Source organism: Paenarthrobacter sp. Y-19 (assembly GCF_029223985.1).
In the GTDB taxonomy this organism is placed as follows: domain Bacteria; phylum Actinomycetota; class Actinomycetes; order Actinomycetales; family Micrococcaceae; genus Arthrobacter; species Arthrobacter nicotinovorans.
Map to the genome: position 1 here is coordinate 112,310 of NZ_CP119414.1, position 55,721 is coordinate 168,030.

57 protein-coding genes (2 of these 57 running past the window's edge) are annotated in these 55,721 nt (G+C 63.5%); 39 read left to right on the forward strand and 18 right to left on the reverse strand.

Annotated elements, in window-relative coordinates; genetic code table 11:
- Together fbaA and PYR64_RS00580 are read left to right on the forward strand one after the other, a co-directional pair.
- Positions 1-937, forward strand: partial view of a class II fructose-bisphosphate aldolase gene (fbaA, locus tag PYR64_RS00575; RefSeq protein WP_018780061.1) — the 3' portion only. Its footprint begins 83 nt before the window's first position; 937 of the gene's 1,020 nt are visible here — the last part of the coding sequence; its start codon lies beyond the left edge, outside the window; its stop codon occupies positions 935-937.
- The gene (locus PYR64_RS00580) at positions 937-1,359 is read left to right on the forward strand and encodes a DUF3151 domain-containing protein (RefSeq protein WP_039239501.1); all 423 of its coding nucleotides are present in this window, start codon (positions 937-939) and stop codon (positions 1,357-1,359) included. The genes fbaA and PYR64_RS00580 overlap by 1 nt, the downstream gene beginning before the upstream one ends.
- A 65-nt stretch (positions 1,360-1,424) precedes the next feature.
- Here the strand turns inward: PYR64_RS00580 and PYR64_RS00585 are convergent, their stop codons facing one another.
- The 3 genes from PYR64_RS00585 to PYR64_RS00595 are packed head-to-tail and all read right to left on the reverse strand — an operon-like array spanning position 1,425 to position 4,410.
- Entirely contained in the window at positions 1,425-2,246 is an 822-nt protein-coding gene (locus PYR64_RS00585; protein WP_039239502.1) for an ABC transporter ATP-binding protein, read from the reverse strand.
- A complete protein-coding gene (gene fepG, locus PYR64_RS00590) occupies positions 2,243-3,307 on the reverse strand; it encodes an iron-enterobactin ABC transporter permease (RefSeq protein WP_275777713.1) in 1,065 nt (354 codons plus the stop codon). Before fepG ends, PYR64_RS00585 begins: the two co-directional genes overlap by 4 nt.
- Positions 3,304-4,410 (reverse strand): iron chelate uptake ABC transporter family permease subunit, encoded by a 1,107-nt coding sequence (locus tag PYR64_RS00595; RefSeq protein ID WP_018780065.1) that lies wholly within the window; start codon positions 4,408-4,410, stop codon positions 3,304-3,306. The genes fepG and PYR64_RS00595 overlap by 4 nt, the downstream gene beginning before the upstream one ends.
- A 147-nt stretch (positions 4,411-4,557) precedes the next feature.
- Here PYR64_RS00595 and PYR64_RS00600 point away from each other — a divergent pair, with 147 nt between their 5' ends.
- A complete protein-coding gene (locus PYR64_RS00600; RefSeq protein WP_275780042.1) occupies positions 4,558-5,550 on the forward strand; it encodes an iron-siderophore ABC transporter substrate-binding protein in 993 nt (330 codons plus the stop codon).
- A gap of 218 nt (positions 5,551-5,768) precedes the next feature.
- Here PYR64_RS00600 and PYR64_RS00605 read toward each other — a convergent pair whose 3' ends face one another.
- Complete coding sequence (locus PYR64_RS00605) at positions 5,769-6,401, reverse strand: hypothetical protein (protein ID WP_018780067.1); 633 nt, start codon at positions 6,399-6,401, stop codon at positions 5,769-5,771.
- Positions 6,402-6,790: 389 nt separating this feature from the next.
- On the opposite strand from PYR64_RS00605, the gene PYR64_RS00610 reads away from it, so the two are divergent.
- The 5 genes from PYR64_RS00610 to PYR64_RS00630 all read left to right on the forward strand — a co-directional run bounded on the left by PYR64_RS00610 (position 6,791) and on the right by PYR64_RS00630 (position 12,118).
- On the forward strand, positions 6,791-7,507 hold the full coding sequence (locus PYR64_RS00610) for a SipW-dependent-type signal peptide-containing protein (protein WP_275777717.1): 717 nt from the start codon (positions 6,791-6,793) through the stop codon (positions 7,505-7,507).
- 96 nt (positions 7,508-7,603) lie between these two features.
- On the forward strand, positions 7,604-8,122 hold the full coding sequence (locus PYR64_RS00615; RefSeq protein WP_018780069.1) for a signal peptidase I: 519 nt from the start codon (positions 7,604-7,606) through the stop codon (positions 8,120-8,122).
- 7 nt (positions 8,123-8,129) lie between these two features.
- On the forward strand, positions 8,130-8,861 hold the full coding sequence (locus tag PYR64_RS00620; protein WP_275777721.1) for a hypothetical protein: 732 nt from the start codon (positions 8,130-8,132) through the stop codon (positions 8,859-8,861).
- Complete coding sequence (locus PYR64_RS00625) at positions 8,858-10,624, forward strand: choice-of-anchor G family protein (protein ID WP_275777722.1); 1,767 nt, start codon at positions 8,858-8,860, stop codon at positions 10,622-10,624. Before PYR64_RS00620 ends, PYR64_RS00625 begins: the two co-directional genes overlap by 4 nt.
- 204 nt (positions 10,625-10,828) lie before the next feature.
- The gene (locus tag PYR64_RS00630) at positions 10,829-12,118 is read left to right on the forward strand and encodes an adenylosuccinate synthase (RefSeq protein WP_018780072.1); all 1,290 of its coding nucleotides are present in this window, start codon (positions 10,829-10,831) and stop codon (positions 12,116-12,118) included.
- Positions 12,119-12,201: 83 nt separating this feature from the next.
- Here the strand turns inward: PYR64_RS00630 and PYR64_RS00635 are convergent, their stop codons facing one another.
- Together PYR64_RS00635 and PYR64_RS00640 are read right to left on the reverse strand one after the other, a co-directional pair.
- Positions 12,202-13,416 (reverse strand): GAF domain-containing sensor histidine kinase, encoded by a 1,215-nt coding sequence (locus PYR64_RS00635; RefSeq protein WP_275777723.1) that lies wholly within the window; start codon positions 13,414-13,416, stop codon positions 12,202-12,204.
- A 67-nt stretch (positions 13,417-13,483) separates the two neighbouring features.
- The gene (locus PYR64_RS00640; protein ID WP_275777725.1) at positions 13,484-14,611 is read right to left on the reverse strand and encodes an ABC transporter permease; all 1,128 of its coding nucleotides are present in this window, start codon (positions 14,609-14,611) and stop codon (positions 13,484-13,486) included.
- A gap of 112 nt (positions 14,612-14,723) precedes the next feature.
- Here PYR64_RS00640 and PYR64_RS00645 point away from each other — a divergent pair, with 112 nt between their 5' ends.
- The 7 genes from PYR64_RS00645 (at position 14,724) to PYR64_RS00675 (ending at position 21,464) form a co-directional block, all read left to right on the forward strand.
- The gene (locus PYR64_RS00645; RefSeq protein WP_039239543.1) at positions 14,724-15,314 is read left to right on the forward strand and encodes a TetR/AcrR family transcriptional regulator; all 591 of its coding nucleotides are present in this window, start codon (positions 14,724-14,726) and stop codon (positions 15,312-15,314) included.
- 101 nt (positions 15,315-15,415) lie between these two features.
- Positions 15,416-16,876, forward strand: coding sequence for an MFS transporter (locus tag PYR64_RS00650; RefSeq protein WP_275777726.1), 1,461 nt, complete (start codon positions 15,416-15,418; stop codon positions 16,874-16,876).
- Between the two features lie 10 nt (positions 16,877-16,886).
- Positions 16,887-17,759: an SMP-30/gluconolactonase/LRE family protein gene (locus tag PYR64_RS00655; protein ID WP_275777727.1), complete on the forward strand. Its 873-nt coding sequence runs from the start codon at positions 16,887-16,889 to the stop codon at positions 17,757-17,759.
- A gap of 97 nt (positions 17,760-17,856) precedes the next feature.
- A complete protein-coding gene (locus PYR64_RS00660) occupies positions 17,857-18,090 on the forward strand; it encodes a DUF6480 family protein (RefSeq protein WP_026267494.1) in 234 nt (77 codons plus the stop codon).
- 48 nt (positions 18,091-18,138) lie between these two features.
- A complete protein-coding gene (locus PYR64_RS00665; RefSeq protein WP_275780044.1) occupies positions 18,139-19,062 on the forward strand; it encodes an NADP-dependent oxidoreductase in 924 nt (307 codons plus the stop codon).
- A 315-nt stretch (positions 19,063-19,377) separates the two neighbouring features.
- Positions 19,378-21,012 carry an ABC-F family ATP-binding cassette domain-containing protein gene (locus PYR64_RS00670; RefSeq protein WP_275777730.1) on the forward strand — a complete coding sequence of 545 codons (1,635 nt, stop codon included), beginning with the start codon at positions 19,378-19,380 and terminating at the stop codon, positions 21,010-21,012.
- 71 nt (positions 21,013-21,083) lie between these two features.
- A complete protein-coding gene (locus PYR64_RS00675) occupies positions 21,084-21,464 on the forward strand; it encodes a hypothetical protein (RefSeq protein ID WP_275777732.1) in 381 nt (126 codons plus the stop codon).
- Between the two features lie 124 nt (positions 21,465-21,588).
- Here PYR64_RS00675 and PYR64_RS00680 read toward each other — a convergent pair whose 3' ends face one another.
- A complete protein-coding gene (locus tag PYR64_RS00680) occupies positions 21,589-22,422 on the reverse strand; it encodes an alpha/beta hydrolase (RefSeq protein WP_018780080.1) in 834 nt (277 codons plus the stop codon).
- A gap of 96 nt (positions 22,423-22,518) precedes the next feature.
- On the opposite strand from PYR64_RS00680, the gene PYR64_RS00685 reads away from it, so the two are divergent.
- Positions 22,519-23,085 carry a TetR/AcrR family transcriptional regulator gene (locus PYR64_RS00685; protein WP_039239524.1) on the forward strand — a complete coding sequence of 189 codons (567 nt, stop codon included), beginning with the start codon at positions 22,519-22,521 and terminating at the stop codon, positions 23,083-23,085.
- 45 nt (positions 23,086-23,130) lie between these two features.
- On the opposite strand, the gene PYR64_RS00690 is transcribed toward PYR64_RS00685, so the two are convergent.
- On the reverse strand, positions 23,131-24,480 hold the full coding sequence (locus PYR64_RS00690; protein ID WP_275777735.1) for an MFS transporter: 1,350 nt from the start codon (positions 24,478-24,480) through the stop codon (positions 23,131-23,133).
- 229 nt (positions 24,481-24,709) lie between these two features.
- Between PYR64_RS00690 and PYR64_RS00695 the strand changes: the two genes are divergently transcribed.
- From PYR64_RS00695 to PYR64_RS00720, 6 genes are all read left to right on the forward strand, one after another.
- The gene (locus PYR64_RS00695) at positions 24,710-26,011 is read left to right on the forward strand and encodes a cation:proton antiporter (protein ID WP_275777737.1); all 1,302 of its coding nucleotides are present in this window, start codon (positions 24,710-24,712) and stop codon (positions 26,009-26,011) included.
- Positions 26,012-26,429: 418 nt separating this feature from the next.
- Entirely contained in the window at positions 26,430-27,713 is a 1,284-nt protein-coding gene (locus tag PYR64_RS00700; protein ID WP_275777739.1) for an ice-binding family protein, read from the forward strand.
- Between the two features lie 88 nt (positions 27,714-27,801).
- A complete protein-coding gene (locus tag PYR64_RS00705) occupies positions 27,802-28,458 on the forward strand; it encodes a class F sortase (RefSeq protein ID WP_275777741.1) in 657 nt (218 codons plus the stop codon).
- Positions 28,459-28,531: 73 nt separating this feature from the next.
- Complete coding sequence (locus PYR64_RS00710; RefSeq protein WP_079582669.1) at positions 28,532-29,665, forward strand: phosphatase domain-containing protein; 1,134 nt, start codon at positions 28,532-28,534, stop codon at positions 29,663-29,665.
- A gap of 126 nt (positions 29,666-29,791) precedes the next feature.
- The gene (locus tag PYR64_RS00715) at positions 29,792-30,760 is read left to right on the forward strand and encodes an alpha/beta hydrolase (RefSeq protein WP_275777742.1); all 969 of its coding nucleotides are present in this window, start codon (positions 29,792-29,794) and stop codon (positions 30,758-30,760) included.
- A 94-nt stretch (positions 30,761-30,854) separates the two neighbouring features.
- Positions 30,855-31,853 carry a helix-turn-helix domain-containing protein gene (locus tag PYR64_RS00720; RefSeq protein WP_275777743.1) on the forward strand — a complete coding sequence of 333 codons (999 nt, stop codon included), beginning with the start codon at positions 30,855-30,857 and terminating at the stop codon, positions 31,851-31,853.
- A gap of 3 nt (positions 31,854-31,856) precedes the next feature.
- Here the strand turns inward: PYR64_RS00720 and PYR64_RS00725 are convergent, their stop codons facing one another.
- Positions 31,857-32,951, reverse strand: coding sequence for a LacI family DNA-binding transcriptional regulator (locus tag PYR64_RS00725; RefSeq protein ID WP_079582663.1), 1,095 nt, complete (start codon positions 32,949-32,951; stop codon positions 31,857-31,859).
- 188 nt (positions 32,952-33,139) lie between these two features.
- Here PYR64_RS00725 and PYR64_RS00730 point away from each other — a divergent pair, with 188 nt between their 5' ends.
- The 5 genes from PYR64_RS00730 to PYR64_RS00750 are packed head-to-tail and all read left to right on the forward strand — an operon-like array spanning position 33,140 to position 37,803.
- The gene (locus PYR64_RS00730; RefSeq protein ID WP_035734415.1) at positions 33,140-33,997 is read left to right on the forward strand and encodes an ABC transporter substrate-binding protein; all 858 of its coding nucleotides are present in this window, start codon (positions 33,140-33,142) and stop codon (positions 33,995-33,997) included.
- 38 nt (positions 33,998-34,035) lie between these two features.
- Positions 34,036-34,824, forward strand: coding sequence for an amino acid ABC transporter permease (locus PYR64_RS00735; protein WP_275777744.1), 789 nt, complete (start codon positions 34,036-34,038; stop codon positions 34,822-34,824).
- Positions 34,821-35,609: an amino acid ABC transporter ATP-binding protein gene (locus PYR64_RS00740; protein WP_018780092.1), complete on the forward strand. Its 789-nt coding sequence runs from the start codon at positions 34,821-34,823 to the stop codon at positions 35,607-35,609. Before PYR64_RS00735 ends, PYR64_RS00740 begins: the two co-directional genes overlap by 4 nt.
- Positions 35,609-36,652 (forward strand): Gfo/Idh/MocA family oxidoreductase, encoded by a 1,044-nt coding sequence (locus tag PYR64_RS00745; protein ID WP_275777747.1) that lies wholly within the window; start codon positions 35,609-35,611, stop codon positions 36,650-36,652. The genes PYR64_RS00740 and PYR64_RS00745 overlap by 1 nt, the downstream gene beginning before the upstream one ends.
- A 38-nt stretch (positions 36,653-36,690) precedes the next feature.
- Positions 36,691-37,803 (forward strand): FAD-binding oxidoreductase, encoded by a 1,113-nt coding sequence (locus PYR64_RS00750; RefSeq protein WP_275777749.1) that lies wholly within the window; start codon positions 36,691-36,693, stop codon positions 37,801-37,803.
- Between the two features lie 146 nt (positions 37,804-37,949).
- Here PYR64_RS00750 and PYR64_RS00755 read toward each other — a convergent pair whose 3' ends face one another.
- Positions 37,950-38,558 (reverse strand): TasA family protein, encoded by a 609-nt coding sequence (locus PYR64_RS00755; protein ID WP_064723919.1) that lies wholly within the window; start codon positions 38,556-38,558, stop codon positions 37,950-37,952.
- Positions 38,559-38,849: 291 nt separating this feature from the next.
- Here PYR64_RS00755 and PYR64_RS00760 point away from each other — a divergent pair, with 291 nt between their 5' ends.
- Positions 38,850-39,308, forward strand: coding sequence for a DUF1801 domain-containing protein (locus PYR64_RS00760; protein ID WP_018780023.1), 459 nt, complete (start codon positions 38,850-38,852; stop codon positions 39,306-39,308).
- A 27-nt stretch (positions 39,309-39,335) separates the two neighbouring features.
- Here PYR64_RS00760 and PYR64_RS00765 read toward each other — a convergent pair whose 3' ends face one another.
- Positions 39,336-40,472, reverse strand: a complete 1,137-nt coding sequence (locus tag PYR64_RS00765; RefSeq protein WP_275777752.1) for an AI-2E family transporter — start codon at positions 40,470-40,472, stop codon at positions 39,336-39,338.
- Positions 40,473-40,893: 421 nt separating this feature from the next.
- On the opposite strand from PYR64_RS00765, the gene PYR64_RS00770 reads away from it, so the two are divergent.
- The 10 genes from PYR64_RS00770 to PYR64_RS00815 all read left to right on the forward strand — a co-directional run bounded on the left by PYR64_RS00770 (position 40,894) and on the right by PYR64_RS00815 (position 49,929).
- Entirely contained in the window at positions 40,894-41,940 is a 1,047-nt protein-coding gene (locus PYR64_RS00770) for a hypothetical protein (RefSeq protein ID WP_055977134.1), read from the forward strand.
- The gene (locus PYR64_RS00775) at positions 41,937-42,539 is read left to right on the forward strand and encodes a TetR/AcrR family transcriptional regulator (RefSeq protein ID WP_055977132.1); all 603 of its coding nucleotides are present in this window, start codon (positions 41,937-41,939) and stop codon (positions 42,537-42,539) included. The genes PYR64_RS00770 and PYR64_RS00775 overlap by 4 nt, the downstream gene beginning before the upstream one ends.
- Positions 42,540-42,855: 316 nt before the next feature.
- Entirely contained in the window at positions 42,856-43,410 is a 555-nt protein-coding gene (locus PYR64_RS00780) for a sigma-70 family RNA polymerase sigma factor (RefSeq protein WP_039239583.1), read from the forward strand.
- Positions 43,407-44,207, forward strand: a complete 801-nt coding sequence (locus PYR64_RS00785; protein ID WP_275777755.1) for a hypothetical protein — start codon at positions 43,407-43,409, stop codon at positions 44,205-44,207. The genes PYR64_RS00780 and PYR64_RS00785 overlap by 4 nt, the downstream gene beginning before the upstream one ends.
- A 33-nt stretch (positions 44,208-44,240) precedes the next feature.
- A complete protein-coding gene (locus PYR64_RS00790) occupies positions 44,241-44,666 on the forward strand; it encodes a CoA-binding protein (protein ID WP_275777757.1) in 426 nt (141 codons plus the stop codon).
- Between the two features lie 84 nt (positions 44,667-44,750).
- Positions 44,751-45,587 (forward strand): polysaccharide deacetylase family protein, encoded by an 837-nt coding sequence (locus PYR64_RS00795; protein ID WP_275777759.1) that lies wholly within the window; start codon positions 44,751-44,753, stop codon positions 45,585-45,587.
- A 38-nt stretch (positions 45,588-45,625) separates the two neighbouring features.
- Positions 45,626-46,036, forward strand: coding sequence for an MmcQ/YjbR family DNA-binding protein (locus tag PYR64_RS00800; protein WP_275777761.1), 411 nt, complete (start codon positions 45,626-45,628; stop codon positions 46,034-46,036).
- A gap of 568 nt (positions 46,037-46,604) precedes the next feature.
- Positions 46,605-48,014, forward strand: a complete 1,410-nt coding sequence (gene ngcE / locus PYR64_RS00805) for an N-acetylglucosamine/diacetylchitobiose ABC transporter substrate-binding protein (RefSeq protein WP_018780013.1) — start codon at positions 46,605-46,607, stop codon at positions 48,012-48,014.
- A 5-nt stretch (positions 48,015-48,019) separates the two neighbouring features.
- Positions 48,020-49,036, forward strand: coding sequence for a sugar ABC transporter permease (locus PYR64_RS00810; RefSeq protein WP_026267481.1), 1,017 nt, complete (start codon positions 48,020-48,022; stop codon positions 49,034-49,036).
- Positions 49,036-49,929: a carbohydrate ABC transporter permease gene (locus PYR64_RS00815; RefSeq protein WP_018780011.1), complete on the forward strand. Its 894-nt coding sequence runs from the start codon at positions 49,036-49,038 to the stop codon at positions 49,927-49,929. Before PYR64_RS00810 ends, PYR64_RS00815 begins: the two co-directional genes overlap by 1 nt.
- Positions 49,930-50,027: 98 nt before the next feature.
- On the opposite strand, the gene PYR64_RS00820 is transcribed toward PYR64_RS00815, so the two are convergent.
- Together PYR64_RS00820 and PYR64_RS00825 are read right to left on the reverse strand one after the other, a co-directional pair.
- The gene (locus PYR64_RS00820) at positions 50,028-50,750 is read right to left on the reverse strand and encodes an alpha/beta fold hydrolase (RefSeq protein ID WP_275777764.1); all 723 of its coding nucleotides are present in this window, start codon (positions 50,748-50,750) and stop codon (positions 50,028-50,030) included.
- 87 nt (positions 50,751-50,837) lie between these two features.
- Positions 50,838-51,836, reverse strand: coding sequence for an AraC family transcriptional regulator (locus tag PYR64_RS00825; RefSeq protein ID WP_275777766.1), 999 nt, complete (start codon positions 51,834-51,836; stop codon positions 50,838-50,840).
- 93 nt (positions 51,837-51,929) lie between these two features.
- Here PYR64_RS00825 and PYR64_RS00830 point away from each other — a divergent pair, with 93 nt between their 5' ends.
- Positions 51,930-52,250: a putative quinol monooxygenase gene (locus PYR64_RS00830; protein ID WP_018780008.1), complete on the forward strand. Its 321-nt coding sequence runs from the start codon at positions 51,930-51,932 to the stop codon at positions 52,248-52,250.
- A gap of 57 nt (positions 52,251-52,307) precedes the next feature.
- Here PYR64_RS00830 and PYR64_RS00835 read toward each other — a convergent pair whose 3' ends face one another.
- The 5 genes in view from PYR64_RS00835 to PYR64_RS00855 are tightly spaced (at most 10 nt apart) and all read right to left on the reverse strand, a layout consistent with a single transcriptional unit that may run on beyond the window.
- Positions 52,308-52,832, reverse strand: a complete 525-nt coding sequence (locus PYR64_RS00835) for a flavin reductase family protein (RefSeq protein ID WP_275777769.1) — start codon at positions 52,830-52,832, stop codon at positions 52,308-52,310.
- A gap of 1 nt (position 52,833) precedes the next feature.
- On the reverse strand, positions 52,834-53,205 hold the full coding sequence (locus PYR64_RS00840) for a cupin domain-containing protein (protein WP_018780006.1): 372 nt from the start codon (positions 53,203-53,205) through the stop codon (positions 52,834-52,836).
- A gap of 2 nt (positions 53,206-53,207) precedes the next feature.
- Positions 53,208-54,680, reverse strand: a complete 1,473-nt coding sequence (locus tag PYR64_RS00845; protein ID WP_275777771.1) for a 4-hydroxyphenylacetate 3-hydroxylase N-terminal domain-containing protein — start codon at positions 54,678-54,680, stop codon at positions 53,208-53,210.
- Positions 54,680-55,372, reverse strand: coding sequence for a DUF2848 family protein (locus PYR64_RS00850; protein ID WP_018780004.1), 693 nt, complete (start codon positions 55,370-55,372; stop codon positions 54,680-54,682). Before PYR64_RS00850 ends, PYR64_RS00845 begins: the two co-directional genes overlap by 1 nt.
- Positions 55,373-55,382: 10 nt before the next feature.
- Positions 55,383-55,721, reverse strand: the 3' portion of a protein-coding gene (locus PYR64_RS00855; RefSeq protein ID WP_275777774.1) for a carbon-nitrogen family hydrolase. Its footprint extends 456 nt past the window's final position; 339 of the gene's 795 nt are visible here — the last part of the coding sequence; its start codon lies off the right edge, out of view; the stop codon is at positions 55,383-55,385.

The window sequence follows — 55,721 nt, forward strand, 5'->3', positions numbered from 1 at the left end:
GACGTCGTCGCAGACTCTGAACGCTGCGATCCGCGGTTTCGCCGAGGCCGAATCGGACGGCATCATCCAGGTTTCCACCGGTGGCGCAGCCTACTGGTCCGGCGCTTCGGTCAAGGACATGGTTGCCGGTTCCCTCGGCTTCGCCGCGTTCGCCCGCGAAGTTGCCAAGAACTACAACGTCAACATCGCCCTGCACACGGACCACTGCCCGCAGGACAAGCTGGCGGACTTCGTTCTGCCGCTGCTGGCCGCTTCCGAGGAAGCCGTCAAGGCCGGCAAGGACCCGATCTTCAACTCGCACATGTGGGACGGCTCGCACGAGACCCTCTCCGAGAACCTGCGCATCGGCCGTGAACTGCTGGAGCGCGCAGCTGCTGCCAAGATCATCCTCGAGGTTGAAATCGGCACCGTTGGTGGCGAAGAAGACGGCGTTGAGAACGAGATCAACGAGAAGCTCTACACCACCACCGAGGATGCCCTCGCCACCATCGAGGCCCTGGGTGCCGGCGAAAACGGCCGCTACCTGACCGCACTGACCTTCGGCAACGTGCACGGTGTGTACAAGCCGGGCAACGTGAAGCTCCGCCCCGAACTGCTCAAGCAGATCCAGGCTGAGGTTGGCGCCAAGATCGGCAAGGAAAACCCGTTCGACCTCGTGTTCCACGGCGGCTCCGGCTCCACGGAACAGGAAATCGCTGACGCCGTTTCCTACGGTGTCATCAAGATGAACATCGACACCGACACCCAGTACGCCTTCACCCGCCCGGTTGCCGGCCACATGTTCTCCAACTACGACGGCGTCCTGAAGGTCGACGGCGAAATGGGCAACAAGAAGACCTACGACCCCCGCGTCTGGGGCGCTTCCGCTGAAGCCGGCATGGCCGCGCGCATCGTCGAAGCCGCCCAGCAGCTCGGATCGGTGGGCAAGACCTTCTGATGTCCGACGAATTCCGGAAGAACCTGATGGGGCCGGAGCCCACGCTCCTGCCCGCCGAGAACGAGATCTACCAGCACTTGGCCCTCGGCAAGGAAGCACTGGACCTCGTGGCGCAGAACCCCACATCGTCACTGCTGTGGGCCATCCTCGCCGAGGAGGCCTGGGCGGAGGGCCGGACCATCGAGTCCTACGCCTACGCCCGGGTCGGTTACCACCGCGGCCTCGATTCGCTGCGCCGCAACGGTTGGCGCGGCGTCGGACCCATCCCGTGGGAGCACGAGCCCAACCAGGGCTTCCTGCGCGCGCTTTACGCACTGGGCCGGGCCGCTTCGGCGATCGGTGAAGCTGAAGAACCTGAGCGGATCGAGAAGTTCCTGAACGACTCGGACCCGAAGGCCAAGGCAGCGCTCGAAGCCCGCTAAAGCCAAGCAAACGAACGACGGCGACCCTCACCAAAAGGCGAGGGTCGCCGTCGTCGTTAAGGGCGTCAGTCCGTGACGGCTGAGTGCCGCGGGCGTCCCAGCGGGACCACCAGCGGCGTGTGCGTCACGGGGTCATCGATGATTTTGCAGGCCATCCCGAACACTTCCTCCACCAAGGACCCGGTGATGACGTCGGCGGGGGCGCCTTCGGCCACCACCACGCCGTCCTTCATGGCGATGATGTGGTCCGCGTAGCGGCTGGCGTGGTTGAGGTCGTGGAGCACGGCAACCAGTGTGTGGCCCTTGTCCAGGTTGAGCTCGCGGAAGAGTTCCAGCAGCTCGATCTGGTGAGCAATATCGAGGAAGGTGGTGGGTTCGTCCAGGAGCATCAGCGGCGTCTGCTGGGCGAGCACCATGGCCACCCACACGCGCTGCCGCTGACCGCCGGAGAGCTCGTCCACCAGGCGCCCGGACAGGGCCGAGACTCCGGTGGCTTCCATGGCCTCCGCTACCGCGGACTCGTCCTCCACACTCCACTGCCGCAGGAGTTTCTGGTGCGGGTACCTGCCACGGGCCACGAGATCAGCGACCGTGATGCCGTCGGGGGCGATGGAGGACTGGGGGAGCAACCCGAGCCGGCGCGCCAGTTCCTTTGCGGGCAGCGACGTCACGGATTTTCCGTCCAACAGCACCTGTCCGCTGCGGGGCTTGATGAGCCGGGCGAGCGCCCGCAGCAGCGTGGACTTGCCGCAGGCGTTGGGCCCGACGATCACCGTGAACTTCCCCTCGGGGATGCGCACATTGAGGTTCTCGGAGATGACGCGCTGCTCATAGCCAATGGTCAGGGCTTCTGCGTGGAGCTGCGGTGCAGCAGTGGTGAGGCTCATGATTTCCTTGCTTCCCTGGCCAGCAGCCAAACGAGGTAGATACCGCCGATGCACACCGTCACAACCCCAACTGGCAGTTGGATCGGAGCGAAGAGACGCTGCGCCGCGAGGTCGCTGGACACCAGCAGGAAGGCACCCATCACCGCGGAAGGCACCAATGTGATGCCGGCACTCCGGGTGAGCCGCCGGGCAAGCTGGGGAGCGGCGAGGGCCACGAAGGCGATGGGACCGGCCACTGCAGTGACGGCAGCCGTCAGCGCAACGCCCAGGATGAGCAGCAGCAAACGGGTGGGTTCGGCCCGGACGCCCAAGGCGCGGGCGGCGTCGTCGCCCATTTCCAGGAGCTGCATGCGACGCGCCACGGCCAGCGTGGCCAAACCAACCACAACAACCACGACGGCGGCCGGCGCCGCTTGCTCCCACGTGATGCCGTTGAGGGACCCGGCTCCCCAGACGGCGGCCGCCAGTGCGGCCTCGAGTTCGGCTTGCAGGATGAGCCAGTGGTTCAGCGCAGCAAGCATGGCGCTGATGCCGATGCCCACGATGATGAGCCGGAAGCCCTGGGAACCACGGCGGTAGGCCAGCAAATAGACGGCCAGGGCTGTGAGGACTCCGCCCACCAAGGCGCCGGCCGCAACTCCCGCATAACTGCCACCCACCGTGAGCATCACAATGAGCGCCCCGGTGTAGGCACCCGTATTGAAGCCGATGATGTCAGGGCTGCCCAGCGGGTTGCGCGTCATGGACTGGAAGATGCCGCCGCTCATGCCAAGCGCCGCACCGAACACCAGCGCCGCCACGACCCGGGGAAGGCGCCATTCCATGACGATTGTTTGGGCGAGCCCCGGGGCATCGCCGGTGAAGGCTTGCAGTACTTGTTGTACGGAGACCTCGTAGTCACCCGTGGCCAGCGAAACCACGGCTACGGCAAGCGCGGCCAGAAGCAGCGGAACGCAGACGAGCATGCTGCGGATATCCAGCCGGAGGCTCAGCGAACGGTTGCGGACCACAGCAACAGGCCGGCCGAAGTCGACCCTCTTCCCTGGGTCCAGGCGGCTCATAGCCCGCTCACTTTCCGGCGCCGTGCCAAAGCAATGAGTACAGGCGCGCCGATGAACGCTGTCACCACACCTACCTGCAGCTCACCGGGTGCGGCAACCCTGCCAACAACGTCCGATACCAGCAGCAGGATGGGGGAGAGCAGGACTGTCGTGGCCATGATCCACCGCTGGTCCGGGCCCACGATCCACCGGGCCACATGGGGAACCATGAGTCCCACAAAGCCGATGGCGCCAGCTCCTGCTGTGGCTGCGCCGCTGAGGAGGGTGATGGCCACGACGCCCAGGATGCGGGTGCGGTTGACGTTGGCGCCAAGGGAAGTGGCGAGGTCGTCTCCCAGTGCCAGGGCGTTGAGGCCACGGACGCAGAACAACGCCACGAGCAATCCCACGCCCATGAACGGTGCCACCGTGGCAACGGACTCCATGCTGCGGGTGTCCAGTGAGCCGATGCTCCACGAGCGCAGGTGGTCAAAGGCCTTGGGGTTCAGGAGCGTGAGTCCGGAGCCAATGCCGGTGAGGACGGCGCCCAGGGCAACACCGGCCAGTGTCAGCCGGATGGGATTCACCACGTTCCGTCCTGAGGTTCCGATCAGGTAGACCGCTGCGGTGGTGAGGATGGCCCCGCCAAACGCGAACCAGATGTAGCCGCTCAGGGTAGCTACCCCGAAGACACCAATGGCCACCACGATCGCAAACGAGGCACCCGCGTTGACCCCGAGGATGCCGGGATCGGCCAGTGGATTCCGGGTAATGGCCTGGATCAGCGCGCCGGCCATGCCCAAGGCGACTCCCACAGCGATCCCCATCAAAGTGCGCGGCAACCGGCTTTCAAGGATGATCGCGTGATCGGCGGTGTCCTGCGGGTTGGTGAAGGCCTGGAGAATGGTGGACGCCGGGATGAGCTTCGCACCGACACCCAGGCTTAGCACCACGGCACCGAGAAGGATTGCGGCCGCCGCGAACAAAAAGGTGACGCGCCAGCCGGATCTCTTGACGACGCCGCCGCGTGGGGCCGCGTTGTCACCTGACTGGGCCGCGGTTGCTGGCTCGCCGGCGTGCGGCTTGGGAGCGGGAGCCATCAGTTGGGACACGACAGGGACCATTTCAGAGAGGGGCAATAAAGGTAGGGCTATCCGTGACTGTCGTCACAACGTCACAGAAGTGTGCCCTAATTAGGTTAGCCTTACCCAGTGAAAAATGACGATTTTGAAGTTCAGCCGCCCAAGGGCTCCCGTGCGCGAAAGCTCGTAATGAAGGCGGTCGGTGCCACCTTGCTTATGGGCCTCGTCGCGGGCTGCGGCACCAGTGGTACCTCGGGTTCCAGCGCGGGCAACGCCGATGTTGCCACGGGAGGATCGAAGTTCACCACCGCTGACCAGGAAACGGCGAAGCTCGGCACGGACGCCGCGCCCGGCGTTTTCCCGCGCACCCTGACGCACGCAAACGGTGAAACAACCTTGGAAAAGAAGCCCACCCGCGTGGTGGTACTCGACACCGGCGAACTCGACGACGTCGTCACCCTTGGCGTCACGCCGGTGGGCATGGCCACCACCGAAGGCGCCAACCCTGTTCCCACCTACCTGGCTGACAAGGTCAAGGATGTCCCCTCCGTGGGCACCATCCAGGACCTCAACCTTGAAGCCATCGCAGCGCTCAAGCCGGACCTCATCCTCGGCAGCAAGCTCCGGGCCGACAAACTCTACAAGCAGTTGTCATCCATTGCCCCCACCGTGTTCAGCATCCGGCCAGGCTTCCCGTGGAAGGAAAACTTCCTCCTGGTCGGCAAGTCACTGGGCGAGGAAGACAAGGCCACCAAAGCCCTCAACGACTACCAGAGCGAAGCTGACGCGCTGAAGGCAGACGTCAAGGGCGACCCGAAGATCTCGCTGGTCCGCTTCCTGCCGGGCAAGATCCGCCTGTATGCCAACAAGTCCCTCATCGGCGTCATCCTGAAGGACACAGGCTTGGCCCGCCCGGAGAACCAGAACATTGATGAACTCGCGGCTGAAATCTCGGCCGAGAACATCGAGCAAGGCGACGCCGACTGGATCTTCTACAGCAGCTACGGCGACCCCTCAGCCACCGGGGAAACCTCTGTAGTTGAAGGCGCTGTCTGGCCCAAGCTCGGCGCAGTCAAAGCCGGCCACGCGAAAGCGGTCAATGACGACGTCTGGTTCCTCGGCCTCGGCCCCACAGGCGCCCAGCTGATCCTGAAGGACCTCCGCAGCATGCTGGTCGGCTGACCCGGCCCCACCACAAGAACCCCAACGACGACGGCGGCCCTCACCAAAAGGTGAGGGCCGCCGTCGTCGTGTGTGTTGTGGGGCCTGGTCTGCGGGGTTTCCCGGGGGATTGGGACGCAAAGCGGGCCCCACAACGAAGGTGAGTGTGTTGTGGGGCCTGGTCTGCGGGGTTTCCCGGGGGATTGGGACGCAAAGCGGGCCCCACAACGAAGGTGTGACTAGGCCTTGCGGGGAATGCCCGTGCGGGCCATGGCCTCGGCGTAGGCACCGTGGATGGCGTCCAGGTATTCCTGCTGGCGTGCCGGCGTGCCCGCGAAGGAGCGGCCACCGAGCGAGCGGACTTTGAACGTCTTGAAACCGCGGCGCGCGATGCTGGCTGGTGCAGCCTTCATGAGCTGGTCCGCCAGGCGGTGGGCTTCGTTTCCGTGTGCCACCAGGGCAGAGGTGCGCGGCAGGAGCTGCAGGAGGCGAAGCAGTGGCTTGAGGCCCTCGGTGATGTTGGCGGGGGTGAGCTTGCCCGGCTCCTCGTTGGGCTCGATCCACGGGTAGGCGTTCCACGGCATCATGAGCTCGGGGCGGAGGCCCAGCTGCCACTGCATGCCGAGCATGCGGGTGGCTGCTTCCTCGTCGCCGGGGGTGATGAAGCCCTCACCGGTGGTGGTGCGCTGATTGGAGAAAAGGCTGACGATGCGGCAGTCATCCATGCTGTGGGCGGGGTCGATGTAGAGGACCTCGCTGCCTGGCTTCTGCTCCTTGATGGAGTCGCACAGCTCGTTGACCTCAGCGATGTGCGGTTCGTAGCGGCGGTTCCAGAGGATTTCTTCGGGTGATTCAGTCGCCAGTTCTTGCATCAGGGGTTAGGTCTCCTAGGTGTTACAGCGCACCGTTCCAAGGGGCCGCGGGCATGCCGCAGCCGAACCTCAAAGGGTGCTGTTGGGGGCTAACTAACCTTACCGGACTTACTGCCCCAATGGGGGCCGTCCCGGCGCGCCACTTAATGCGACGCGGCGTGTTGCCCGGGAAACGTGTCAGGCATCTCGGCCCGCCCGCAACTGCGGCACAAGGTTCGACGCCGGTGCGGCGCTCCCTGCCAGCGTCGAACGCCGGCATTAACCCTAAAGTGCACCTCGGCCGGGTGGGGCTTTTCCCTCCCCAGATAATGACGTTTGAAACTACTGGTTCCGGGGGAACCGTTCGGCCTCCCCGCCAGCTCAGCATCATCAACTGTGGGGGTTAAACAATGGTCGCTAAGACGTCATCCAACAAGGCAACGAAAGTTCGGGCGCTCCTCGCCGGCGGGCTTGTCCTGGGCGTGGGAGCTGCGTTCACCTTGGCTGCATGGACAGACAACGAGTGGGTCTTCGGCAATTCCGGTGGGGACAACGGACCGGGCACGCTGACCTACCACATGGAGCAAAACACTTTCAGCAACACCAACGGTACGGGCGCCGATGCGTGGAGCGACAAGCCGAACATCCCCACCGTGCCGAGCTCGGCAACTGACGGGGCACTGACGTTCGGCGCCATCTCGGCCGCCCTCAAGCCCGGTGATACTGCTTACGCGCCCATGCAGCTCCGGGCCGCGGCAGGTTCCGAAGCCCTGACGGCCACTTTGGCGGAGGCAGTCAAGCTCGGCGGAACCGACACCACCACCAATTCCCTGGCCCTCTACAACGCCCTGACCTACCGTGCGGTCCAGGGCGTCACACCGGCCAACTGCGCTGCAGGTACGCTGACCGGCGGCACCGACATCGTAGGTTCGGCAGCTGCCGGCGTCCCGCTGACGACAGTTTCCGCAACCCCCATCACACTGCCGAAGGGTGCCGACGCAGCAACGGCCGGCTCCGCGGTGAACATTTGCTTCGCCATCACCCTCCCGTCCGCCGTGACGGACGTGACCCTGCAGGGAAAGCAGACGGTTCCGCTGTGGAGGTTCACCAGCATCGTCAGCTCGTAACGCAGCTCTGTGACAGAGCCCTTGACCCGGACCAGAAGCTCGTCCCCATTGCCCCCTTCGGCCCCTGCCCTAGGCGGGGCGGGCTTCTGGGCCGTCTTGTCCCGCATCCTCAAGGTCTCCCGTGAAATTGCCTTGACTCTGCTGGCCTTGCTCGGGCTGGTGTGCATTCTGGCGCTGGTCCTGGGTTTCGTCTACAAGGCGTCGTTCGTGGTCTTCCGGACCGGATCCATGGAGCCCATCTACCCGGTCGGGGCGCTGTCCCTTACCGTGCAGGTCCCCGCTGCGGAGCTGGTCCCGGGTGATGTCGTCTCCGTGAAACGCTCGGAATCCGGCGTCCTGGTCACCCACCGCGTGGTGTCGGTGGAGCCTGACGGCTCTGGTGCTTCCTTACGGCTCAAGGGCGACGCGAACAGCTCGGAAGATCCGCTGCCGTACCAGGTGGACACCGCCCGGAAGGTACTGGCAACGGTACCCGCAGTGGGTTCCTGGGTGATGGCCATGCGGGGGCCTGGTTTCATCGGCGCCGCAACCATGGCGGTCGCCGCGCTTGTGGTGTGGGCGTACTGGCCCAAGCGGGTACCCCGTCACAAAGGTGTGGTGTCAACAGGGAGGTGAAAGAGCTGTGAAGCAGTGGAACCGGGTGGTGAGGCCCGCAGCGGCAGCGTGTGCCGCCGTCGTCGGGGTGCTGTTCTGTGCCGTCCCCGCCCAAGCCGCAGACCAGCTCATCCCGGTACCCGAAAACGGAACCCCGGGCGTCCTTTGGCTTTCCTCTTCCGTGTACCCGTTGGAGTTCCCGCAACTGGCGCCAGGCGATTCGTTCGTGTGGCAGATCGGGTTGTCGCTGGAAAAGCCCCAAGCCACCTCCTCCTTGCAGCTCGTTGCCACAGGCGGCCTGGCCGCCGCTGACGGATACGGCATCGCCGTCGATGAATGCCCGTCCCCGTGGCAGGGCGACAGCGGGCTGAACAAGGAACTGAGCTGTCCCGAAGGCTCAACGCCCAGGATCCAGCCCACCCGCCTCAACGATTGGGACCAAGGCCTCCGTGTCCCGCTCAGCAACCTCCGGGCCGGGACCGCACCGTACCTCCGTTTCACCCTGGCAGGACCCGCCAGCGCCCCGCCCCAAGACGCGGCGCTCACCTTGGGGATCGGGGTCACCGCCATGGGAGACGACGACGGCGGCAGCGCGCCTTCGCTGCCACCGGCCGCCGACGGCGGAAGCAAAGAACCCCTTGGAAGCACGGGTGCCACGTCCCTCCCCGCGCTATTCGCCGGGGGCGCGCTGCTCCTCCTGGGAACCGCCGTCCTGGCGATGCTGAAACGGCCGAGTGAAGCCAAGGAGCAAGGCGTATGACACTCCGACGCCCGCTGAGCGAACCCTTGCGCCGGGCATTCCTCAACCGTCCACGCCGTTCGATTCTCGTGGCAGCAGTGGCCGCCATCAGCCTGGCCGCCACCACAAGCATCACCACAGCTGCGTGGACGGACAGCGAATGGGTGAAAAGCGCCGTCGGCGTAAGTTCGCCCGGAGACTGCAGCACAAACTCCATGTTCACCAACCAGGCCTGGGCGAGGGAACTGCACGGCACAGTGCTCAACACCAATCTGGACACCGTGGCAGGGGTCCAGGGGCTGACTGTGCTGAACAACGGCACCACCGCTTCGCCCACCCCGGTCTCTGCGGTGCTGGTACCCGGCACTACTGACGCTTATGTCACCAAGATTCCGGTGACGGCCTTGGGCAGCAGCCCGGTCTCGGTGGGGCTGGGATTGGGTGTTCCCGTAGGTGGCCTGGGAACGTATACGCAGTGGGCGCGCTCGCAGAAAAGCGGGCAGGCCCAGGGCGCTTCGGGGCTGGTGTCGGACCAGACGGGTGCTGTGGATGTCGCAGGGACAGCGCAGGGTGCAGGCAGTGCCCCGAAAGCGGCCAGTATTTCGCTGGGCAACATCGTTCCTGCCTCCTTGTCCGGGGTGACCCTTGATGTTGGGGCGATTGCATCGTCCTCCAAGGTGGATAGCTGTGTCATGAGCAACGGGTGGCCGATGCTGGACACCACACCTACCGTCCAGCGCCAGTACGGGATTGCCGGGCTGGACCTGACGGCGGCGATTCCCGCCGTCGGGACGTTGTCCACCAGCGGGGCTTCACTGGTGGGGACGGTTCCTGCGCAACTGAATGCGTTGCTGGGGCCGGGTGGGTTGACTACCGGGATCTCCGACGGGGTCTCGGCACTGATCAACCCGTTGCTGGGGACATTGTCGCTCGGGTCCATCAGCACCACTGCGACGCTCTCTGCCCCGGATCTGACCGGGGTCACCGCCATGATGACCGAGTCCATGACGGACGGGATTGTCACCGTCAACCTGGGAACCGGGACGGTCAAGGTCAACATCGCGGCCCTGACCGGCAGCTCGGTGACTGGCTTGAACGGCATGGAACCCAATCACGCTGTCGTTCTGGATGCGGCCACGACGACGGCGGTGACCTCCAGGGTTACTGCCTTGCTGGATTCGTGGAAGAACCGGGTGCTGGCTGCGCTGACTACCGCGCTGCGCGCCATCACATTGAACGCCACCACCAACATCACCCTGAAACTGGCCGGGCTCAACGCAGCGACCATCGGCGTCAAGATAGGCGCGGCCACCGGCGCCAGCACAGGTATATCTCTGGGCGACTTCCTGGATGGCACCGCCACGGCACCCCAAGTAACCGCCAACGTCATTGGCCTGGATTTGGGAGGTGTGGTGGCTGCTTTGCTGGGACCCATTACCTCGGCCCTCCTCACCGGAACCAACAACGTGGTGAAGACCGTCCTCAACGCCACCATCTTCAACACCGGCCTGGTCGCCAACCTGGGTACAAGCCTGCAGGCCTTGATCACACCGGTGATTAACGCCGTCGGGCCAGTCCTGACAGCTGTCCGGACGCTGGTGGCCATCAATGTCAACGTCCAGCCCGATCAGAGCTGGCCCGGCACCAAACCGGCGGATGTCACTGCTGCGGCGGGAGAATACAAGGTCTCGGCCATTCGCGTGGGGCTGGTGGACAGTGCCGGCCTGCTGAGCCTGTCGTTGGGGAGTTCGTCGGCCGGTCCTGCCGCCCTGGTTGTCCCCTGACTTTGTCCACAACTGCAGGCCAACGTTGGGCCAACACCAGAGAAACCGTTGCCATCGGCTAAACTTGGCTGGTAAGAGCCCCGAACTCTTGCGTATGCCAGCCCACGTGGCAGGCTGCACCGGTAACGTCGGGGCATTCTCATGTACGGCGCCAAGCCCCAGTCATCCTTCTGGGGTCAGCCCGAAAGAATGGGGGAGGATCCCATGCCCGCTATCGTGATCGTCGGAGCCCAGTGGGGCGACGAAGGCAAAGGCAAAGCAACCGATCTGCTCGGTGGCCGCGTTGACTACGTGGTCAAGCCCAACGGCGGTAACAACGCCGGGCACACCGTGGTTGTTGGCGGTGAGAAGTATGAGCTGAAGCTCCTTCCCGCGGGCATCCTGAGCCCCAACGCAATTCCCATTATTGGCAACGGCTGCGTGGTGAACCTGGAGGCTCTCTTCCAGGAAATCGACGGCCTTGAAGCCCGCGGCGCTGACACCTCGCGCCTGCGCGTTTCAGCCAATGCCCACCTTGTTGCGCCGTACCACCAGGTGCTGGACAAGGTCACCGAGCGCTTCCTTGGCAGCCGCGCCATCGGCACCACGGGCCGTGGCATCGGTCCGGCTTACATGGACAAGGTGGCCCGCCTGGGCATCCGCGTCCAGGATGTCTTCGACGAGTCCATCCTCCGCCAGAAGGTGGAAGGTTCGCTGCGCCAGAAGAACGAACTGCTGGTCAAGGTCTACAACCGCCGCGACATCGTGGTGGATGAAATCGTGGACTACTTCCTGTCCTTCGCCGAGCGGCTCCGCCCGTTGGTTATCGACAGCACCCTGGAGCTGAACAACGCCCTGGATGAGGGCAAGGTTGTGCTCATGGAAGGCGGACAGGCAACGTTCCTGGACGTGGACCACGGCACGTACCCGTTCGTCACTTCCTCCAACCCCACGGCAGGCGGCGCATCCGTTGGCTCGGGCATTGGCCCCACCCGCATCTCCCGCTCCATCGGCATCATCAAGGCCTACACCACCCGCGTTGGCGCCGGCCCGTTTCCCACGGAACTGTTCGATGAGATGGGCGTCTACCTGCAGAAGACCGGCGGCGAGTTCGGTGTCAACACAGGCCGTCCCCGCCGTTGCGGTTGGTACGACGCCGTCCTGGCCCGCCACGCTTCCCGCGTCAACGGTTTCACGGACTACTTCGTCACCAAGCTGGACGTCCTGACGGGTATCGAGCAGATTCCCGTCTGCGTTGCCTATGACGTCGACGGAGTCCGCCATGATGAAATGCCCATGACGCAGACCGAGTTCCACCACGCAGTGCCGATCTTCGAGTACTTCGACGGCTGGACCGAGGACATCACCGGTGCCCGCACCCTGGAAGACCTCCCCGAGAACGCCCGCAACTACGTGCTGGCCCTCGAGAAGCTCTCCGGCACGCGATTCTCGGCCATCGGCGTCGGCCCGGACCGCGACCAGACCATCGTGGTCCACGACTTGATCAACGACTGACCACCAGCTGATTTACGACGGCGGCGGGTCCCCTCGGTTCCATACGGAACCTGAGGGGACCCGCCGCCGTCGTTAAGTTACGGTCAGCTCCCACTGCCCAGGTGGATGGATACCGCGGTGCCGCCGCCCGGTGCGGATCCGATCTCCAGCCGCCCGCCCGCGGCGGCCACTATCCGTGCACAGGTTGCCAGGCCAAGACCGGTTCCGGGCGGGTCGTCTTCCCTGTGCAGACGGACCAAGGGGTCCAGCACCCGGTCACGGTCGGGTTCGCTGATTCCCTTGCCGTTGTCGATCACCCGGAAGGTTGCGCCCTCGTCCGTCCGTTCGCCCGTGACGTGGATGGTCGGCGGAACTCCGGGTCTGGTGTAGGTGACCGAGTTGTGGATCAGGTTCTGAAGCAAGACCCTCATCTGGCCGGGATCGGCACTGAACACAAGATCATCGCAGTCCACCGAAGCCCCGTTCACTTCAAGGCTCGCAGCCAAGTCCTGGACCACGTCTTCCACCAGGGCCTTGAGCGAGATCTGGGCAGGCCGCACATCTCCGCCGATAGTGGCGTAGGCAAGGACGTCTTCCACCATGCTCAGCATCCTTTGCCCGGAATTGGCCACGACGTCCAGGTACTGGGCAATGGTCGCATCGGGGGCGTCCTGGGCCTCCATTTGGCTGAGTTCGACGAAGCCGAGGATGGAAGTGAGTGGATTGCGCAGGTCGTGGCTGATGCGGCCGGCGAATTCGGCGAGCAGGGCGTTGCTGCGCTGCGCCTCGGCCAGCGCCTCGGCCAGTTCCCGTGCGCGGTGTTCAAGGGCGAGGGCTTCGACGACTTCCGCTGCCAGGATCTCGAGGCCCTGGCGTTGCCGGTCGCTGAGCCGGCCGGTTTCCCGTGCGCCGGCGCAGAGCGTGCCCAGAACAAAACCGTCGTCGCTGACCAGCGGCACGGAAGCGTAGAACCTGATCGCGCCGCGGCGGCCGTCCACAAACGGGTTGTCCCTGTACCGCGCATCAAGCGATGCATCTTCCACCACCGTTGAGGCCCCGCTTTGGAAACCGACGGCACACATCGAATCCTCGCGGCTGCACAGATACGGCTCCAGGCCGGCCGTGGCCACTTGGTACTGCAGATCCTCCGTGATGATGTTGATGGCCGTCACCGGTTGTCCGCACACCGTCCGGGCCAACTCCACCAGGTTCTGCAGCCGCTCCGAGGGTACGGGAACAGCGATGTCCAGCCCCGGTCCGGGGACGGGAAGGCCCTTGCGGGAGAGCATCGAATCCCTGGGTAACTCGCCTGTTCTCATCCAGCCATCCTGTCAGATGAGCACTACAGGTCCTTGTCACAAAACAGCCGTCCAGGTGGGTGTGCCGCTATGCAACAGCCAATGCCGGGGCGTTTCGGAAATGGCCGAGGGCGATGAGCGCCGCTCCGGCCAACGTCCACATGCCAAGAACCAGCCAGGGAAATGCGGACGGGGCATCCGGGAAATAGGAGAGGTCGCGCAGCAGTGTTCCTGAGGCGCCGGGCACCAACCACTGACCCACGTCGCCCCATGGTGCGGGAAGGAACTCCTTTGGCTGGGCCAATGACGAGAGTGGGTTGCCGATGAAAAGGGTGATGATCGCGCCAAGGGCGATGCCGGCGCGTCCGATGAGCGCGTTGAAGCCCACGATGATCGCGGCTGTCGCGACGACTCCCAAGCCGATGGCGCCGGCGTTTGCCCAATAACTCCCTTGGAGTGTGTGGAACCAGCCTTGCAGGATGCCGGTGAGCCCCAGGCCCGCCACCGCTCCATAAGCCAAAATGGCCCCGAGCCGGCGCCACGTTCCGGAGACGAACAGCGAGATCAGTACGCCGCCGATCATGCCTCCCATCGCGAGTGGGAGACCAGCAACTGCCAGTCCGGTGCCGCGTGCGTCATCGGACGAAAGCGGTACGACGTCGGTGATGGTCACTTGGGGAACCGCGGCCCCCTCCGCGCCCTGCGGCGCCTGACCCGCTTGGCCGTGCCCGGGGGCCTGGCCGCTGACGGCTGCCTGCGCTGCCTGGCCGAGAGCACTTTGGAGTCTGCCGATCACTTGCGCCTGTATTTGGGACTGCATTTGGGCGCCCATTTGGGTGAGTGCCTGCGAGGCGACCGGGCTGCCGGCGCTGGCGACGAGAATCTCCGGGGACGTCCCCAGGACGATCGCCCCATAGACCTGACGCTGCTTGATGAGCTCTACGGCTTCATCGCGGCTGGACGCAGTGCGTATGTCCAGGCTACCGGCAGGGGCCTTGGCAGCGATTTGGGAGACCTGGTCTGAGTTGCCCACGGCGGCAATGGGGAGGTTCTGGACCTTTGCGGTGACGCTCGGCCAAGCGAACGCCAGCAATACGGCACAAACGGCGACGGCGGCGAGCAGAGCGGTGCGCAGCGCTTGCGGCCAGGGGGTATGTGGACTCGCCACAGATGGTGACTGACGCCTCGGCTCTGTGAGCTCAGTTGTTGTCGACATGGGCTGTCCTCTCCAGCACTATAAAAAAAGAATGTTCGTTCTTCATTGTGAAGCGGTTCTATTCACTCGTCAAGAATGATCATTCGTTTTCTTTTCGCGGTACGGTGGGTGAATGCCGAAAGTTACCGAGGAACACCGCGGAGCCATGCGTGAACGCATCCAGCGGGCCGCTCTGGCGTGCGTTGCGGAGAAGGGCTTTTCCAGCGTTTCGATGGGGGATATCATCGCCGAGGCGGGCCTGTCCGCGGGCGCGGTCTATGTGTACTACCGCAGCAAAGAAGAACTCATTGTTGATACCGGCCGACTGGTCTTTGAAGAGCGCATGGCGGCGCTCGAACGACTCAGCAGCCAGGACGACGTCCCACCCCCCGTCGAGGCCGTGTTGGCTCTCATGTCCGGACTGGCGCAGCTTGACTTCTTCCCCGGGGTTGCGGTGCAGGTTTGGGGAGAGGCCGTTCGAAACGACAAATTGGGCGTCGTGGCGAGGGAGATCCTTAGTGAAATCCGGGGGCACATCGAGAACTACTTGAAAGGTTGGCTGCGCGGATCCAGGCCTGACGAAGAGGCAGCTGAACGGGCCCGCAGACTCGCCCCCGCAATTTTGGGGCTGATCCAAGGTTTCGCCATCCAGGCGGCGCTCGGAGGAGACGAAGCGGAAGCTGCCTACTTGGAGTCCGCCCGCACGCTGCTGTCGGATCTCTAGAGGATCAGCGCCCGGGACTAATTCCGTTACCCCCGCCGTTACCTCCTTTGGGGGCATGCCCCGGCAACGAACGCAACGAGACGACGACGGGGACGAGATACATGACTACAGAGACTGCTGACGGAGTCGGATTCCGTTCCCGACGCGGACCCATCCTCATTGCCTTGATGCTTTCCACGGGCTTGGTGGCCATCGATTCAACGATCGTCGCCACGGCCGTGCCGTCCATTGTGGAAGACATCGGCGGTTTCAGTTCCTTCCCCTGGCTCTTCTCGGCGTACTTGTTGGCACAGGCTGTTTCCGTGCCTATCTACGCCAAGCTTTCCGACGTCGTGGGCCGGAAACCGATCATCCTCAGCGGCATTGGCCTGTTCCTGCTGGGATCCATACTGTGCGGGGTGGCATGGAGCATGCCGGCCCTGATTGCGTTCCGGGTGCTTCAAGGCCTCGGGGCAGGCGCGGTGCAACCAGTGTCAATCACCATCGCGGGGGACATTTACACCCTTGCCGAGCGCGCCAAGGTGCAGGGATATCTGGCCAGCGTGTGGGCCATCTCTTCCGTGGTGGGGCCAACACTCGGTGGCGTCTTTGCGTCATTGGGGATCTGGCGCTGGATCTTCCTGATCAACATCCCGTTGTGCTTCCTGGCGGGTTGGATGCTGGTGCGCACCTTCCACGAGGACATTGAGCGTGCCAAGCACCGGATCGACTACCTGGGTGCCACCCTGCTGACCGTTTCCTTAAGCCTGCTGATCCTCGGTGCGCTCGAGGGTGGCCAGGCATGGGCCTGGAACTCACCCGTCAGCTCCACGGTCTTCGCGGTGGGTACCTTGCTGCTGGGCGCTTTTGTCCTGGCTGAGCGGCGGGCGGCGGAGCCGATCCTCCCGTCATGGGTTCTGTCGCGACGGTTGCTCGCCACCACGGCCTTCATTTCCTTCGGCGTGGGCGCAGTCATGCTAGGCCTCACTTCCTATGTCCCGACCTTCCTTGAAGGTGCCCTGAAGACGTCTCCCATTCTGGCCGGCCTTGCATTGGCTGCCTTGACCCTGGGCTGGCCGATCAGTGCATCACAGGCCGGCCGGTTCTATCTGCGGATCGGGTTCAAGCGGACGGCCTTGATCGGCATCTCCATCTCGGTGGCAGGTGCAGCAGTACTGGCGCTCACCGCGTCCTCACCCAACGTCGTATTGGTGGCATTGGCGTGCTTCATCGTGGGCTTGGGGCTTGGACTGGTTGCGACCCCCAGCCTCATCGCCGCCCAGTCGAGTGTTGAATGGAACGAACGCGGAGTGGTCACCGGAACCAACCTCTTTGCCCGTTCCATCGGCAGCGCCCTGGGAGTCGCCGTCTTTGGTGCGATCGCCAACGCCATCTACGCCGGCGGCCCAAGTGGTGGCGCTGATCCGCAAACCACCATTAACGCGTCTGCGGCGGTGTTCGTGGCGGTGCTTGTCAGCGCCGTCCTCACCGTCGTGGCCGTGATCGCCATGCCCGCTGCGCAGCGGGCGGACAGCAACACCCCGAAAGAAGAAAAGGCCGCTGTGACACCTGCGGAGGACTAATCTCGAACGCATGGATGAACTGATCACCGGCACTCTGGAAAAGCTCTTTGAAGGCACTGTGTGGGCCGAAGGGCCGGTCTGGATTCCGGAATCTCAGACGGTTCGTTGGAGCGACATCCCCAACAACCGCATCCTGGAGTTCAACCCCGCCACGGGCGCCACGCGCGAGTACGCCACCGCCGTCGAATACACCAACGGCCGGACGCTCGACCACGACGGGGACGTAGTGCAATGCAGCCACGGCCGAAGGCGCGTGGAGCGGGACGACGACGGCGATGTGACGCCGATCGTCGACTCGTTCGGTGAGTACCGGCTCAATTCGCCCAACGACGTCGTGGTCGCCGCAGATGGAACGGTCTGGTTCACTGATCCGCCCTATGGAATACTGCCGGGCACGGTTGAAGGTCATGAAGGCGAACAGGAGTACGGTGGCTGCTACGTGTTCCGCTTCGACCCCGCGACGGAGGAACTAAAGCCGGTGGTCACGGACCTGGTCCATCCCAACGGCCTGGCTTTCTCGCCGGACGAGTCACTGCTGTATGTTTCGGACACGGCGGGGGCCGCGCATGGCGTCCCGTTCCGCATCGCAGCCTACCCCGTGGAAGAAGGGGCGTGTGGGGCCGGAACCACGTTCGTAGAGCTGGAGGAGGAGCGGGCTTCTGACGGTTTCCGCGTTGACGTCGAGGGTCGGGTGTGGACATCGGCGGGGGCTTCTGTCCGTGTTTACGCGCCGGACGGCAGTCTGCTGGCCGCCGTCGAACTTCCTGAAAGGGTTTCCAACCTGTGTTTTGGTGGTCCCGACGGTCACGACCTCTACATCACGGCCACCACGTCTCTGTACCGCCTTCGCACCGGGACGCGCGACACTGTGTGGACGCGCTGACCCGGGCTCCCACTGATTTATAAGGTTGCTGTGGTTCTGGCCGGGCTGGTTCGATACGCTGGGTAAAAGCGACACCACTGCAACCAGGGGAGTGAGCGTGTCAGGACCTAATCCCGACCCGTACGAGGACAAGATCACAGGCTTGGAACCTGGTGGGGGAGTTCCGCCGGGCGAAACCCCGCCCGGCGAGTCGTCGACGGCCGGCCCCCAAGGCCACGATGAGGGTGGCCCGAGGAAGGGCACCCAGGTCCTGTGGCTCTCGATCATAGGCGTCTTTGTCCTGTTGTCGATGCTGTACTTCATCGGGTACATCGTGGGGTTCTTCGACTGAGCCGGCCAGCTAAGGAATAGCCGGCCTCAAGTGGAAGTTGACGCTCACATGAAGGCAATCACCTATAACAAGTATGGAAACCCGGACGTCCTGGAACTCACTGACCAGCCAATGCCCAAAGTAGGGCCGGGCATGGTCCTGGTCAAGGTCAAGGCGGCCTCAGTGAATCCGGTGGACTGGAAGATCATGGCCGGCTACTTGGACCCCCTCATGGACCTGCAGTTCCCGACCATTCCCGGGTGGGACGTCGCCGGCGTAGTGGAGTCGACAGGTATTGACGCTCCGCACTTCAAACCCGGCGATGAGGTCATCGCCTACGGCCGCAAGGATTACGTCCACGGTGGCAGCTTTGCTGAATACATTGCCTTGCCGGAGCGGCTCCTGGCCCGCAAGCCGGAGTCCTTGGACTGGAACGAATCCGCTGGCTTGCCGCTGGCCGGGTTGACTGCATTTCAGGTGCTGAAGCGGCTGGAACTGGCTGCGGGCGAGACTGTATTGATCCATGGCGGTTCGGGCGGCGTGGGTTCGCTCGGTATCCAGATTGCGAAGGCCCTTGGTGCGAAGGTGATCGCCACTGCCTCGGAGAAGAACCATGACTTCCTCCGGTCCCTGGGGGCCGAACCCGTGGCCTACGGCGAAGGGCTGGCGGAGAGGGTGCGTGCCCTGCGCCCCGAAGGCGTGGAAGTGGTTGCGGACTTCGTGGGCGGCAACCTTTCGACCACCCTGGAGGTCCTGAAGGACAACGGTCGCCACGCCTCCATCGCGGACAGTGATGTCGAGGAGCACGGCGGCACCTGGATGTGGGTGAATCCCGTGGGTGCTGAGCTGCAGGAACTTGCCGATCTGGTGGACGGGAACAAACTCCAGGTTGAGGTAGCGGAGACTTTCCCCCTTGCTGAGGCGGCGGAGGCGTTCCGCCTCAACATGGAAGGCCACACGCGCGGCAAGATCGTGGTCACGGTCGACGCCTAAAGGCATAACGGGAACGACGGCGGCGGGTCACGTTGGGTTTCGTTTCGGAACCTGGCGTCGGCCCGCCGTTTTTCGTGAAGCATGGTGCTTCTTCAGCAGGTGTTCCTTCAGTCCGGAGTTTCTTCAGCATGGGGGAATTTGCCTTGGAAGGCCATCTTTGTGAGACTGAAATCCTCTATTCCCCAGTGTTAGGCCGATGTTTTGACGGACATTCAAGGTTTCGCGACGCAAACCAAGCGCTGACACGCACCTGATGTCCTTTCGGGCCGGTGGTTGCAGCGCATTCGCTGAAATCACTGGAGTCCTGAAAACATCATGCCTTTTACAAAAAATCCCTCCATCACCCTGACTGACGTCCGCCTTCAATGGCCGGACGGCACCACTGCCCTCACCGGGATTTCCGGGACCTTCGGAGTGGGCCGCACGGGCCTGGTGGGATCCAACGGTGCGGGAAAATCGACGTTGCTGCGCCTCATTGCCGGCGTGTTGACTCCAACGAGTGGCCGGATCAGCACCAACGGCGAGGTCGGCTACCTTCCGCAGACACTTACCCTCAAAACCGACTCAACCGTAGCCGACTTGCTCGGTATCGGCCCTAAGCTGCGGGCCTTGCGCGCCATCGAATCCGGCGACGCCGCGGTGGAGAATTTCGAGACAGTGGGCGATGACTGGGACATTGAAACCCGTGCAGACGAGTCCCTGCGTCATATCGGCTTTTCAGGATCGGACCTTGACCGGAACGTCGGCGAGATTTCGGGCGGCGAAGCCATGCTGGTCGCGATCACCGGACTTCGGCTCCAACGGACGGCAATTACGCTGCTGGACGAGCCAACGAACAACCTGGACAGGGATGCCCGGGCAAGACTCTCCGGCCTCATCACTTCCTGGCCAGGAACGCTGGTGGTGGTCAGCCACGACCTCAGCTTGCTGGAGTTGATGGATAACACCGCGGAGCTTCATGCCGGGGAACTCACGGTCTTCGGAGGTCCATACAGCGCCTGGCGGTCCCACATGGATGAGCAGCAAGCAGCAGCTGTGCAGGCTGCCCAAGCTGCAAAGCAGGCTGTCAAGATCGAGAAGCGCCAACGCCAGGATGCTGAAACGAAGCTGGCCAAGCGTGCCCGGACCGGCCAAAGCAGCTACGACAACAAGAAGGGCTCCAAGATTCTCATGAACCAGCGGGCCTCTGACGCGCAGGTGTCTGCGGGGAAGCTGCGCTCGGGGTCGGACGACAAGGTTAACGCCGCCCGGACCGCACTGGATGAGGCATCGTCCAGAATCAGGGAAGAGGAGCGGATCAGCCTGAATCTTCCGGATCCGGACGTTCCACGCGGACGCCGGATAGCCGAGTTGCGCGGGACCAATCGTGCCTTCTTCGTAGAAGGCCCGGAACGGGTGGCCATCATTGGTGCGAACGGAGTGGGAAAGACCACCTTGCTCGAACGCGTGGTCGCCGGTGAGTCCTTGCCCGACAACGACGAGGTGAGTGACGTCGTCGAATCCGGCACCGCCGGTGGTCGCCTTCTCACCGGGCGTGCCGGCTATCTGCGGCAGCGCCTCGACGGCTTGGACGATGCCGCGACCACGCTGGAAAATGTCCAGGCTTCGGCACCAAGCGTTCCCGAAGGTGAAATCCGGAACCAGCTGGCGCGGTTCCTGCTAAGGGGCGACAGCGTCTACCGGCCCGTTCATACGTTGTCCGGTGGCGAGCGGTTCAGGGTTTCGCTGGCCCGGCTCCTCTTTGCCGATCCGCCGCCACAGGTACTGATTCTCGATGAGCCCACCAACAACCTGGACATCCAGAGCGTGGACCAGCTCGTGGAAGCGTTGAACGCCTATCGCGGCGCCGTGATCCTGGTAAGCCACGACGACGACTTCCTGGACCGTCTGGATCTGGACCTTGTGCTGAACCTGGACCATGACGGATCACTCACGGAGTTGCCGTCGTAAGGAAGTAAGTTCCGGAACCCTGAGGCGGGACGCGCGCCATGTAGTCTGGGAATTTCGATTTGGGGGAATTCATGGTGACTCGTCAGCGCAGCGGCTGCTTTTCCGTGGTGGCGGCAGGAATCCTGTTGATGGCGTGGATCGGCTCCATTTTCTGGACTGCCATCGACGAAGGTGCGGTGCCCGCCGACTCGTCGTTCCTTGCCGTTCCGTCGCCCAGCGAAGCCGGGGCGATCAGCACACACTGTGGTTCGGGAGGCTGTTCCCGGGTAATGACCGTAAACGTCAAGCCACCTCAGACATCGCAGTCGATTGCAGCGGAGATGGGGCTGATGCAGGAACGCTGCGAACCGATGAACCTCTGGACCATGCGGAAGACTTGTACCGGAGTCTCCAGTGACGCCGGGGGGCTCAAAATCTACCTGCAATACTCCACGTTCTTCTCCAAGTACTAGCTTCCAGGTACCAGGCACTAGCTTCGGGGTACCAGACACGACGACGGCGGCGCGCCACCCTCGGCTCCCATGGAACCGAAGGTGACCCGCCGCCGTCGTGCTTTAAGCGGATGACCGGTGAGGTCTACTTGGCCAGGAAGCTGAGCAGGATCTCGTTGATCTCAGCGCCGTGCGTCCAGAGGAAGCCGTGCGGTGCGTCCTCGATCTCGACGTATTCCGCCGCCGGCAGGCGCTTGGTGAATTCGCGGCCCGTGGCATCGATGGGCAGGATGCGGTCGCCTGTTCCGTGGACGATCAGGGACGGAACGGTGACCTTTTCGATGTCGGAGCGGAAGTCGGTCAGCCAGGTGTCCACCACGGCGAACGATGCGTACCAGGACGAGCCTGCAGCGACGTTCCAGGAGTTGCGCAGGGCTTCTTCGCTGAGCCGGTTACCGAGGAAGTTGTCGGTGTTGTAGAAGTCCTTGTAGAAGTTGGTGAACCAGGCGTAGCGGTCTTCGATGGCGGCGTTGCGGATGCCGTCGAACACGGATGACGGGACGCCCGTTGGGTTGTCGTCGGTCTGGAGGAGGAACGGCTCAAGCGAAGCGAGGAAGACGGCCTTGGCAACGCGGGACTCGCCGTACGTGCCGATGTAGCGTCCAACTTCGCCGGTGCCCATGGAGAAACCGACCAGGACGGCGTTCTGCAGGTCGAGCGTTTCAAGGACTGTGTTGAGGTCGGCTGCGAAGGTGTCGTAGTCATAACCGGTGGTGGTCTTGCTGGACTTGCCGAACCCGCGGCGATCGTAGGTGACGACGCGGTAGCCGGCGTTCAGGAGGGCGGCGGTCTGCTTTTCCCAGGAGGCGCCGTCAAGGGGGTAGCCGTGGATCAGGACAACCGGCTGGCCTGAGCCGTGGTCCTCGTAGTAGAGCTCGATATCCGTGGTGTTCTCAGTTCCGACTTTGATGAAGCCCATGATTCTGTTCCCTTTCCTCGAAGTAGAGAACGATCGTTCTCTCTCTGCTTACAAATACTATAGAACGATCGTTCTCATTTCAAGTAGTATTGGGGTATGGATATTTCCGAGGTCCGGCACCGCATCGTCGCGACGGCTGACGGGCTCTACAACGCCAAAGGAATCCAGTCGGTGGGTATGGACGAGCTGCGGACCGCGGCGGGTGTCTCACTGAAAAAGCTCTACCAGGAATTTCCGTCCAAAAGCAGCATTGTCATGGCGGTTCTGGAGCGCAGGCACGAGTCCTGGACCGAGGGGCTGGACGCGATGGTGCGCAAGGCCCCGGATCCGCGGGGCAAGCTCCTGGCCATCTTTGACTACCTCGCCGGATGGTTCTGCCAGGATTCGTTCCGGGGCTGCGGCTTCATCAACAGCTTCGCGGAGCTGGGTGCTGTCAGCCCCGAAGTAGCTGAGTATGCGCGGAAGCATAAGGAATCGTTCCAGGAATACGTTGCAGGCCTCGCCGCCGGGGCCGGCGCGCCGGCGTACTTGGCGCCCCAGCTTTCAATCCTCGCCGAGGGGGCGCAAACGACGGCGGCCATCGCCGGCTCGCCCGAGGCTGCGGGACAAGCGCGGCAGGCCGCCGAAGTGCTGATCGACGCTGCATTGGGCCAGGCTTCCTAGCCGGATTGCCTCCTGGTCCGGAACCTGCCGGTCCCGGCGCCGCCCTCAGCGGGCCTCAAGCTCCTCGAGTGTCTTGCCCTTGGTGTCGGAAGACCTGAGGGTGGCAATGGCTGAGATGATGCAGATGCCGAGCGTTGTCAGCCCGATGACCATGGGGATGTTGGCAGACCCCGGGGGAGCAATTGCGGTGAACAGGCTCGGGAAGAACGAGGCAATCATGAGTCCGATGTTCTGGGACACCGCGAATCCCGTGACGCGCATCCGCATGGGGAACTGCTCCTGGAAGAACGTGGCGAAGGTGGCGTTCCACATCTGGAAGAGGATGCCCTGGACGATCACAACGCAGACGAACACCAAGGGCAGGCTCCGCTGTTCGATGGCCCGAAGGTAGCCCATGGTCAGCAGCCCCCCGGTCATGCCGCCGGCCACCATCAAAGCACGCCGCCCGATCTTGTCCGAGAGTGCGCCGAACGCCGGAATGGTGAGGACGGCGGTGACATTGGCGGCCATGGTCACCCAGAGGAACTCGCTGCTGGAGAAGCCGATCCCGTAGCCCTTCTGGGTGGCGAACGAAACCCCGAAGATCAGGGTTGCCATGCCGATGACGTTGGTGAAGGTCATGGCAATGCAGCGGACCAGAACCCAGGGGTGGGTGCGCAGGAGGTCGACCAATGGGAACCGGCGTTTGGCGGGGGCTGCCTCGGACTGTGCCAGGTAGGCCGGTGGCTCCTGCACCCGGCGGCGAATAACGTAACCTGCCACGATCACTACGGCGCTGAGCAGGAAGGGAAGCCGCCATCCCCAGGAGTGGAACTCTTCATCCGGCAGCAGGGCGGCCAGGGGAATCAGCACTGCTGTGGCCAGAATCGAGCCGACCTGCGTGCCTTGGAGGCTGAAGCTGGCAAAGAATCCCCGCCGGGCGTCGGGGGAATGTTCCACGATCATCGCGCTCGCACCGCCGAGTTCGCCGGCGACGGCGAAGCCCTGGATCAGGCGGAGGATTACCAGCATGACGGGGGCCAGGAGTCCGACCTGTCCGTAGGTGGGGAGGAGGCCGACGGCAAAGGTGGCGAAACCCATGAGCAGCATCGCGAAAACGAGCACCTTCTTGCGTCCGTGCCTGTCACCGTAAGCGCCCAGGACCACTGCGCCCAGGGGTCGCGAAACATATCCCACTGCGTAGGTGGCCAAGGAAGCGATGATTCCCACCGTGGGATTCTCTGTGGGGAAGAAGATCGTGGGAAACAGGAGCGTTGCTGCCAGCGAGTACAGGGCGAAGTCGTAGTACTCCAGTGCGCTGCCGATCCAGCCGCTCATGGCGGCCTTCTTCGGGTCCTTTGGGGCGGTGCTTTCGCTGGCTACGGGAGGGATCTCCCTCCGGTGCATGACGGTCACGTCGCTGTACTCCTCTGGCGTCGCTGGCAAAGAACAAACTTCGTCTTGAATCGATTCATAATCCTACGACGTGACCTGGGTTACGTCAACGGAAGATTGGTTCCCGGATGCCATTGGATCCATGGCGCAGGAACCGGCCGATGCGCAGCGTTGCGGGATAGCCCCGACGGGCACGGCGGGGCTAGGCTTCTTGGACGCGCCGAACGGCGCGGCAGGAAGAAGACTATTCGTGTTTGAAGCCCCCAGCATCTTGTTCCTCTCAGCAGGCTTTGCAGTGTTGGCCGCTGCCGTCCTGCCAAAACTGTTGCGACGCATGCCGCTGTCCATGCCGATGGTCTTTCTTGGCAGCGGGATCCTGGCGTTCACTCTGCTTCCGGACCTGCCGGACCCTGATCCTGTCCGCTACGGGGAGTTCGCTACCCACCTCACTGAAATCTGCGTCATCATCTCCTTGATGGGCGCAGGTCTGGCCCTCGACCGACCGTTCCGGTGGCGCGGGTGGTCAACCACTTGGCGGCTGCTTGGCATCGTTATGCCCTTGTGCATCCTGGTGATGACGCTCCTGGGAATGTGGGTGTTGGGGTTGGGGCTCGCCGCCGCCATTCTTGTTGCGGCCGCGATTGCCCCCACTGACCCGGTGTTGGCCTCCGAGGTCCAGGTGGGAAAACCTGCGGACAGCGAAGAGGATCCGGACGAGGACGAGGTGCGCTTTGCCCTGACCTCGGAAGCCGGCTTGAATGACGGGCTTGCCTTCCCCTTTGTCTACCTCGCCATCCTCATCAGCCTGGTGGGAGCCGCGCCGGCTGCGTGGTCGGGGGAGTGGGTGGGTGTTGATTTGCTCTGGCGGATTGCCGCGGGGGTCCTGATCGGATTCGGCACGGGCAAGCTGTTGAGCCTGATCTTCTTCGCTGCCAAGGGAAAGAGTTTCCGCCTGTCCGAGCATTCCGAGGGCTTCGTTGCCCTGGCGGCCACGTTCTTGGCCTACGGCGCTACGGAGCTGGTGGCTGGATATGGCTTCATCGCAGTCTTCATCTGTGCCCTGACCATCCGTTCCGCCGAGCATAACCACGCCTACCACCAGGTCCTGCACAGCTATGTAGAGCAGTTGGAGCGGCTGATGACTGTGGTGATCCTGGTCCTCCTTGGCGGCGCTATTGCACGTGGTCTTTTGGAAGGCATTGGTTGGCCTGAAGTGCTGGTAGCCCTGGCGTTCCTCTTGGTGGTCCGGCCCGTGGCCGGCTGGATAGGGCTGATGCGTGGAAAGACCGGACCCCGCGAACGCCTGGCCATTTCGTACTTTGGAATTCGAGGGATCGGCTCCCTCTTTTACATTGCCTTTGCGATCAGCCACGGACATTTCGAAGACGAGGCCCACAGTCTGTGGGCAATGGTCGGATTGGTGGTGGCGCTGTCCATCGTGGTCCACAGGGCTACCACCGCGCCGTTAATGAACCGGCTGGATCGACTTCGCGTTGCGCAAGCGCGTAAGCAGCACGGTGACGAGGGCCGGGCTCCTACAACGGCTGTTTAGGGGCGGCTGTCCGCGTCCCGGCTGCCGCCGTCGCCGTATTTCATAAATATTTTGGAGTAATTAATCCGTGCTGGAAAGCCATCCCTAAACGCCGATAGTCAGCACCCTGATGGTTTGAGCAGGGACGATACCCAAAACGGCCGGATGGAGGGGTCGCCGGGGTGCTCCCGCACCGGGTTATCGCTCCATCGCCGGCCCTAGGCACACCGCGATCGCGGGCGTACAGTCCGCTGTATAGCTCCCCCGCATCCTGTTGGGCAGTTGCTTTGGGGCGGTCGCCCCGCTGGGGGAAGGAACTGCCATGCACCATAGCTCCGCGCGAAAAAATCCAGGGATACATTCAGCGGGATCGAGCCGCCGGCGCGCGTCGGTAACAGTGGGGGCCGCCTCCGGAGTTCTTCTCCTTGCCGGTGCCATCATGCTCCAACAATCACCTGCATTTGCGGCGACGCCGGTAAACCTGGGTACTGCGGGGTCGTACTCGGTCCTTGCCGCCACCACGGTGACCAACACCGGCCCCACCACCCTCCAAGGAGACCTGGGCCTGAGCCCCGGCACCGCCATTACCGGCTTTCCGCCCGGCACCGCTGCTGGCACAACCCACGCTGCCGACGCGGTGGCTTTGCAAGCACAGTCGGATCTGACCACCGCCTACAACAATGCTGCAGGGCAAGCGTTGACGGCGAGCGTATCGGGCGACCTGGTTGGCCAGACTTTGACGGAAGGTGTCTACAAGTCAACATCGTCGCTGGCGCTCAGCGGCCAGCTGACACTGGATGGCCAGGGTAATCCGGCGTCTGTGTTCGTGTTCCAGGTGGCGTCCACGCTGATTACTGCGTCCGCCAGCAGCATCATCTTCACCAACGGCGCCCAAGCCTGCAACGTGTTCTGGCAGGTCGGCAGCTCGGCGACCCTGGGCACTGCCTCAAGCTTCAAAGGCACCGTACTTGCGCTGACGTCGATTACAGCCCAGACCAACGCAGTGGTGGAGGGGCGGCTCCTGGCGCGTAATGGTCAGGTTTCCCTGGACACCAACGTGGTAACCGCACCCGCTTGCGTCACGACCCCCACCACCTCCGCGCCACCTGCAACAGCGACGGCGACGCCGACCGCGACGGAGACAGTGACAGAGACGGCGACGGCGACTGCGACGCCGACCGCGACGGAGACAGTGATAGAGACGGCGACGGCGACTGCGACGGCGACGGCGACTGCGACGACGACTGCGACGCCGACCGCGACGGAGACAGTGACAGAGACGGCGACTGCGACTGCGACGCCGACCGCGACGGAGACGGTGACAGAGACGGCGACTGCCACTGCGACGCCGACCGCGACGGAGACGGTGACAGAGACGGCGACCGCGACGGAGACAGTGACAGCGACTGCGACTGCGACCGCGACGGAGACGGCGACTGCCACTGCGACGCCGACCGCGACGGAGACGGTGACAGAGACGGCGACCGCGACCCCGACTGCCACTTCCACGGACGGCGCCACTCCGGTCCAGTCCGCACCCTTGGCTGGGACGGGTAGGAATCAGGGCACCAACGTGGACACTGCAGCAAGGGTTTCCAACACGGAGCCCATGAGCCGCACGGCCGTGCTCGGCACGATCTTGGTGGCCCTGGGCGGTGCAGGAATTCTGACCTTGGGCATCCGCTTCCTGACGGCTATTCGCAGGGAAAACCAGCAGGACTAGCAGCTTGCGTCGAGGATCTGTACAGCGAGGCAGGCACCGCCGTTCGCCGGGGCGTTGGAAACAACGGCGAACGGCGGTCATCGCCTCCATGGCTGTAGTGCTGTTGGCGGCGTTGCTTCCGGGGTGGTCAACGCAGGCCGCCACTGATTCCGGGCCAACGGTCGCGGCAGGTGAACCATCCAAGGCAATCAGCGCTATACAGCCGTTCACTTCGAGCAGCGCTTCTGCGGCACCCTCCACGGCACCTGCTGCTGCACCCGCGCCGCAGCCAGCGCCCAGCGAGGCAGCCGCAGCGGCGACCGGTTCGCCACCCTTGCACATAACGTACGCGAAGGTCGGGATGGACCAGGCGATCGTGCCCCTTGCCCCGACGGAGGCCGAACGGGAACTGGGTTCCATCGTCCCGCCGTACACACACGATGCGTATTGGCTCGACCCATACGGCATGCCGGGTGCGGGATCAACCAACACCACGTACCTGGTGGGACATAGCTGGGAGGGACAGGCGTCTCCCTTCAACAACATCAGCACCCTCGCGCAGGCGGGTGACCGCATCACCGTTACAACCGCGGAGGGGCTTCTGGAGTTCAGGGTCGACTCGGTGGCAACGGAGTACAAGGACACCCTGCGGGACAGTGAGATCTGGGACAGGGTGCCGGGGCGTCTCATTCTCATCACTTGCTACGCGGCTGATCTGTGGGGGAAAAACATCGTCGTGCTGGCGAGCCCGGAGCGCGTGCCGTAGCGGATTGTTGCGTTATGCGTGCGGGCTGGAGGGAAGCGGTGCCGCAGCGAGCAGGCCGTGGAAGACTGGACACATGTCTTCCCGTCCCGTGAAACCGCGCCCCCAGCCCGACGTCGTTGAAACTGACGGTCCCAAGCCTGCGGGCAAGGGGCGCCGCCACCTGGCCATGAGGCTCGACGACGCGTGGCTGGGTTTCCAGACCCGCCTTGCCATCCGGCGTGGCCGGGTGGAGACCGTGATTCCATATACGGGCTACGGCTCGACGACTTGGGTCCGGGTGCTGGCCCGCGTGGTGCGAAGTGATCCCCGCGACGCTGCAGGTCACGCAAAGCCCTTGCAGGAAAGCATGCGCGGCTGGCGGAACTTCACGAGTGCTCCCGTAGCCAACGCCGCGGTAAAGGTGACTGTGGCTGGTTCCGTCCATGACGTCGTCGCAGACCGCGGCGGTGTGGTTGACGTGCGCATCCCGGTGACCCTGACAGCTGGTTGGCACACCATCACGCTGCAGTCGGGGGAGTCCCACGTCGTGGAGGCTCCCGTGCGGATTGTTGCGGACGACACGGACTTCGGAGTCGTCTCGGACATCGACGACACGGTCATGGTCACCGCGCTGCCCCGGCCTTTCCTGGCCGCCTGGAACACGTTCGTGCTCAACGAACATGCCCGGACTCCCACTCCGGGCATGGCGGTGCTGTATGAACGGATCGCCAGGACTGCCCCGTCGGCGCCGGTACTGTATCTCTCCACCGGGGCCTGGAACGTTGCCCCGACGCTGTCGCGTTTCCTTTCCCGCAATCTGTACCCGGCTGGTCCCAAGCTGCTGACCGACTGGGGCCCAACGCCGGATCGCTGGTTCCGCAGCGGCCAGGAACACAAACGGACCTCGCTGGAACGCCTCGCGGAGGAGTTCCCCCACGTCAAATGGCTCCTGGTTGGTGACGACGGACAACATGACGAAGCCATTTACTCCGAGTTCGCCCAGCGGCACCCGGAGAATGTCCGGGCCATTGCCATCCGCCAACTCTCGGCCGGCGAAGCGGTCCTCGCAGGCGGTCGGTCGAAGACGGGCGGTCAACCCACACCGGGGGTTCCTTGGATCTATGCCCCGGACGGTGCAGGCATGTCGGCCCGGCTCGAGGAGTTGGGCATTATCCGGAGCGACGTCCGTTCCGCCGACGATCCCGAAGAAGGCGACATCCAGGCCTAGCCCTGGCCCGCCACGCGGCGGTCAGGGCCCGCTCTTTTGCGGACAGCTGGCGGTTAGCGAGGCACGCAGGGACGCCTAGGCTTGCATCAGGTCACGACGAGGTGGCCGGAATTGATGGAGGTCGAGATGACAACTTTACGGAAAGTGCCGCCATTTGATGCCGAACTAGGGGCTACCCTCGGGGCGCTGGGCGACCTGATTGCTCCCACCCTGACCCCGGACATGATTGAAGGAATGCGGGAGTCGTTCGTTGTGGCTCCCGTCGAAGATCTCTTGTCGGGACGCCCCGTAACGCACTTTGAGCGGACCGTTCCGGGCCCGTTGGGTGCTCCCGACCTCACAGTGTCTGTTTTCCAGCGAACTGACCACGCCCCTGGAGGGCCCGGTATCTATCACATCCATGGTGGCGGCATGGTCATGGGTGACCGGTTTCTTGGAGCGGACTCCCTGATTGACTGGGTGGAGCAACTGGACGCGGTGGCTGTCTCGGTGGAGTACCGCCTGGCCCCCGAAAACCCTGATCCGGCACCCGTGGAGGACTGCTATGCGGGCCTGGAGTGGATGGCGGCGAACGCAGAAGAGCTGGGTGTGGATCCCGAGCGGCTGGTCGTCGCGGGTGCCAGCGCGGGAGGAGGACTGGCTGCAGGCGTGGCACTGATGTCACGCGACCGTGGCGGCCCCGCCCTGGCAGGGCAGCTGCTGATCTACCCCATGTTGGACGACCGCAACGAGAGCCTGTCCAGCCACCAGTTCGACGGCATCGGCGTCTGGGACCGGACCAGCAACGACACCGGCTGGGATGCCCTCCTGGGTGACCGCCGCAAAACCAGTCAGGTATCCATATATGCGGCGCCTGCCCGCGCAGCCGATCTTTCGAACCTGCCGCCCGCCTTCATTGACGTTGCCTCCGCCGAAGTGTTCCGGGATGAGGACGTGGCCTACGCGTCGACCATCTGGGCCTGCGGAGGGGATGCGGAACTGCACGTCTGGCCCGGCGGCTTCCACGGTTTCGATATTTTCTTCCCCCAGGCAGCGCTTTCGGTCCTGGCCCGGGAAGCCAGGACCAGGTGGCTCCGACGCATATTGGGCACCTGATGGACCTGTCCCGCCGCCGCAGTTTGTTGCCGCAGCGGCAGGACTGGAGCACCATTGAGTTCCCGAAGGTTGACGATGTGGTGGGCGGTAGGAAATGCAAGGACTGGTGTGGCGCCTCAAGGCGCTCGACCCTGAGGCTTCGGAAAGCCTCAAAGTCATTACGTATTTCGATGCCCTGGTCAACAGCCGGGCCAATGCGGAAATGCTCATCCACGGAGCGGCGGCGCTCTGCGGGTGCCCCGTTGGCTATGCCATGGACGGCAGGAGCGTCTGCGTGGATGCCTCGGGCGGGAAGATCTCCGGGCAGCAGGGCGACTGGCCATCCAGGCCGTTCGGTGTCGACGGGAAGGCCTGGATCCAGCGCCCCGGCCTGGCGTACGCCAATGATGAGCTCATCCTGGAACGGCTTGCCATCGCTCTTGGGATCTTCTGGGACCGCAGGAGCCCTGTCGCTGCAACACGGCGGGCAATGGATACCCTCTTGGACGCTGACGCTTCCGACGACAAGCGCATGGAGGCGGCGCAACTCCTCCATCTGAACCGCGACGCCTTGTACCGGGTCCATGCAACGCCCGGAGCTACCCAGGGATCAGGTCCCACGGCTTTGCTGCACACCCCCTTCGGGGCCATCAAGGCGGCAATACGCCCGGTCAGTGCAATGGTTGAACAGCACGCCCCGGCAGGAATCGGCCTTCCCAAACCTCCCCGCGAGCTTTACCTCTCGTGGGAAACGGCGTTGCTGGCTCTCCGGCTCACCAGCCCGCGCCATCAGATCCAGGACGCCGGCGAGCTCGGCGGCTTGGTAGTCCTGGCAGGGGTGGCCACTGACACAACACGGGAACCGCCTGACCTGACGGCCTTGAAGCGGTTGATCGAGGCTCAGCCCAAGGCGTACCCCCTACTCGAGGCCATAGCGGAGGCAGGCAGCCTCCGTGCTGTGGCAGGGCAGCTCAATCTGCACCATTCGAGCGTTCAGCACCGGGCGGCGGAGTTTTCGACTGCCCTGGGCTTTGACATTCGAACGCCCCAAGGCCGTGTACGCCTTACCCTTGCGTTGGCATTGTTCCTGCTTGCCACCAATAACTTTGATTGAGCCTCAGCTGCCTGCCTTGCTGAGGGCGTCGGCGTTCCTGGGAGCACCCACGGAGCCGCGCTGAATCAAGCTCGCCGCCAGTTCGGGGGCAGGGGAAACTGATTTCCTGCCCTCGATCTGCCGGATCAGGGCTGACGCCGCCGCCATGCCCATGTCGTAGACGGGTTGCGCGATGACCGTGAGCGGGGGAGTGGTGAGCCGGGTCCACGCGAAATCGTCGTACATCAGGAACGAGACATCTTCCGGGATGGAGAGGCCGAGGTTCTGCACCGCTTCCACCACGCTCAACGCGATAAGGCCGTCCGAGGCGATGATGGCCGTAGCGGGATCCGGGCCGTGGAGCAGCTCGCGGGTAATGCGCATGATGGAGTCGGCGTCGCCGGCGTTGAGGCGGACAAGATCGGTGGGCTGCGGGAGGCCCGCTTCGTCGAAGGCCCTGTGTATTCCGTCCAGACGGTCTGAAATTTGTGAGGAGTCCAGCTTCATCCCGGCAACGTACGGGGCATTGGTCCGGACCGTGGAGACGAAGGCGATCCGTCGGTGTCCGGCCGCGATGAGGTGCTTGGTGGACTCGTAGGAGATGCCTCCCATGTCCACCGCGAACGTCTCGGCATCCAGCCCTTCGGCGGCACGGTCCAGCAGGACCAGCGGACGCCCGGACTCACGGACCTGCCGCAGGTGTGCGGTTTCCACCGAGGAAGCCGGAGCAACAATGAGTCCATCAACCCGTTTGTCCAGCAGCACCCGGACCGCATCCACTTCCGCGGCCTGTTCCTCGTCGGTGTTGATGAGGATGACGTTGTAGCCGCTCTTCTTGGCGGCGTCCGTGATGCCCCTGGTGGCGAGCCCGAAGTGCGGGTTTTCAATATCGCCTACCACCACCCCGATGGTGTTGGATTTGCCGGTGTTCATGCTGCGGGCGAGCTCGTTGGGGCGATACTCAAGTTCCTCGGCCGCGGCGAGGACGCGTTCACGGACGTCGTCGCTGACGGCGCCGTAATTGCCGAGCGCCCGCGCCGCCTGGGCTTTGGACACTTGCGCAGCTTTGGCGACGTCGGCAACCGTCACGTCCCGCCGTCGGGATCCGTCAGTGCTCATGTTCACCTTTCCGAAAGGGTGTTGACGCGGCTTTGTGAGTTCCGCTACATTTCAATCAATCGATGTGAGTCCGGTCTCAATCCTAGGGACTGAGACCGGACTCAGCAAGACCCGACATCGAGCAATATCTCCAGCGGCTCCTGACAGCACCGCTTTCCCTCCCACGATTGGATAACGCTGTGATCAAAATGAACTTCCGCCCGGCAGCGCTCGCAGCCACAGCCTTGGCGGCTATCCTCGCCCTTTCCGGCTGTGGTGGATCCTCAGCCGGCAGCTCACCGTCAGCCGACAACCCCTATGGACTCATCCAGCCCGGCACCATCCGCGTAGCAAGCCTTGGCGACTCCAAGCCGTACACCTTCACCGATGGCACCGGGAACTTCACAGGGTTCGACGTTGAACTCTTCAAGGACGTGGCCCACCGGGCAGGCGTGGACAATGTCGTCTTCACCGGCCAAGACTTCTCCGGGCTCCTGGCAGCGGTATCTAACGGCCAGTTCGACGTCGGCGTGGCCGCTATCGGAATCACCGACAAGCGCAAGGAAACCGTGGACTTTTCCGACGGATACCTGGCCGGTTACCTGACGGTCATCACCACCAAAACCTCTGGCATCAAGGATGTGGACGGGCTGAACGGCAAGCGCCTGGGCGTGGTCCAGGGCACCCTCCAGGAAGCCTATGCGGTGAAGAACTTCACCTCCGCCCAGCTTGTGAAGTTCCCTGACAACAACACGGCCATAGCCGCCGTCAACAGCGGGTCCGTGGACGCACACTTCCTCGATTACGAGGCCGCCAAGGCTTACCAGGAGCAGTTCGGCCTGGTCAGTGCCGCCGACATCCCCTCCTTCGATGCCCCGGCAGGATTCGCGATCGCCAAGGACAAGCCCGCCTTCAAGGAGGCACTGAACAAGGGCCTCGCCGCCGCGATGGAGGACGGCACCTGGAAGAAGCTCTACCAGAAGTGGTTCCCGGGCTCACCGATGCCCGAGCAGTACCTCCCCAAGGCCGAGCAGACCTCCAGCCCTTCCCCCACGGCCGCCAAGTAAGCCGTTCCGCCCAACCAACCAACGTCTGAGAGCACTCAATGGATTGGCTCAATACCATCAGCCGCACGTTCTTCGACTTTGACGCCATGGTCGAAGTGCTGCCCCAACTCCTCGGAGTTGGCCTCCTCAACACCCTCATCATTTCCATCGCAGCAACCATCCTCGGCGTAGTGTTGGGGATGGTGGTGGCGGTCATGGGCATTTCGCGCTCCAAATGGCTGCGGATCCCGGCAAGGATCTACACGGACCTGTTCCGCGGGCTTCCCGCCATCCTCACCATCCTGCTGATCGGCCAAGGATTTGCCCGGTTGAGCCAGTCGGTCTTCGGTCCTTCTCCCTACCCCTTGGGAATCATTGCGCTGAGCCTCATCGCCAGTGCCTACATCGGAGAGATCTTCCGTGCGGGGATCCTCAGTGTGGACAAAGGCCAAGGAGAGGCGTGCCGCGCACTGGGAATGAGCTACACCAAATCCATGGCGCTGGTAGTGGTGCCGCAAGGCGTTCGCCGGGTACTCCCGGCCTTGGTGAACCAGTTCATCGCCATCGTCAAGGATTCCTCCTTGGTCTACTTCCTGGGCCTCCTTGTCAGCGAGCGGGAACTGTTCCGGGTGGGCCAGGACGCGGCGGTGCTCTCCGGCAACCTCTCGCCGTTGGTCATGGCGGGCATTTTCTACCTGATCATCACCGTTCCCCTGACCCACCTCGTCAACTACTTCGACAACAAGTTCCGCACCGGCCGCCGTCGTCCCACGGCACCCACCAGCGGGCTGAAGGAAGTCAAGGAACTCGATGCGGCCTCGCCGCTCATCACCGGGAGCAACACGTGAACCTCACCAGCAGCAGTGCAACCAGCACCAACAAGACCAGCCAGGACATCGAAAAGTTCCACGGGTCCAGCCTGGAACTGCAGAACCTGACCATGGCCTACGGGGACGTGGAAGTACTCCGCAACGTCAGCCTCACCGTGGCCCCGGGCACCACCACCTGCATCATCGGTCCATCCGGCTCCGGCAAGTCCACGCTCCTGCGCGGCGTCAACCGCCTGCACGAGCCCAAGAGCGGCGACGTGCTCCTGGCCGGCGAAAGTGCCCTCAAGGTGAAGCCTGACATCCTGAGGGCCCGCATCGGCATGGTGTTCCAGCACTTCAACCTCTTCCCGGATCACACGGCCCTGGAGAACGTCGCACTCGCACTCTGGAGCGTCAAGGGCATGTCCAAGGCCGAGGCCAGGGAGCGCGCCCGACGCCGACTCGCCGAGGTCGGTCTCGCCGAACGCGCCGACCACCGGCCCCGGGACCTTTCCGGAGGGCAGCAGCAGCGCGTCGCCATCGCACGGGCACTGGCCATGGAACCGGAGGTCATGCTCTTCGATGAAGCCACCAGCGCCCTGGATCCGGAACTCGTCAAGGGCGTCCTGAACCTCATGGCCGGGCTGGGCCGGCGTGGCATGACCATGCTGGTGGTCACCCACGAGATGGGCTTCGCCCGTAAAGTCGCCGACCAAGTGGTGTTCATGGACGAAGGCGAGGTAGTGGAGATCGGCACACCCACCGAGCTCTTCGACAACCCGCGCAGCGAACGCCTGCAGCGGTTCCTCTCGGAAGTCCTGTGATGGGCGGGGCAACAGCGGCACCCATCAGGACCGCCGTCGTCGGATTCGGTGTTTCCGGCAAGGTCTTCCACACACCGCTCATCGAAGCCGACCCGAACTATTCGCTGGACGTGATTGTGACGGCGGACCCGGAACGGGCCGCCGAGGCCGCTCGCCTCTACCCTCAAGCCAGGATCGTGCCCACACCGGCGGACATGTTCAACCGCGCCGCCGAGCTGGACCTGGTGGTGCTGGGAACCCCGCCGCTGACGCACCTGGAACTCGGGGCAACGGCGATCGCCCATGGCTTGAACGTGGTGGTGGACAAACCTTTCGTGTCCACGGTTGCGCACGGCGAGGAGCTGCTGGCCCGCGCGTCCGACGCCGGTGTGCAGCTTACGGTCTTCCAGAACCGCCGGTGGGACGCTGACTTCCTTACGCTCCGGAAGCTTGTGCGGGACGGCGGGCTTGGCGAAGTGCGCACCTTCGAATCCCGGTTCGAGTGGTGGCGGCCCGAAGGCTTCGGCAACTGGCGCGATTCGGCAACGCTGGCCGAAGGCGGCGGGATCCTCCACGACCTCGGGGCGCATTTGATAGACCAGGCGATCCAGCTTTTCGGGCCGGTTGCGGAGAGCTACGGCGAGGTCGCCAACCACGGGCCGCATCCTGAGGCTGCGGATACCGAGGCTTTCGTCTCCCTCCTCCACGAATCCGGCGTCCGCTCGCGGCTGTGGATGAACGGCATGGCAGCGCAAGTGGGTCCGCGATTCCATGTGCTGGGCTCCAAGGCGGGCTACACCAAATGGGGACTCGACGGCCAGGAACCCGCGCTCGCAGCGGGCGTCACGCCGTCGGACCCGTCCTACGGTGTGGAGTCCCAGGAGTCTTGGGGCGTTCTGGGAATCGACGGTTCGGCAACGCCTGTCCCGGCGGAAAAGGGCGACTACCCCCGGTTCTACAGGGAACTCGCCGCCTCGCTCCGGGGCCAGGGCCAGCTGCCCGTGCAAGCTGCAGAAGCGCTGGAAACCCTCAGGATCATCGAAAACATTCACGCCTACGCATAACGGCGTTTCACCGCATCAACACATAGAAAGGGAGAACCATGTCCTCCACCAAGCACGTTGCCGTTATCGGAGGCGGCATCCTGGGCGTCTCCACCGCAGTCCACCTGCTCCGCCAGGGCGCCTCTGTGACCCTCCTGAGCGAGCAGGGCCTCGCCAGCGAAGCTACGGGCCGTTCTCTGTCCTGGCTCAACTCGGCCGGTGAACGCTCCACGCCCTACCACCAGCTTCGCGTAGCCGGGGTGGACCGGTACCGCACGCTCTTTGCTACCGATCCCAGCCGCGAGTGGTTGCAATTCGGGGGAGGACTCATGTGGAACGCGGCCGGGCAGGGCGAAGTCACGGAAGCCCGGCACGCTTACGAAAAGTCCATCGCCTACGACTCCAAACTGCTGGATCCGGATGAGATCGAGTCGGTCACCCCGGGTATTGATGCACGCGCTGTTCCCGAAAACGCCATTTTCAACCCGGGCGAAGGCTGGGTCAGCCTCCCGGACCTGGTGAACTTCCTGATGGAAGACTTCCACGCCTTGGGTGGCAACCTCGTTCTGAACGCTGGAAAAGTCTCGGTGACGGTCGACGGCGGCCGGGCCGCCGGCGTCGAAACCGCGGCAGGCGATACGTACGCCGCGGACGCCGTCCTGGTTGCCTGCGGTGCCGCAACACCCGCCGTCGTCAAGGCTCTGGGCGTCGACATTCCCAACGGTTCCCCGGTGTCCATGCTTGTGGTGACCAAGCCGGTGGAGCACAATGTCACCGCTGTGATGAACACGCCGCGGGCCGCTGTGCGCCCCAACCCGGGAAATACGTTCGCGCTGGATCACGACTGGTACGAGGAACGCATCACCGAGCACGCCGACGGTTCATTCACCATCCCCGATGAGGTGGTCCAGGAGCTGGCCGACGAGTCTTCCAAACTCATTGCAGGCAACCCGGAACTGAAGCCGGCGTCGTGGAAAATCGGCTACAAGCCCATTCCGGGGGACGGCGAGCCCGTGTTCGGCGAACTGGGCCAGGTGCCGGGCTGCTTCGTTGCCTTCACACACTCCGGTGCGACGTTGGGGCTCATTGCGGGTGAATTGCTCTCCGGAGAAATCCTGACCGGCGAGAAGCACCCGATGCTCGCGACGTTCCGTCCAGGGCGATTCTCATAGCACTTCCCTCGTGCTCTGAACAGGCCAACGGCCCCGATACGCCATCTGCATAAGCGTGTCGGGGCCGTTGGAGTTTCAGGGCTCGCCGGGCCTGATCGGGCTGGGGGGAAAGGAAACCGATCAGGCCCGGCGGGGTTTGGGGTGGTTTATTTGGTGGTTTCGGTGCGTTGGGTGCCGGTGAAGGCGAAGGCGATGGTGGAGGTGGCGCCTTGGAAGGTGTTGTCCGCGGTGGTGGGGAACGCGGTGGTGACTTTGAGGTTGTCGGTCTTGGCTGAGGTCAGGGAGGTGAGGTTGTTCAGGACCTTGTTCGCTGCGATGACGGGGCCGTTGGCCAGGACGGTGGTTTTGGTGCCGGCGCAGGTGTAGGGGGCGGCGGTGCCGGTCCAGGGGGTGGAGCAGTTTTCGATGGTCAGTTGCAGCCCGTTGGTGGTGTCGGTGGTGAGGAGGGAGGCGGTGGCGCCGGCGGAGGTGGTGAGGGTGACGTTGTTCAGGTCGGAGTTGCCGGTGTTGGCCAGGGTGACGAGTTTTTCGACTTTGTCGCCGGGCAGCAGGCCTGCGATGGGGACGTTGAGGGTGTTGGCTGGTCCGGGGGCGCCCAGGGCGATGGTGACGGTGCCTGCGGTGACGGCTTGGGAGGCGGAGGTGGAGGAGGTGAACGCGCCGTAGGTTCCCATGCCGGCGACGGCGGCTGCGGTGCCGACCAGTGCGACGGAGGCGAGGATTTTGCCGGAGGTGGTCTTGAGGCTGATGGCCATGGGGATCAGTGTCCTTTCGTGTGGCCACCGTGAGACCGGCCGGCCGTTTCTTCAGCCTGTGTGGCTGACAAGAAATACTTTGCCGGGCCTGGATCAAGAACCAATCCTGCAAACCCACAACACTTCCTCAGGAAACCCTCAAGAAAACCGCACCCACTGCTTGCTCGTCCCGGCTCTCAATGCCAAGCGACCAACGAAGTTTCCGATCGAGCAGTTTTGGAGAAGCCCCACGGGCCGCCGGGTCATAGCGTTGATGGTGTCAAGCAAAAAGACCAGGGGAGAGAGACCGCCATGACGGACAACCAGCAAACGGCTACCAAAGAAAAGTCCTACGACGGCTTCACCGAGGACGAACGGGCGGCCATGAAAGAAAGGGCGCAGGAGCTGAAGAAGGCGCCGCGCAAGAAGGCCTCCAAAGCCGACGGTGAGGCCGATGTCCTGGCCAAGATCGCCGAGATGCCCGAAGCGGACAAGGCCATGGCCGAACGCCTGCACGCCCTGGTCAAGGAACACGCGCCGGAACTGACCCCGAAAACCTGGTACGGAATGCCCGCTTATGCCCGGGACGGAAAGAACATCGTGTTCTTCCAGAGCTCCCATAAGTTCAAGGCCCGCTATGCCACGCTCGGCTTTGAGGAGAATGCAAAGCTTGACGACGGCGACATGTGGCCCACGTCGTTCGCCCTCAAGGAGATCACGCCGGCTGTTGAAGCGAAGATCGTCGAACTGCTGAAGAAGGCACTCGCCTGACAGTCGGACTTCCAGCTTGGGCGGCCGCTACACCGGCTGGCTGTTGGCCGGCGGCAGGTCCGGGTTGACCGGCTCAAGGTCAAGGTCTTCCGCCGTCCACACCTGCACGATGGCCCAGGTGACCGCGGCGATGGGTACAGAGAGGACGGCGCCGATGATGCCGGCCAGGATGGTGCCCGCCGTCAGTGCCATCAGGATCACCAGGGCGTGCAACTGCAACGACTTGCCCATGACCACCGGCTGGAGAAGGTCGCCCTCAAGCTGGTTGACCGCGATCACTGCAATGACCACGATGAGTGCCACGATCGGACCGTTCGCCACGAGGGCCACCAACGCCGCCAGAATGCCGGCGACGGTAGCACCCACCAAGGGGATGAACGCGCCAATAAAGACGATGATCGCCAGGGGGATGGCCAGCGGCACTTGGAGGATCAGCAGCACGGCTCCGATGGCGACTGTATCCACCAAAGCCACAATCGCCGTCCCCCGTACGTAACCGCCCAGTACTTCCATGGTCCGTTTGCCAACGCGGCGGAGCTTTGCTTCGCGAGTGCCCTTGAACGGACGCAGGAAGAAGTCCCAGATCTTGGCGCCGTCCTTGAGGAAGAAGAAGAGTATGACCACCATGAGGCTCGCGCCGGCCAGGAACTCGGTCACCACGGACAAACCGGTCACGGCACCGGAGCGCACTTGGCTGCTCTGGGCGAAGTCCACTACAGCTTGCCGGGCTTGGTTGAGCTGTTCCTGATCCAGGGGGAAGGGCCCTGTGAGCAGGAAGTTTTCCAGCTCGTCCAGGCCTTCTGCCGCTTGGCTGATCAGTTCGTCCCATTGGCTGCGCACCGACAGGACGATGATGCTCACAACGCCGCCCAGGACAATCAACAGTCCCAGGAATGCGACGGCGGTGGCGAGACCGCCACGCCAGCCACGGCGCCGGAGCATGTTGACGAACGGGCCGATGGCGGCGGCCAGGATCAGTGAGACAAGGACCGGGATCACCAGCAGCCGGATCTGCAGCAGCGCGAACACCACCACTACTGCCACGACCAGAATCAGGAGAATCTGGGCGGCACGGATAGCCGTCCGACCCAGTGAGTCCTTCCACAGGTCGGGCTTGGGTTTGTTGCGCGTGGAAAGGGGAGCCGTTTCCTCGGATCGCGTCATGTGAACTCCTGTTCGTTCGCATCGGTCAGCCGATGGGATCAAACGTAAGCCTACTGACTATTTGCGGGGGTGGCTCCTCCTGCGCGGGACAGGGGTCGGCGTGACTAGTAGGTGGGGTCCGGGTTGGGGGTGGGGGAACCGGGCCGGGGTCGGGAATCGGTGATGGTCCCGGCGTCGGATTGGGGTCCGGTATGGGGCTCGGAGGAAACGGCGTCGTGGGGTCCGGTGGCGGAGGTACGGGGCCGGGGTCGGGCGGGAACGGCTCGGGCTCGTGGGCTGGGGGCAATGTCATGATCTCTCCTCTGCGTTCTGGTGAATGGTGCTCGGGGTAGATACCAGCAGCCTAGGCGCGGGCCCCTTGCTGCGCCACCACTCCGCGGGCTGTTTCAATTTTTAGGTCATATGACCTAAAATCAGATTCATGAAAGATCATCTCAAGCTCGATACCTCCGGTCCAGTGCTGATTGTCGGCGGTTACGGAACGGTCGGCGCAGCGCTCACGCAGCATGCACAGGGGGAGTGGCCGCTTCTCCTGACCGGCAGGAACCCGGACCGCGGGAGCCACCTGACCAATGACAGAGTGACTGTCCGGGCATGGGACCTCAACCAGTCCGAGCCCTTCGAAGCACGGGTCCGGGCAGTAATCAGTACAGTCAATGACCCCGATGACAGGGTGCTTCGGGCAGCTGTAAGCGCCGGGATTCCGTACGTTGACGTCACCCGTTGGACCAGCCGGGTCACCCGGGCCGTCACCCTGTCCACCCTGTTGCAGCCCACGGCGCCTGTGCTGCTCAGTTCGGGGTGGATGGGTGGCGTCACCAATACCGTGGCGGCAGCCCTGGCCCGGGAAGTGGGCGGAGCAGCCGAGGTGGACATTTCCATCAGGTATGACATCAATGACCAGGCCGGGGCCGACTCCGTTGACTTCATGGACCGGCTGGGACTGGAGTTCGAAGCCCGCAAAGGCGGCAAGGCCGCCGTCGTACGTCCCTTGACCGACACGCGCTGGGTGGATATCGCCGGGCACCGCACCAAAGTCGCCAGGCTTGACACCCCCGAGCAGTTCACGCTGCCGCTCACCTTGGGTGCAGGTTCTGTGGCAACGAGGATCGGCTTCAGTTCCAATACATCGACGACGGCGTTGCTCGCCGCGCGCGCGGTGGGGCTGTTCCGGTGGGGCAGCGGCGAGAAATGGGCGCCGCTGCGTCGTTCGCTGCTCTACTCCCCGGGATCGGGCGGGACGGCGCATATCCGGGTGGAAGTGACTGGTCCGGGCGGCACCGGGACTGCCACTATCACCGATCCCCTGGGGCAGGCCCACCTGACGGCAGCGGGTGGACTTCTTGGGCTCCACACGGTGCTCAGCGATGATGCGCGGCCCGGCGTTTCCTTTCCCGAATCGGCGCCCGAACCGGCTGCGCAGCTCGCCAAACTCGAGTCATACGGTGTGACAATATTGAGGTCATGACCGAAAGCAAGGGCGCGCTGCGCAGGGCGGCCCTTCTGGACGCGGCCGAAGAAGTGCTGGTTACCAAAGGCAACGCAAACGCTGCCATGCGGGACTTCGCAGCCGCCGCCGGGGTGCGGGTCGGGCACCTCCAGCACTACTTTCCCACCAGGGCTGACCTCATTCGCGCGGTCCTTGAGCGATCGCTGGAGCGCTCGCTTCATCGGCTCAATGACGTCACCGACGTGGACCTCGCGCCGGAGGCTGCCGGCGGGCTTGGCATGGATGAGTCACAGCGGCTCCTGACCGCGTTGCTCCGGGAACACTCCGACATGGCCGACGTCAGGATGCACCTGGAGATCTGGGCGCTGGCCGCCTCGGATGAAGCAGCTGCCGGGGCCTTGCGGGGCTTCTATTCCCGGTACACCGCGCACGTGCAGGGTCTGGTCCGCAGGGGAAGGCCGGAGCTCCCGGACCAGGAAGCCAACGCAGCGGCCGCCGCAATTGTGAGCTTGTTCGAGGGTGCGGCCGTCACGCGTTCTGATATTGCGGGACTTCGAACAGTGCACGGTGACCAAGCGGTCATCCGTACGGCGCAGTGGTTGATCCACGGGCAGTAGGGCCAGTCTGTCCCTGCCCCGGCAACCCCGCCCGGTCCGGCGCTGAACGGCGCCGGAAAGGCTTCCAAAAAAAGTTTGTACTCCCGCGTAACCCTTTGCCGCGCTCCGACGATTACGTCTGTGAAAGGGCCGGGTTGGAATTTGTCCCCCATCATCTTCCAGCCCGGCTCTTCCATGTCCGGGAGTTCCTGCCGGTCAAGGGTTCGTCCTTTGGCAGGCCCGGCAGAGCAGTTACTCTTGGTGGGGTCGTCCGTTGCGGGAATCGGATGATCTGGCTCCCAGCCTGGACCAACCGCCGATCGAAAGTCCGAAATCTGTGACCGACGCATTGACCGACGAAGCGCTTCACGCACTCCAAGGCAATAACGCGGAACTGTTCAGCGCCGTTTACCAGGCCTATGCGGGCCAGGTTCTTGGGTACTTGACGGCCAAAGGCGTCCCGGACCCGGAAGCAACCACGCAGGATGTTTTCCTCGCTGTCCTTCCACGCCTGGACGAGATCAATGGCGGCGTCAACGGCCTCAGGACCTTTATCTTCTCGGTAGCCCACGCCCGAATGGTGGATGAGCACAGGAAGGAAAGCCGGACACCTGACCAGCACGAGTTTGAGCCCGAGCGGGATGCGCGCGAAGCGAGCTCGGCAGAGGCTGAGGCGATGCTGCGGTTGGCCCCCTACGAGGTGATGGCGTTGCTGGAACACCTCGGCGAAGAGCAGCGGGAGGTCCTGACGCTCCGCATCGTTGCAGGCCTCACCGTGGAGCAGGTGGCCGGAATCATGGGGAAAACCGCCGGTGCAGTGAAGCAGCTGCAACGGCGGGCACTGATCACCCTCCGTGAGCATTCGGCAGTAAAGGAATACGTGTCGCCATGACATACAAGGATTTGGACCGCGGGCAGATCGTGGACGAGCTGCTGCTCGACGCCGGTCTCAGCGACGCGTCCGATGTTCGGCAGGCGCTTCTGGCCATGGGTCAGCTTGCCGACGCGGCGGCTCCTGCACCCGGCGCGGAACTCGCTGCCATGCTGGCGGGACCGCATGATGAGGTTTCCAAACGACGTTGGCGGCATAAGCACCGGACCGCAGTAGTAAGTGTTGCCGTGGTTGCGGCTATGGGACTTGGTGCCAGCGGTGTTGCAGCCGCAAGTTCAGGCTTTACGCGGAGCCCGTCCTTCGAGGGTCTGCTGGGCACTGTCGCCCCGCATCGGGCCGCTGCAGCGCCCGCCTTGCCCGCTCCCGATGCTCCCAAGGTCAGCACCGCGCCGGCTCCCTCGGCGGATCCGGCCGCGATCCCGCAGCCCTCTCCGGTGCAGCCAACGCCGGCAACGATGATCCCGATTCCCGCGCAGCAACAGGCGCCGGCAGCATCCCAAGCAGTACCCCAGACGCCGCCGGGAACCGCGCCCGCTGCTGCCACCGCCGTCGTGCCCGCCGCGAATCCGCCAGCGCCGCAACCGGCCAAGGCTGTGCCGGGAGCGATGCCCGCTGCGCCCACCACGCCGGCGCCTTGGCTGCGGCCCGGCCCGGCGGGCCCAGGCGCCCTGCCCGGCAACGGCCTTTCCGTAGCTTCCGAAAAGGAGGCCTTGGCGCAGCTCAAAGCCGCTGAAGAAAAACTGAAGCAGTGGAAGAAGCAGCTGAAACGGCAGGATCCGGCACAGCCACGTCCGTGATTCCCCGCGTGAGGACGGCAGTAGGCTTGGACCATGATGCACGTCAACGATCCCGCCGTCGTCGAACGGTTGATGCGGACCAAAGGCACGTGGGCCATCGTCGGCCTCAGCAACAACGAGTGGCGTTCGGCCTATGACGTTTCGCTTTACGTCCGGGACAAGATGGGCATGGAGATCATCCCCGTCAACCTCAAGGGCGAGGACGTGCACGGCGAGGAGGGCTACAAAAGCCTGGGGGATATTCCCCTCGACAAGCACCCCATCGATGTTGTGGATTGCTTCGTCAATTCCGAACGTGTTGGTGCGGTCATCGACCAGGCAATCGAGGTCGGCGCCAAGGCGGTATGGCTCCAGCTGGGAGTCTTCGACGACGACGCCACGCAACGCGCAATGGACGCAGGCCTCGACGTCGTGGTGAATTCATGTCCGGCGCGTGAAGGCTGGCATTACGGCTTGTGATTCCTGCGCTGGTTCTTCTGCTAGATTGCTGCTGACTCATCTCTTCAGCCCCGGGGGACGGCCATGTCCGGCGACCATTTTGCAATGCCATTTTCCATTCCCAGCAGACGGGCCGCCTTGGGTATCTTCGGCGCCTCCATGGTGGCCGGTCTAACCGCCTGCACTGCCGCTGAAGGGGCGGAAAGTTCGACGCCGGCGCCTGCGCCGACTGACACGGCAACGCCAGCGGCCTCCCCTTCGGCGACGGCGACGCCCACCCCCACGCCGACCCCCGCAGCAACGAAGCGGATCCGCCGCTCCTTCATTCCGGACTTCCAGCTGCCGCCGGTCGTGGGCGGCCTCGCCCCAGTCATCACCAGGATCCCCACAAAGCACCCGGTCGTTTTTCTGACCATCGACGACGGCAACATCAAAACCCCGGAATCGGTCAGGCTCATGGCCGAATACGACTACCCGGCGTCGCTGTTCCTCACCAAGGACACCATCGCTGACAATCCGGCGTTCTTCAACGCCTTCAAAGCCCAAGGCAGCCTGGTGGAAAACCACACGGTCACCCATAACATCAACATGGTGCGCCAATGGGGATTTCAGCAGCAGCTCAATGACATGGTGGGAATGCAGGAGTACGCCCTCCAGCACTATGGCCGCCGGCCGACACTTTTCCGTCCGCCGGGAGGCGCATATTCCAACGTGATGCGCCAGGCCGTTGCCGATGCCGGCATGAAAGCCATCATTACCTGGGAAGCCAAGGCCAACGCGGGAAAAATGGACTACCAAGTGGGCAACGCGTTGCGACCGGGTGACATTGTGCTGATGCATTTCCGGGCAGAGTTCGCCGCGGACCTGGCTGCTTTCCGGGCTGCGCAGCTTGCAGCGGGGCTGGAAGTGGTGCTGCTTGAGGACTTCCTGGGCGTGGCGTAGCCGTACCTGCAGCGGTGGCGCTCCAGTAGGCTCGCTCCATGGATGTTTCCCAGCTCCGTGAGATATGCCTTGGCTTCCCGGGCGCCTTTGAGGACTTCCCGTTCGGGCCCGGGACATCGGTCTTCAAGGTCCGTGCCGCCGTCGCCGGTGGTGCCCGGCACGAGGCCAAGATGTTCGCGCTGTCCTCCATGGATCCGGACGACTGGTCCGTGAGCCTGAAGTGCGAGCCTGCGCTGGCCGAACAACTCAGGGCGGCCCATCCGGAAATCACCGGTGCCTGGCACATGAACAAGACCCACTGGAACGGTGTCCGACTGGATGGTGCCCTTCCGGACGGGATGGTCCGGGACATGGTGGAGGACTCCTACGACCTCGTGGTGGCCACGCTGAGCCGCAAGCAGCAGGAGCAACTCGGCTGGGCCCGGCTGGCGCGCCCGCAAGGCGGCTGATGCACCCCTCCCCATGGCGCTGACATCGGACTAGATTGATAGTGCATACCAGGCGACATCAGCCACCGGGCTGGTCAGGAGCGGTTTGATGGTGGATACGAAAGCACAGGCGCAGCTGTGGAACGTCCCACTGATCGCGCTGAGCCGGTGAAGCGATGCGCAAAGCCCACGGATATGCCACTGCTTCCCTGGATGAGCGAACCACGCGGCGGATGATTGCTTCGCGCACTCGCTCCGGAGTGTTTCCGGACGGTAAAAACCGCCTCACTGACCCTGCGACGGAGTCCGGGATGGTCGAAAATTGGGCGGAACCAAAGGGAACTGAACATCCCGACGGGGTGTATCGCCGGTCCCGGACGGAATGCGGAAAGGCTCTCGCGGAGGGACCGTGAAAAGATCACGCTTTGACAAATGTTGATCGAAACTGCGGAGAAATATTGATTTTCGATCATTCGTGGTGAAGTATGTCACACGAAGGTTGGTGCTGCCAGAGCGTCAGCCCAGACTGTCCGACTGGACGGCCCTAGCCGCCGGAGTCGGCCTTACGAGTCACTAGAGGGGTATTGAAATGACCATTCAGCACCAGTCCGTCGGTCGCCGTGGATTCCTGCGCGGGGCACTCGCAGCAGCCGTACTCGTGCCCATGGGGGGAACCATCGCATCCTGTGCTGCCGGGGGAGGCGGCACCACCACCGGCCCCACGGGCACCGTCTCCGACACCAACCCGTTCGGCATGGCTGACAAGGCCACCCTCGACGCCGTGATCTTCAAGGGCGGCTACGGTATCGACTACGTGGATTTCGCCGGCAAGATCTTTGAAAAGACGCACGAGGGTTCCACCGCAAAGATCGCTCCGTCCACGGACATCGCCCAGGAACTCCAGCCCCGTTTCGTCGGTGGCAACCCGCCGGACCTGATCGACAACTCCGGCGCCAAGGCAATCGGCTTCAGCACCATCCTGGCCCAGCTCGAGGACCTCACCCCCGTGGTGGAGGCCAAGAACCTCGAAGGCAAGGTCATCAAGGACACCCTGTACACGGGCGTGCTGGCTCCGGGCACTTTCGACGGCAAGCTTGCCGCGCTGAACTACGTACTGACCGTCTACGCCGTCTGGTACTCGGATTCCCTGCTCAAGGAAAACGGCTGGACCGTTCCCAAGACCTGGGATGAAATGTATGCGCTCGGCGAGCAGGCAAAAGCCAAGGGCAAGTACTTGTTCGTGTGGGGCAAGGAAGCCGCCACCTACTACCAGGAACTCGCCATCGCGTCCGCCATCAAGGAAGGCGGGGACGAAGTCCGCCTCGCGCTGGAAAACCTCAAGGAAGGTTGCTGGTCGCACCCGGCCATCCAGTCCGTCTTCACCGCACTGGACAAGATCGTGAAGGCCGGCTTCTTCAAGCCGGGCGGCTCGGGCACGCAGTTCACGGCCGCCCAGGCACAGTGGAGCAACGCCCAGGAGGCTGTGTTCTACCCGTCGGGTTCGTGGATCGAGAACGAAATGAAGGACCAGACGAAGGCCGGCTTCAACATGATGGGCGCCCCGGCGCCCTCGGTCAGCGCCAGCCCCAAGATGCCTTACACCGCCCTCCACAGCGCAGCCGGCGAACCGTACATCGTCCCGTCTCAAGGCAAGAACGCGGCAGGCGGCAAGGAAATGCTCCGCATCATGCTGTCCAAGGAAGCTGCAACCAACTTCGCCAAGACCAAGTTGGCTCCAACGATCGTCAAGGACACCGTTCCGGCGGACGGCTTCGGATCCACCGCGCTGGTCTCGCAAACCAAAATGTTGGGCGATGCCGGCGACGACGTCTACTCCTGGAACTTCATCGACCTTTACGGAACCAACAAGGACCAGCTCGTTGTCTGGAACACCTTCCTGGACGGCAAGTCGGACGTTGCAACCCTGACCTCCGCACTGCAGAACATCACCGACAAGGTCCGTAACGACAGCTCGGTCAAGAAGATCGAAGTGAAGTGACCGTAGTGAAAACACAGCAGAGCCGGAACGACGACGGCCTGGCCGCCGTCGTTCCGGCCGCAGCTCCACAGCAATTGGTCAAGCGGCGGCGCAAGCCGCTGACCTGGGACAAAGTCAGCTTCTTCGCGGTATTCCTCGGACTTCCGCTGGCGATCTACCTGTTGTTCGTGATCTGGCCGTTCATCCAGGCATTCGGCTACTCGCTGACGGACTGGTCCGGCTTCTCGCCCACGCAGAACTTCATCGGCCTGGAGAACTACACCAAGATCTTCACGGACGATATCTTCATGAAAGCCATGGGGAACAACATCCTCCTGGTTATTTTCCTGCCGATCATCACCATCATCCTGAGCCTGGTGCTGGCTTCCCTGGTGACCGTTGGCGGAAGCAGCAAGGGGCAGATCAAGGGCCTCCGGAATTCCAGCTTCTACCGGGTTGTGTCATTCTTCCCGTACACGATTCCCGCGATTGCCATCGGCATCATGTGGGGGCAGATCTACGATCCTTCGGGCGGTCTGCTGAACGGCATCCTTACCGGGCTGGGGCTGGACCAGTTCAAGGACTTCGCCTGGCTGGGCAACAAGGACACTGCCATGATCGCCACGATGTTCGTGATCGTGTGGGGCTTCGTTGGCTTCTACATGGTCCTGTTCGTTGCAGGCATCAAGGGCATTCCCGCTGAACTCTTCGAAGCGGCAAGGATCGACGGCGCGGGCCGCTTCCGCACCGCTGTGTCCATCACCATTCCGCTGATCCGGGACAACATCCAGACCGCCTACATCTACATGGGCATTCTGGCATTGGACGCGTTTGTCTACATGGCCGCACTGAACTCCGGCGGTGGTCCGGACAACTCCACACTGGTCATGGCGCAGCAGTTGTTCTTCACAGCCTTCAGCAAGGGGCAGTTCGGTCTCGCCAGCGCCATGGGTGTCGTGCTGGCCATTGCAACGCTGATCTTCTCCGGATTGGTCTTCTTGGTCAACCGGCTCACCGGCGGCGATAAGGATGTGAGCCTGTAATGACGACAAAAGTTTCAACTCCGGAAATGAAGTCCCTGCACTTCCAGCCGCGGACCCCGGCAACATCCACGTCCGACAAAGTGGTGGGAGCGGTCTCGCACACTGCCCTGACCATTTGGACGCTCATTGTCATCCTGCCGTTGCTGTGGACGGTCATGTCGTCCTTCAAGACGTCCAGCGAGATCTTTGCTTCGCCGTTCGCCTTGCCGTCCCAGTGGAACCTGGATAACTACACCAAGGCGTGGAGTGAAGCAGGCATCGGAGCTGCGTTCCTGAACTCCGTGCTGGTGGTCGCTGTGGCCCTGGTGATCGTCATGGTCCTTGGCGCCATGTGTGCTTACGTGCTTGCCCGCTACACCTTCCCGGGCAGCAGGGCCATCTACTACCTGATGCTCGCCGGCCTGACTTTCCCGATCTTCCTGGCCATGGTTCCCTTGTTCTTCGTCCTGAAGAACATGGGACTGCTGAACACACTGCCCGGGTTGATTCTGGTCTACGTCGGCTTTGCGCTGCCGTTCACGGTGTTCTTCCTCTTCTCCTTCTTCAAGTCATTGCCGCACGAAATCACAGAGGCAGCAGCCCTTGACGGTGCGGGGGAGTGGCGGACGTTCTTCCAGGTCATGTTGCCGATGGCCAAGCCGGGCCTCGCCTCGGTGGCCATATTCAACTTCCTGGGCCTGTGGAACCAGTTCCTGATCCCGGTGTCCATCAACGCCGCCGGCCCACGCGTGCTGTCGCAGGAACTGGCGGCCTTCGCCGGCCAGATGGGCTACGCGGTGGACTTCGGGGCATTGTTCGCCGCCGTTACCGTGACCGTGGTTCCGGTGCTGATCGTGTACATCATCTTCCAGCGCCAGTTGCAGGGCTCCGTTTCACAGGGCACCTCAAAGTAGTACAACCGCGCTAAAAACAGCGTTCGACGGCGGTCCGCACCCCACGTGCGGGCCGCCGTCGGGCGTTAAGGGCAGCGGGGGAGGGGGCGCGATCCGGCTCAGTCCCTGCCGGCTTCAATGAATTTAAGGGCGGTGTACCCGGGGTTTGTCAGGAGGACCTCGTGGCTGCCTTCCATACTGACCAGCCGGAAGACGCCCAACCTGTTTGATAGCCGGGGGTGCCGTCCCCATTCCCCCTGGGTGATGTCGTTGTCGTCCAAAGGCGCGATGTAACTGAACGCCTGGGGAACGCGCTCCCAACCTGTCATGTCTGCAGGGTCGGTGAATGCGCCGAAGGGCTGGGGGCGCAGTACATCGTAGATTTCCTGGGCATGTTCGGCGCTTCCATCGTTGAAGAATCCGTCCCTCCACACGAAGAACGGCAGGACCACCGAGCCGTCAGAGCGTTCGTCGGCGCTTGCCTGCAGGGCGGCCCGGAGGTGCGGCGGTACCTCGTCCACCAGCGCTTTGCCGTGCTCCGGCACGAACGCTGCAAAGTAGACGAGTCGTCGGATCCGTTCGGGCATTTCAATGGCGACCCTGGAGATCAGATAACCGCCCCAGCTGTGGCCCACCAGCACAAAGTCGCTGAGGTTGTGCTCCCTGATGTATTCGATGATCGGCTCGGCCGCACCGTTCAGGTTGACGTTTTTGCTGTCGTTCGGCCCCAGTCCACCCGCAGTAGGGGTATGAACTTCGTGCCCTGCCGCCTCAAGGTGGGTGCGAACGGGGTCCCACATTTCGCCGTAGTGCCAAGCGCCGTGTACAAGGACAAACTTCATGGTTCACTCCGAATCCGGGATCAATTGCCTGTCATCGAAGTATGTTCAACGGCGGACGGGGCCGCTATCGGAAAGACGACGGCGGTCCTATCGGATTCGCGCAGCCTTCAGGACAACGGAGGGCGTCGTGCCGTAGCGGGACTTGAACTGGGTGGAGAACTCACCCAAATGGAAGAAACCGCACTGCAACGCGACCTCGGTGACGCTGGTCCCGTCCGGATCTGATTCCCGCAGAATCCGGTGGGCGGTTTCGAGCCGTTTCATTTTCAGCCATTGGCCGGGCGTCGTGTCCAGCTCGCGGCGAAAGCTTGCCTCCAGGCTGCGGATGCTGATGCCGCAGCAACGTGCGACGCTGCTGAGGCTTACTGGTTCGCCAATACGCTCCAGCATGTACTCGGTTGCCCGGCGGACACGCAAAGACGCAATCCCTCCCGGGCTCCGTGGCTGGAAGGGGGTGGCAACGTCTCCGCTGGGGATGAGGAGGGACTCGATGATGAGCTCTTCAAGGTGAAGGCTCACCCGATGCTGCCAGCTGGAGTCTTTCACCGTCGATATGCTCATGCTGCTTTCGATCAAGCTGCAAAGCAGGGCCGGCGGCAGCCCCAGGGACAAGGGGAGCTCGACTCTTCGGCCTGGCCCAGTGGTCATTGCCTGGCCGGCCACGGTCTCGACGCGATGACGATCCAGCCTCAAAACCACTTGGTCGTAGTCGGCGTCGAGGTCGAATTGAAAGAGGTCATACGGGCCGACAACCACTGCGTTGTCAGGCGTTGCGACGGCGGTCTCCGAGCCGTAGCGAAAAAGTGCGCGGCCGCGGACGGGCATGCTCACCAGGAAGCTGTTCTCGTCGGGCTCCGCCGGCGACACCGTGACTGCAGCGCCGTAGTGCAGCCGGTTGATCGAAAGCGAACCAATCTGCTGATGGTCCAGCCGCGCCGCAAGCCGGGATGTCCTGCCGTTAAGGCGCAACGTGTGGGGGCGCAGTGTCCGCGTACATGCCTCCACCACCTGGTCCTTATCGTGCGCCGGGTCCAATATCCTCCGGGCTGTGGAGCTGAGGGTGGCAGCAATGCGTGAAAGCGTCATTGGGATCTCCACGGCGGAGGGAAGTACAGGAATTCTGACAGTATGGACAGTAAACATGGACGGTAAACCGCAACGCAACGAAAGGCAGCAACCGTGATCTTCATCGTGGTTAAATTCAACGTCAAGCCGGACTGGTCCGATCGCTGGCTGGATCTCGTCGGTGACTTCACCGAGGCCACCCGCGCGGAACCCGGGAACCTGTGGTTCGATTGGTCCCGCAGCGTGGAGAACCCGAACGAGTTCGTCCTCGTGGAAGCCTTCCAGGACGATGCCGCCGAGGCGCACGTGAACAGCGAACACTTCAAGAAGGCCATGTCGGACATGCCGCAGGCACTCGCCGAAACGCCGCACATCATCAGCCGCCAGATCGAGGGCAGTGGCTGGGACCGCATGGGTGAGCTGACCATCGCCTAGCCGGAGGGTAGAGGTGGTGCCCGGCTCGAACGAGCCGGGCACCACCTGTTTAACTCCTCAGAACATCCACGGAATCTCCGCGTGGCCGAAGTCGGAGAAGGATCCGAACCGTCCGGCCTTGAACGCGAGCACCTCGCCGTCCCGGTCCCGGCACGTGGTGACCTGGCCGAAGAAGACCTGGTGATCGCCGACGTCGTACTTCTGCACAACGGTGCAATCCGCCTGGGCGAGGGCGCCCTTGATCACGGGCAGGCCGCTTTCGGTGACGTCAAAGTCTCCGTCGCCGAAGCGGTCACCGCCGCGCACCGCGAACCGCCGCGCGATCGACTCCTGCTTGGACCCCAGGATGGACACCGCGAACTTGCCGCTCTCCATCAGGGCCTCACCGGTGCGGGTACCGAAGTTCAGCGAGATCATCAGGACGGGCGGCTCCAGGCTGATGGATGTCAGCGAACTGATGGTCATCCCGTATTGCTCGTCCTCGTGTTGGGTGGTGACCACGGCAACGCCCGTCAGGAACCGGCCCATGGCCCGGCGCATCCCCATGGCATCGGGAACAGTGAAAAGCGGTGCGAGGCTCATGTCAGTTGCTCCGCTCAGCTGGTGCTGGATCCGTGTAGTAGCGGACTTCGAACATCTTGGCACCGTTCTCGGAAACCCACGGGCCGTGTTCCATGCCGGGCGGACGGGTAGCCCAGTCGCCGGCTTTGAAGGTCCTGCCCAGGCGCTGGTCAACGAACGAGCCTTCGAAAATGAACACTTCTTCCCAGAAATCGTGGGTGAGGACGCCGTTGGGGGAGGTGTCCGTTCCAGGTTCGAACTTCAGGATTCGGGTGACTGAGTCGTTGTCCGAGTCCCGGGCCAGGATGGCCTCGGACAAACCCTCAATGTGCGGGTTGCAGGGTGCAAAATCCACCGAGTCCGTGGGCGTGAACTCGAATTCGGGCTTGGCCATGATCAGATCTCCTCCGACTCGGTGGTGCCGGCAATGCTGTAGGAACCAAGGAACGTGTCCAGCTCGGCGACCAGTGCGTCGTAGCCGTAGTTCCGGTAGGTGTACGCACCCCGGACTACAAACGGGGCGCCGGCGTAGAACATTTCGTACTGCTGGTGGCGGCCCGCGAACTCCGAACCGATGATGTCCCAGGCGAGCTTGAACAGCTTGACGCGTTCCTCGCTGGTGACGCCGGGGGACTGGACATAGCGTTCCATGTCCGGCCGCGTCACGCTGCTGGTCATGTCGGCGACGCTGGAGGGCAGCTGCAGCACGCCGCCGCCCACGAGGTCGCGAAGGATGGAAATCACTCGAGGGTACGTCTCGGACTGCAGGCCCATGGCCCCGTACAGTGCGCTCTTCCCGGGAACCCGCATGCCGGCGTCGTCCGTTGTTGCGGTGTACTCGGCGGCGAGCACGGCCGATTCGACGGACTGGACGATTGCGGCAAGTTCTCCGAGCTTCTCCTGCACGCCGGGGATCTTGTCCGTGCCATTCACCTGTGTGACCTTGCGGGCGACGGAGGCGATGAACTTGAGCTTGGTGGAGAACCGGATCTGGGCCTGCCAGTTGCCCAGGGCGTGGGCGCCGGTCTCGAAGAACTGGCGGCGCAGCGTGTCGATGTTCCGGTTGATGAATACCCGGTCCCAGGGGATGAGCACGTCGTCGAAGACCACCAGGGCGTCCGGCTCGTCGTAGTGGCTGGTGAGCGGGTAGTCGAAGTCGCTGGTGGCGGCAGGCGCGAACGGGCGGCGGCAGTAAAGCTTCAGGCCGTCGGTGGCCACCGGGACGGCGAAGCTGACGGCGAAGTCGACGTCGTCCGGTCCCAGCGGTTTGATGCAGGTGACGAAAACTTCGTCGGCGATCGCAGCGCCAGTGGCGAGCATTTGCGAACCCCGGACAATGATGCCCTCTTCGGTTTCGCGCACGACGCCGACCTGCAGGTATTCGCCTTCCCACCCTGACGCTGTGGTGGCGCGGGAGACCTGCGGCGGGATGATCGCGTAGGAAAGGTACAGGTTCTCGGACAGGATCTTCTTGTAGTACCGCTCCACGTTGCCTGCGAAGTCGCGTTCGTGGTTCTTGAAGACCTCCGGATGGGAACCGAACGCGGCAAAGAACGTGCCGACGTGGTCAGGGCTGCGGCCCACCCAGCCGTGCGTGTGCTTGGCCCACTTTTCGATGGCCTGCCGGCGCAGCACCAGCTCTTCCTGGGTCCGGGGAGCCGCGAACGTGCGGTTTGCCGGCCCGCCGATTTCCTCCGAATGGAACTGCATTCCATTGGCGGGATCAGCCGCGATGTCGAACAGCTCGGACATGGTCCGGGCAACCTTCGCGAAGGCCGGGTGTTCCAGGACGTTGCCGACAACCTCGCCGTCGAGGATAACCGTCCTGCCGTCATTCAGGGACTTCAGGTACTCTTTTCCGGTCCTCATCAGAGTGAGCCTTTCTTGATTTTGTAGTTATGTTCAATGGTGGTCCCATTTGGGAACGAGAGCTCCAACTTCCAGGAAGTTCCGTCTATGAACTTTCCGTCCAGAAGCGGCAGGGTGCCGCCGAGGCACATGAAGTCGGCGTCGCCGATGCCGGTCCGGGCCAGGAGACGCTCGACGACGTCGGCCGGCTTGCGCAGGCCGCTCAGCGAACCTTCCTGGTACAGGACTCCGTCAACCCACGAGCGCGCTGTGCACTCGTCGAGGTCGAGATTTTCCAGGTTCTCTACGGCGATCACCTCAGCGGCCACCGGCTTGGGGCACGCGCGCTTTGAATCGCCGATATCCCGGGCTTCAATGTCACGGTCTGTGTGGTCGGATCCGATGCCGAGGTAGTACTGGCCGTTGTGGCGGATGTACAGGGGCTCAATCTCACCGGAGGTCAGGTTTTCCGAAGCGTCGTGCTCGCCCGAGGTCTCGAAGAGGTCCGAGTCCATGCGGTAAAACATGGGCACCTCCGGGGGCGGGGCTACGCCGATGGCAGCCAGCTCGTCAATATGGTGTTGCACCGCTTTTGGATCCCGGCCTGTGTAGCCGGCCACCACTGCGTGGAAATCCGAAATGACGATTGTCTTGTCCGTGCCCACCACCCTGAAAGTGAGTGGGACTTGCCGTGTTGTTTGCTGTGTTTGCATTGGACTTCCTCTAGACGGTCAGAGTTTCGTAGCTGGCCAAGCGGTCATTGAGCACCGGGAACTCGTTGCGGACAATGCCCACCTGCTGCGGATCGATGTCCACCATGAGCACTGACTCCCCGGCGTCGGCCTCGGCCAGCACGTTGCCGGCGGGATCCACCACCCTGCTGTGGCCGCCGAGGTCCACGCCCTCCTGGACACCGGCAGCGTTGCAGGCAACCACGAAGATCTGATGCTCCAGGGCGCGGGCGGTGGTGAGGAGACGCCAGTGTTCGCGCCGGGCGGCGGGCCAGGCTGCCGGAACGATCACGATTTCTGCGCCGCGGGTGCTCAGCTCCATCCACAACCC

Bases quoted from the DNA above. Each gene is read 5' to 3' on its own strand.
- PYR64_RS00850 (WP_018780004.1), bottom strand. From the start codon at position 55,372: ATGCAAACACAGCAAACAACACGGCAAGTCCCACTCACTTTCAGGGTG.
- PYR64_RS00815 (WP_018780011.1), top strand. From the start codon at position 49,036: ATGACGACAAAAGTTTCAACTCCGGAAATGAAGTCCCTGCACTTCCAG.
- PYR64_RS00630 (WP_018780072.1), top strand. From the start codon at position 10,829: ATGCCCGCTATCGTGATCGTCGGAGCCCAGTGGGGCGACGAAGGCAAA.
- PYR64_RS00800 (WP_275777761.1), top strand. From the start codon at position 45,626: ATGGATGTTTCCCAGCTCCGTGAGATATGCCTTGGCTTCCCGGGCGCC.
- PYR64_RS00585 (WP_039239502.1), bottom strand. From the start codon at position 2,246: ATGAGCCTCACCACTGCTGCACCGCAGCTCCACGCAGAAGCCCTGACC.
- PYR64_RS00750 (WP_275777749.1), top strand. From the start codon at position 36,691: ATGTCCTCCACCAAGCACGTTGCCGTTATCGGAGGCGGCATCCTGGGC.
- PYR64_RS00580 (WP_039239501.1), top strand. From the start codon at position 937: ATGTCCGACGAATTCCGGAAGAACCTGATGGGGCCGGAGCCCACGCTC.
- PYR64_RS00730 (WP_035734415.1), top strand. From the start codon at position 33,140: ATGAACTTCCGCCCGGCAGCGCTCGCAGCCACAGCCTTGGCGGCTATC.
- PYR64_RS00745 (WP_275777747.1), top strand. From the start codon at position 35,609: ATGGGCGGGGCAACAGCGGCACCCATCAGGACCGCCGTCGTCGGATTC.
- PYR64_RS00655 (WP_275777727.1), top strand. From the start codon at position 16,887: ATGGATGAACTGATCACCGGCACTCTGGAAAAGCTCTTTGAAGGCACT.
- PYR64_RS00790 (WP_275777757.1), top strand. From the start codon at position 44,241: ATGATGCACGTCAACGATCCCGCCGTCGTCGAACGGTTGATGCGGACC.
- PYR64_RS00700 (WP_275777739.1), top strand. From the start codon at position 26,430: ATGCTCCAACAATCACCTGCATTTGCGGCGACGCCGGTAAACCTGGGT.
- PYR64_RS00715 (WP_275777742.1), top strand. From the start codon at position 29,792: ATGACAACTTTACGGAAAGTGCCGCCATTTGATGCCGAACTAGGGGCT.
- PYR64_RS00775 (WP_055977132.1), top strand. From the start codon at position 41,937: ATGACCGAAAGCAAGGGCGCGCTGCGCAGGGCGGCCCTTCTGGACGCG.
- PYR64_RS00625 (WP_275777722.1), top strand. From the start codon at position 8,858: ATGACACTCCGACGCCCGCTGAGCGAACCCTTGCGCCGGGCATTCCTC.
- PYR64_RS00755 (WP_064723919.1), bottom strand. From the start codon at position 38,558: ATGGCCATCAGCCTCAAGACCACCTCCGGCAAAATCCTCGCCTCCGTC.
- PYR64_RS00595 (WP_018780065.1), bottom strand. From the start codon at position 4,410: ATGGTCCCTGTCGTGTCCCAACTGATGGCTCCCGCTCCCAAGCCGCAC.
- PYR64_RS00765 (WP_275777752.1), bottom strand. From the start codon at position 40,472: ATGACGCGATCCGAGGAAACGGCTCCCCTTTCCACGCGCAACAAACCC.
- PYR64_RS00825 (WP_275777766.1), bottom strand. From the start codon at position 51,836: ATGACGCTTTCACGCATTGCTGCCACCCTCAGCTCCACAGCCCGGAGG.
- PYR64_RS00820 (WP_275777764.1), bottom strand. From the start codon at position 50,750: ATGAAGTTTGTCCTTGTACACGGCGCTTGGCACTACGGCGAAATGTGG.
- PYR64_RS00845 (WP_275777771.1), bottom strand. From the start codon at position 54,680: ATGAGGACCGGAAAAGAGTACCTGAAGTCCCTGAATGACGGCAGGACG.
- PYR64_RS00645 (WP_039239543.1), top strand. From the start codon at position 14,724: ATGCCGAAAGTTACCGAGGAACACCGCGGAGCCATGCGTGAACGCATC.
- PYR64_RS00665 (WP_275780044.1), top strand. From the start codon at position 18,139: ATGAAGGCAATCACCTATAACAAGTATGGAAACCCGGACGTCCTGGAA.
- PYR64_RS00635 (WP_275777723.1), bottom strand. From the start codon at position 13,416: ATGAGAACAGGCGAGTTACCCAGGGATTCGATGCTCTCCCGCAAGGGC.
- PYR64_RS00605 (WP_018780067.1), bottom strand. From the start codon at position 6,401: ATGCAAGAACTGGCGACTGAATCACCCGAAGAAATCCTCTGGAACCGC.
- PYR64_RS00785 (WP_275777755.1), top strand. From the start codon at position 43,407: ATGACATACAAGGATTTGGACCGCGGGCAGATCGTGGACGAGCTGCTG.
- PYR64_RS00610 (WP_275777717.1), top strand. From the start codon at position 6,791: ATGGTCGCTAAGACGTCATCCAACAAGGCAACGAAAGTTCGGGCGCTC.
- PYR64_RS00600 (WP_275780042.1), top strand. From the start codon at position 4,558: ATGAAGGCGGTCGGTGCCACCTTGCTTATGGGCCTCGTCGCGGGCTGC.
- PYR64_RS00640 (WP_275777725.1), bottom strand. From the start codon at position 14,611: ATGTCGACAACAACTGAGCTCACAGAGCCGAGGCGTCAGTCACCATCT.
- PYR64_RS00705 (WP_275777741.1), top strand. From the start codon at position 27,802: ATGGCTGTAGTGCTGTTGGCGGCGTTGCTTCCGGGGTGGTCAACGCAG.
- PYR64_RS00675 (WP_275777732.1), top strand. From the start codon at position 21,084: ATGGTGACTCGTCAGCGCAGCGGCTGCTTTTCCGTGGTGGCGGCAGGA.
- ngcE (WP_018780013.1), top strand. From the start codon at position 46,605: ATGACCATTCAGCACCAGTCCGTCGGTCGCCGTGGATTCCTGCGCGGG.
- PYR64_RS00735 (WP_275777744.1), top strand. From the start codon at position 34,036: ATGGATTGGCTCAATACCATCAGCCGCACGTTCTTCGACTTTGACGCC.
- PYR64_RS00710 (WP_079582669.1), top strand. From the start codon at position 28,532: ATGTCTTCCCGTCCCGTGAAACCGCGCCCCCAGCCCGACGTCGTTGAA.
- PYR64_RS00720 (WP_275777743.1), top strand. From the start codon at position 30,855: ATGCAAGGACTGGTGTGGCGCCTCAAGGCGCTCGACCCTGAGGCTTCG.
- PYR64_RS00840 (WP_018780006.1), bottom strand. From the start codon at position 53,205: ATGGCCAAGCCCGAATTCGAGTTCACGCCCACGGACTCGGTGGATTTT.
- PYR64_RS00680 (WP_018780080.1), bottom strand. From the start codon at position 22,422: ATGGGCTTCATCAAAGTCGGAACTGAGAACACCACGGATATCGAGCTC.
- PYR64_RS00795 (WP_275777759.1), top strand. From the start codon at position 44,751: ATGCCATTTTCCATTCCCAGCAGACGGGCCGCCTTGGGTATCTTCGGC.
- PYR64_RS00835 (WP_275777769.1), bottom strand. From the start codon at position 52,832: ATGAGCCTCGCACCGCTTTTCACTGTTCCCGATGCCATGGGGATGCGC.
- PYR64_RS00685 (WP_039239524.1), top strand. From the start codon at position 22,519: ATGGATATTTCCGAGGTCCGGCACCGCATCGTCGCGACGGCTGACGGG.
- fepG (WP_275777713.1), bottom strand. From the start codon at position 3,307: ATGAGCCGCCTGGACCCAGGGAAGAGGGTCGACTTCGGCCGGCCTGTT.
- PYR64_RS00760 (WP_018780023.1), top strand. From the start codon at position 38,850: ATGACGGACAACCAGCAAACGGCTACCAAAGAAAAGTCCTACGACGGC.
- PYR64_RS00725 (WP_079582663.1), bottom strand. From the start codon at position 32,951: ATGAGCACTGACGGATCCCGACGGCGGGACGTGACGGTTGCCGACGTC.
- PYR64_RS00770 (WP_055977134.1), top strand. From the start codon at position 40,894: ATGAAAGATCATCTCAAGCTCGATACCTCCGGTCCAGTGCTGATTGTC.
- PYR64_RS00650 (WP_275777726.1), top strand. From the start codon at position 15,416: ATGACTACAGAGACTGCTGACGGAGTCGGATTCCGTTCCCGACGCGGA.
- PYR64_RS00670 (WP_275777730.1), top strand. From the start codon at position 19,378: ATGCCTTTTACAAAAAATCCCTCCATCACCCTGACTGACGTCCGCCTT.